The 56,707-nt window shown below is 67.5% G+C and carries 54 protein-coding genes (1 of these 54 cut by a window edge); 44 read left to right on the forward strand and 10 right to left on the reverse strand.

Annotated elements, in window-relative coordinates:
• Window positions 1–88 precede the first annotated feature (88 nt).
• The 5 genes from speB to BM252_RS12300 all read left to right on the forward strand — a co-directional run bounded on the left by speB (window position 89) and on the right by BM252_RS12300 (window position 4,316).
• Complete coding sequence (gene speB / locus BM252_RS12280; protein ID WP_093388089.1) at window positions 89–1,066, forward strand: agmatinase; 978 nt, start codon at window positions 89–91, stop codon at window positions 1,064–1,066.
• Window positions 1,067–1,247: 181 nt separating this feature from the next.
• Window positions 1,248–1,718: a VOC family protein gene (locus tag BM252_RS12285; RefSeq protein ID WP_174900514.1), complete on the forward strand. Its 471-nt coding sequence runs from the start codon at window positions 1,248–1,250 to the stop codon at window positions 1,716–1,718.
• A 26-nt stretch (window positions 1,719–1,744) separates the two neighbouring features.
• A complete protein-coding gene (locus tag BM252_RS12290) occupies window positions 1,745–2,182 on the forward strand; it encodes a YciI family protein (RefSeq protein WP_093387801.1) in 438 nt (145 codons plus the stop codon).
• A gap of 14 nt (window positions 2,183–2,196) precedes the next feature.
• The gene (locus BM252_RS12295) at window positions 2,197–3,003 is read left to right on the forward strand and encodes a YciI family protein (RefSeq protein WP_093387802.1); all 807 of its coding nucleotides are present in this window, start codon (window positions 2,197–2,199) and stop codon (window positions 3,001–3,003) included.
• A 2-nt stretch (window positions 3,004–3,005) separates the two neighbouring features.
• Window positions 3,006–4,316, forward strand: coding sequence for an RNA polymerase sigma factor (locus BM252_RS12300; protein WP_245774224.1), 1,311 nt, complete (start codon window positions 3,006–3,008; stop codon window positions 4,314–4,316).
• A 118-nt stretch (window positions 4,317–4,434) separates the two neighbouring features.
• Here the strand turns inward: BM252_RS12300 and BM252_RS12305 are convergent, their stop codons facing one another.
• Entirely contained in the window at window positions 4,435–7,092 is a 2,658-nt protein-coding gene (locus BM252_RS12305; RefSeq protein WP_245774225.1) for a TonB-dependent receptor, read from the reverse strand.
• A 357-nt stretch (window positions 7,093–7,449) separates the two neighbouring features.
• On the opposite strand from BM252_RS12305, the gene BM252_RS12310 reads away from it, so the two are divergent.
• Window positions 7,450–8,190: a GntR family transcriptional regulator gene (locus BM252_RS12310; RefSeq protein WP_093387805.1), complete on the forward strand. Its 741-nt coding sequence runs from the start codon at window positions 7,450–7,452 to the stop codon at window positions 8,188–8,190.
• A 175-nt stretch (window positions 8,191–8,365) separates the two neighbouring features.
• Here the strand turns inward: BM252_RS12310 and BM252_RS12315 are convergent, their stop codons facing one another.
• Both BM252_RS12315 and BM252_RS12320 read right to left on the reverse strand, forming a co-directional pair.
• A complete protein-coding gene (locus BM252_RS12315; protein WP_093387807.1) occupies window positions 8,366–8,866 on the reverse strand; it encodes a GAF domain-containing protein in 501 nt (166 codons plus the stop codon).
• A gap of 126 nt (window positions 8,867–8,992) precedes the next feature.
• Entirely contained in the window at window positions 8,993–9,880 is an 888-nt protein-coding gene (locus BM252_RS12320) for a LysR family transcriptional regulator (protein WP_093387808.1), read from the reverse strand.
• 220 nt (window positions 9,881–10,100) lie between these two features.
• On the opposite strand from BM252_RS12320, the gene BM252_RS12325 reads away from it, so the two are divergent.
• From BM252_RS12325 to BM252_RS12365, 9 genes are all read left to right on the forward strand, one after another.
• Window positions 10,101–11,096 (forward strand): aldo/keto reductase, encoded by a 996-nt coding sequence (locus BM252_RS12325; RefSeq protein ID WP_425442311.1) that lies wholly within the window; start codon window positions 10,101–10,103, stop codon window positions 11,094–11,096.
• 244 nt (window positions 11,097–11,340) lie between these two features.
• Complete coding sequence (locus BM252_RS12330; RefSeq protein ID WP_245774226.1) at window positions 11,341–14,007, forward strand: hybrid sensor histidine kinase/response regulator; 2,667 nt, start codon at window positions 11,341–11,343, stop codon at window positions 14,005–14,007.
• A 206-nt stretch (window positions 14,008–14,213) separates the two neighbouring features.
• Window positions 14,214–14,624, forward strand: coding sequence for a KGG domain-containing protein (locus BM252_RS12335; RefSeq protein ID WP_093387811.1), 411 nt, complete (start codon window positions 14,214–14,216; stop codon window positions 14,622–14,624).
• A gap of 339 nt (window positions 14,625–14,963) precedes the next feature.
• Complete coding sequence (locus tag BM252_RS12340; protein ID WP_093387813.1) at window positions 14,964–15,611, forward strand: PepSY-associated TM helix domain-containing protein; 648 nt, start codon at window positions 14,964–14,966, stop codon at window positions 15,609–15,611.
• Window positions 15,612–15,641: 30 nt separating this feature from the next.
• Window positions 15,642–16,157, forward strand: a complete 516-nt coding sequence (locus BM252_RS12345; RefSeq protein WP_093387815.1) for a DUF2271 domain-containing protein — start codon at window positions 15,642–15,644, stop codon at window positions 16,155–16,157.
• Window positions 16,158–16,166: 9 nt separating this feature from the next.
• Complete coding sequence (locus BM252_RS12350) at window positions 16,167–16,991, forward strand: DUF4198 domain-containing protein (protein WP_093387816.1); 825 nt, start codon at window positions 16,167–16,169, stop codon at window positions 16,989–16,991.
• Window positions 16,992–17,005: 14 nt separating this feature from the next.
• Window positions 17,006–18,172: an FAD:protein FMN transferase gene (locus tag BM252_RS12355; RefSeq protein ID WP_245774227.1), complete on the forward strand. Its 1,167-nt coding sequence runs from the start codon at window positions 17,006–17,008 to the stop codon at window positions 18,170–18,172.
• The gene (locus BM252_RS12360; protein ID WP_093387818.1) at window positions 18,169–19,533 is read left to right on the forward strand and encodes a sulfite reductase subunit alpha; all 1,365 of its coding nucleotides are present in this window, start codon (window positions 18,169–18,171) and stop codon (window positions 19,531–19,533) included. Before BM252_RS12355 ends, BM252_RS12360 begins: the two co-directional genes overlap by 4 nt.
• A gap of 408 nt (window positions 19,534–19,941) precedes the next feature.
• Window positions 19,942–22,692, forward strand: a complete 2,751-nt coding sequence (locus tag BM252_RS12365; protein ID WP_093387819.1) for a TonB-dependent receptor — start codon at window positions 19,942–19,944, stop codon at window positions 22,690–22,692.
• 108 nt (window positions 22,693–22,800) lie between these two features.
• Here the strand turns inward: BM252_RS12365 and BM252_RS12370 are convergent, their stop codons facing one another.
• From BM252_RS12370 to BM252_RS12395, 6 genes are all read right to left on the reverse strand, one after another.
• Window positions 22,801–24,108, reverse strand: coding sequence for a DUF2325 domain-containing protein (locus tag BM252_RS12370; RefSeq protein ID WP_093387821.1), 1,308 nt, complete (start codon window positions 24,106–24,108; stop codon window positions 22,801–22,803).
• Between the two features lie 9 nt (window positions 24,109–24,117).
• Window positions 24,118–24,450: a hypothetical protein gene (locus BM252_RS12375; RefSeq protein WP_093387822.1), complete on the reverse strand. Its 333-nt coding sequence runs from the start codon at window positions 24,448–24,450 to the stop codon at window positions 24,118–24,120.
• A gap of 69 nt (window positions 24,451–24,519) precedes the next feature.
• Window positions 24,520–24,708, reverse strand: coding sequence for a hemin uptake protein HemP (hemP, locus tag BM252_RS12380; RefSeq protein ID WP_093387824.1), 189 nt, complete (start codon window positions 24,706–24,708; stop codon window positions 24,520–24,522).
• A 252-nt stretch (window positions 24,709–24,960) separates the two neighbouring features.
• The gene (locus BM252_RS12385) at window positions 24,961–25,761 is read right to left on the reverse strand and encodes a Crp/Fnr family transcriptional regulator (RefSeq protein ID WP_093387825.1); all 801 of its coding nucleotides are present in this window, start codon (window positions 25,759–25,761) and stop codon (window positions 24,961–24,963) included.
• 361 nt (window positions 25,762–26,122) lie between these two features.
• The gene (locus BM252_RS12390; RefSeq protein ID WP_093387827.1) at window positions 26,123–26,767 is read right to left on the reverse strand and encodes a response regulator; all 645 of its coding nucleotides are present in this window, start codon (window positions 26,765–26,767) and stop codon (window positions 26,123–26,125) included.
• A 110-nt stretch (window positions 26,768–26,877) separates the two neighbouring features.
• Entirely contained in the window at window positions 26,878–27,357 is a 480-nt protein-coding gene (locus tag BM252_RS12395; protein ID WP_093387828.1) for a universal stress protein, read from the reverse strand.
• 476 nt (window positions 27,358–27,833) lie between these two features.
• On the opposite strand from BM252_RS12395, the gene BM252_RS12400 reads away from it, so the two are divergent.
• The 22 genes from BM252_RS12400 to BM252_RS12505 all read left to right on the forward strand — a co-directional run bounded on the left by BM252_RS12400 (window position 27,834) and on the right by BM252_RS12505 (window position 51,630).
• The gene (locus tag BM252_RS12400; RefSeq protein ID WP_093387830.1) at window positions 27,834–28,670 is read left to right on the forward strand and encodes a protein phosphatase CheZ; all 837 of its coding nucleotides are present in this window, start codon (window positions 27,834–27,836) and stop codon (window positions 28,668–28,670) included.
• Window positions 28,670–30,589, forward strand: coding sequence for a chemotaxis protein CheA (locus BM252_RS12405; protein WP_093387832.1), 1,920 nt, complete (start codon window positions 28,670–28,672; stop codon window positions 30,587–30,589). Before BM252_RS12400 ends, BM252_RS12405 begins: the two co-directional genes overlap by 1 nt.
• A 283-nt stretch (window positions 30,590–30,872) precedes the next feature.
• Window positions 30,873–32,276 carry a 3-isopropylmalate dehydratase large subunit gene (gene leuC / locus BM252_RS12410; protein WP_093387833.1) on the forward strand — a complete coding sequence of 468 codons (1,404 nt, stop codon included), beginning with the start codon at window positions 30,873–30,875 and terminating at the stop codon, window positions 32,274–32,276.
• A 97-nt stretch (window positions 32,277–32,373) separates the two neighbouring features.
• Window positions 32,374–32,496, forward strand: coding sequence for an entericidin A/B family lipoprotein (locus tag BM252_RS30085; RefSeq protein ID WP_139236470.1), 123 nt, complete (start codon window positions 32,374–32,376; stop codon window positions 32,494–32,496).
• Window positions 32,497–32,549: 53 nt separating this feature from the next.
• Window positions 32,550–33,197 (forward strand): 3-isopropylmalate dehydratase small subunit, encoded by a 648-nt coding sequence (leuD, locus tag BM252_RS12415; protein WP_093387835.1) that lies wholly within the window; start codon window positions 32,550–32,552, stop codon window positions 33,195–33,197.
• A 17-nt stretch (window positions 33,198–33,214) separates the two neighbouring features.
• Entirely contained in the window at window positions 33,215–34,285 is a 1,071-nt protein-coding gene (gene leuB, locus BM252_RS12420) for a 3-isopropylmalate dehydrogenase (protein WP_093387836.1), read from the forward strand.
• Between the two features lie 43 nt (window positions 34,286–34,328).
• Window positions 34,329–35,456, forward strand: coding sequence for an aspartate-semialdehyde dehydrogenase (asd, locus tag BM252_RS12425; protein ID WP_093387838.1), 1,128 nt, complete (start codon window positions 34,329–34,331; stop codon window positions 35,454–35,456).
• 326 nt (window positions 35,457–35,782) lie between these two features.
• Window positions 35,783–38,500 carry a motility hub landmark protein FimV gene (locus BM252_RS12430; RefSeq protein WP_093387839.1) on the forward strand — a complete coding sequence of 906 codons (2,718 nt, stop codon included), beginning with the start codon at window positions 35,783–35,785 and terminating at the stop codon, window positions 38,498–38,500.
• Between the two features lie 49 nt (window positions 38,501–38,549).
• Window positions 38,550–39,353 (forward strand): tRNA pseudouridine(38-40) synthase TruA, encoded by an 804-nt coding sequence (gene truA, locus BM252_RS12435; protein ID WP_093387841.1) that lies wholly within the window; start codon window positions 38,550–38,552, stop codon window positions 39,351–39,353.
• A gap of 31 nt (window positions 39,354–39,384) precedes the next feature.
• Window positions 39,385–40,080, forward strand: coding sequence for a phosphoribosylanthranilate isomerase (locus BM252_RS12440; RefSeq protein WP_093387842.1), 696 nt, complete (start codon window positions 39,385–39,387; stop codon window positions 40,078–40,080).
• The gene (trpB, locus tag BM252_RS12445; protein WP_093387844.1) at window positions 40,064–41,311 is read left to right on the forward strand and encodes a tryptophan synthase subunit beta; all 1,248 of its coding nucleotides are present in this window, start codon (window positions 40,064–40,066) and stop codon (window positions 41,309–41,311) included. Before BM252_RS12440 ends, trpB begins: the two co-directional genes overlap by 17 nt.
• 138 nt (window positions 41,312–41,449) lie before the next feature.
• Window positions 41,450–42,247 (forward strand): tryptophan synthase subunit alpha, encoded by a 798-nt coding sequence (gene trpA / locus BM252_RS12450; RefSeq protein ID WP_093387845.1) that lies wholly within the window; start codon window positions 41,450–41,452, stop codon window positions 42,245–42,247.
• Window positions 42,248–42,577: 330 nt separating this feature from the next.
• Entirely contained in the window at window positions 42,578–43,450 is an 873-nt protein-coding gene (accD, locus tag BM252_RS12455; RefSeq protein WP_093388097.1) for an acetyl-CoA carboxylase, carboxyltransferase subunit beta, read from the forward strand.
• Window positions 43,451–43,527: 77 nt separating this feature from the next.
• Window positions 43,528–44,817: a bifunctional tetrahydrofolate synthase/dihydrofolate synthase gene (folC, locus tag BM252_RS12460; RefSeq protein ID WP_093387847.1), complete on the forward strand. Its 1,290-nt coding sequence runs from the start codon at window positions 43,528–43,530 to the stop codon at window positions 44,815–44,817.
• A gap of 11 nt (window positions 44,818–44,828) precedes the next feature.
• Window positions 44,829–45,935 carry an SPOR domain-containing protein gene (locus BM252_RS12465; RefSeq protein WP_093387848.1) on the forward strand — a complete coding sequence of 369 codons (1,107 nt, stop codon included), beginning with the start codon at window positions 44,829–44,831 and terminating at the stop codon, window positions 45,933–45,935.
• Between the two features lie 25 nt (window positions 45,936–45,960).
• Entirely contained in the window at window positions 45,961–46,449 is a 489-nt protein-coding gene (locus BM252_RS12470) for a CvpA family protein (RefSeq protein WP_093387850.1), read from the forward strand.
• 37 nt (window positions 46,450–46,486) lie between these two features.
• Complete coding sequence (purF, locus tag BM252_RS12475; protein ID WP_093387851.1) at window positions 46,487–48,010, forward strand: amidophosphoribosyltransferase; 1,524 nt, start codon at window positions 46,487–46,489, stop codon at window positions 48,008–48,010.
• Between the two features lie 78 nt (window positions 48,011–48,088).
• Window positions 48,089–49,333: a cystathionine gamma-synthase family protein gene (locus tag BM252_RS12480; RefSeq protein WP_093387853.1), complete on the forward strand. Its 1,245-nt coding sequence runs from the start codon at window positions 48,089–48,091 to the stop codon at window positions 49,331–49,333.
• A gap of 816 nt (window positions 49,334–50,149) precedes the next feature.
• Window positions 50,150–50,359: a hypothetical protein gene (locus BM252_RS12490; protein ID WP_093387856.1), complete on the forward strand. Its 210-nt coding sequence runs from the start codon at window positions 50,150–50,152 to the stop codon at window positions 50,357–50,359.
• Between the two features lie 4 nt (window positions 50,360–50,363).
• Window positions 50,364–50,705 (forward strand): type II toxin-antitoxin system RelE/ParE family toxin, encoded by a 342-nt coding sequence (locus BM252_RS12495; RefSeq protein ID WP_093387858.1) that lies wholly within the window; start codon window positions 50,364–50,366, stop codon window positions 50,703–50,705.
• A gap of 217 nt (window positions 50,706–50,922) precedes the next feature.
• Window positions 50,923–51,315 (forward strand): hypothetical protein, encoded by a 393-nt coding sequence (locus BM252_RS30090; protein ID WP_139236472.1) that lies wholly within the window; start codon window positions 50,923–50,925, stop codon window positions 51,313–51,315.
• The gene (locus BM252_RS12505) at window positions 51,316–51,630 is read left to right on the forward strand and encodes a helix-turn-helix domain-containing protein (protein WP_093387861.1); all 315 of its coding nucleotides are present in this window, start codon (window positions 51,316–51,318) and stop codon (window positions 51,628–51,630) included.
• A 57-nt stretch (window positions 51,631–51,687) separates the two neighbouring features.
• On the opposite strand, the gene lexA is transcribed toward BM252_RS12505, so the two are convergent.
• A complete protein-coding gene (lexA, locus tag BM252_RS12510) occupies window positions 51,688–52,326 on the reverse strand; it encodes a transcriptional repressor LexA (RefSeq protein ID WP_093387862.1) in 639 nt (212 codons plus the stop codon).
• Between the two features lie 254 nt (window positions 52,327–52,580).
• Here lexA and rpsF point away from each other — a divergent pair, with 254 nt between their 5' ends.
• From rpsF to BM252_RS12545, 7 genes are all read left to right on the forward strand, one after another.
• On the forward strand, window positions 52,581–52,970 hold the full coding sequence (gene rpsF / locus BM252_RS12515; protein WP_093387864.1) for a 30S ribosomal protein S6: 390 nt from the start codon (window positions 52,581–52,583) through the stop codon (window positions 52,968–52,970).
• Between the two features lie 17 nt (window positions 52,971–52,987).
• The gene (priB, locus tag BM252_RS12520) at window positions 52,988–53,296 is read left to right on the forward strand and encodes a primosomal replication protein N (protein ID WP_093387865.1); all 309 of its coding nucleotides are present in this window, start codon (window positions 52,988–52,990) and stop codon (window positions 53,294–53,296) included.
• 15 nt (window positions 53,297–53,311) lie between these two features.
• Window positions 53,312–53,602, forward strand: a complete 291-nt coding sequence (gene rpsR / locus BM252_RS12525; protein WP_028104935.1) for a 30S ribosomal protein S18 — start codon at window positions 53,312–53,314, stop codon at window positions 53,600–53,602.
• Between the two features lie 33 nt (window positions 53,603–53,635).
• Window positions 53,636–54,088, forward strand: coding sequence for a 50S ribosomal protein L9 (rplI, locus tag BM252_RS12530; protein ID WP_093387867.1), 453 nt, complete (start codon window positions 53,636–53,638; stop codon window positions 54,086–54,088).
• 154 nt (window positions 54,089–54,242) lie between these two features.
• Entirely contained in the window at window positions 54,243–55,628 is a 1,386-nt protein-coding gene (locus BM252_RS12535; protein WP_093387868.1) for a replicative DNA helicase, read from the forward strand.
• A 70-nt stretch (window positions 55,629–55,698) separates the two neighbouring features.
• A complete protein-coding gene (locus BM252_RS12540; RefSeq protein ID WP_093387870.1) occupies window positions 55,699–56,325 on the forward strand; it encodes a DUF47 domain-containing protein in 627 nt (208 codons plus the stop codon).
• A 40-nt stretch (window positions 56,326–56,365) separates the two neighbouring features.
• Window positions 56,366–56,707 carry the 5' end (the start) of an inorganic phosphate transporter gene (locus tag BM252_RS12545; RefSeq protein ID WP_093387871.1) on the forward strand. It continues 669 nt past the right edge of the window, so 342 of the gene's 1,011 nt are visible here — the first part of the coding sequence; its start codon is at window positions 56,366–56,368; its stop codon lies beyond the right edge, outside the window.

Raw genomic sequence — 56,707 nt, forward strand, 5'->3', positions numbered from 1 at the left:
TTACATGGCCGCGCGACGCCAGCAGAATGCGGGTCAGGGCTGGCGCGCCGTGCGCCGGTATGACCAGCATGCATGACGGGGGAAGATGATGAACGAACAGACCCAGGGCGACGGCGCGGTGCGCCGCGCCTCCTTGTACGGCAGCAGCGTCGAGAACACCTACGCGGGCGTGCTCAGCTTCATGCGCCGCAGCTACAGCCGCGACCTGGCCGGCGTCGATGTGGCCGTCACCGGCGTGCCGCTGGACCTGGCCACCACCTTCCGCCCCGGCGCCCGGCTGGGCCCGGCGGCGGTGCGCGCCGCCAGCGTGCAGCTGGCCGAGCTGATGGCCTTTCCCTGGGGCTTCGACCCGTTCGACGAGCTGGCCGTGGTCGACTACGGCGACTGCTGGTTCGACGCCCACAACCCGCTCGGCATCGCGCCGGCCATCGCCGCCCACGCCCGCACCATCCTGGCCGGCGGCGCCAAGATGCTGACGCTGGGCGGCGACCATTTCATCACCTATCCGCTGCTGCAGGCGCACGCGGAAAAGTACGGCAAGCCCTTGTCGCTGGTGCACTTCGACGCCCACTGCGACACCTGGCCGGACGACAACCCGGCCTCGCTCAACCACGGCACGATGTTCTACAAGGCCGTCAAGGAGGGCCTGGTCGACCCGGCCACCTCGGTGCAGATCGGCATCCGCACCTGGAACCAGGACTTCATGGGCTTCAACGTGATCGACGCGCCGTGGGTCCACGAGCACGGCACGGCGGCGGCGCTGGCGCGCATCCTGGCCGTTGTCGGCCAGCGGCCGGCCTACTTGACCTTCGACATCGACTGCCTCGACCCGGCCCACGCGCCCGGCACCGGCACCCCGGTGGCCGGCGGCCTGAGCTCGGCGCAGGCGCTGGCGCTGGTGCGCGGCCTGGGGCCGCTGAACCTGGTCGGCATGGACGTGGTCGAGGTGGCGCCGCCGTTCGACCAGAGCGAGATCACGGCGCTGGCGGCGGCCCACTTGGCGGCCGACATGTTGTGCCTGTTGCGCAACCAGAAAGTGGCGCGCCAGGGCCTGCGCCAAGTCTAGCCGTGGCGGGGAAGGTCGGCGCGAAACGGGGCGCGGCGGCGATAGCAAAAAACTACTTTTAAACTTTTTAAAATTTTTTGTCGATTTGAGTCGTGCCGCTTCGTCGTGGAGGTAGAGTAGAGATTTTCCGGCGCGCCGCCGGCTGTCGTTGCTCTTACCAACCCACACTAAGGAGCCAATCATGACCGCAAAAGTAAACCCCATCCCCGAAGGTATGCACACGATCACCCCGCACCTGGTGTGCGACAACGCGGCCAAGGCCATCGAGTTCTACAAGAAGGCCTTCGGCGCCGAGGAGGGCGGCCGCCTGCCCGGCGAGGACGGCAAGATCATGCACGCCATGCTGCGCATCGGCGACTCGGCCTTCATGCTGGCCGACGCCTTCCCGGAGCACGGCAGCCTGGCGCCGAACGCGCTGAAGGGCACGCCGGTCACGCTGCACCTGTACGTCAAGGACGTCGACGCCGCCTTCGCCCGCGCCGTCGACGCCGGCGCCGTCGTCAAGATGCCGCTGGCCGACATGTTCTGGGGCGACCGCTACGGCATCGTCACCGACCCCAGCGGCCACCAGTGGTCGCTGGCCTCGCACATCAAGGACGTCTCGCCGGAGGAGATGCAGCGCGGGATGAAGGAACAGTCCGCCTGCCAGTAAGCCGCCACCCACTCCAGGAGACTTCCATGCGTTTCATGATTATCGTCAAAGCCACCGCCGATTCCGAGGCGGGGATCATGCCCAGCGAGCGCCTGCTCACCGAGATGGGCCGTTTCAACGAGGAGTTGGTCAAGGCCGGCGTGCTGCTGGCCGGCGAGGGCCTGCATCCGAGCGCGAAGGGCGCGCGCATCCGCTTCGAGGGCGACAAGCGGGTCGTCGTCGACGGCCCCTTCGCCGAGACCAAGGAGCTGATCGCCGGCTTCTGGCTGATCCAGGCCAAGTCCAAGGACGAGGCCATCGAGTGGATGCGGCGCTGCCCGAACCCGTTCGACTGCGACAGCGAGATCGAAATCCGCCAGGTGTTCGAGATGGACGACTTCGGCGAGCAGATGACGCCCGAGCTGCGCGAGCAGGAGCAGCGCGTGTTCGCCCAGGCCAAGGCGCTGGCCGGCGCCGGCGCCTGAGCCGGGGGCGCGCCATGCACTTCATGATACTGCGCCGGGCCGACCGGCACACCGAGGCCGGCCTGCCGGTGGCGGCGTTGGAGCCGGGCGCCAGCCTGGCGCCCAGCGCCGAGGGGCTGCGCCTGCGCCGCGTCGACGGCGTGTGGCAACAGCGGCCGGGGCCGTTCCCCGCCGACGAGCTGATCGCCGGCTTCGTCATGCTCGAGGCCGATTCCGTCCAGCACGCCGCCGAGCAGGTGTGCGGCTGGCCGCCGGCCGGCGCGGAGGCCGAGTTCGAGATCCGCGCGGCCGGCTGTCCCGGCGGCTGCGTCGGCTTCGACATGCAGCGCGGCACGCCGGCCGGCACGCTGCCGCGGCCGGACCCGGCGCTCAAGCGCTACGCCGTGCTGTTGCGCTCGGACGCCGTGCTGGAAAGCGACCTGGCGCCGCCGCCGGCGGTGATCGACACGATGAACCGCGCCAACGAGGCCGGCGTGCGCGACGGCGTGCTGCTGGCCGGCGAGGGGCTCAAGGGCACGGCCTCGGGCGCCCGCGTGCGCCTCGGCGGCGGCCGCGCCAGCGTGGTCGACGGACCGTTCACCGAGGTCAAGGAGCTGATCGCCGGCTACTGGATGCTGCAGGCCGCGTCGCGCGAGCGGGCCGCCGCGCTGGCCATGGCCTATCCGTATCCGATGGCGGGCGAGTTGACGCTGGAGATACGCGAGCTCGTGCCGGCGCCGGCGGCGGCCTTCACGCCGGCGCTGCGCGAGGCCGAGCAACGCATGCGCGCCCAGCAGCTCGAGGGCGGCCTGCACGCCACCCTCGGCGGCGCGGGGCGCTAGGCTTGGCCGCGCCAAGCCGGACGGGCGGCGCGCCGGGCGCCGCTCCGGCCGCCGTCGCCCGCGTGGTCGAGGCGGTCTGGCGCATCGAGTCGGGCCGCATCGTCGGCGCGCTGGCGCGCATGTTGCGCGACGTCGGCCAGGCCGAGGAGTTGGCGCAGGACGCGCTGGTCGGCGCGCTCGAGCGTTGGCCGGCGGCCGGCGTGCCGGACAATCCGGCCGCCTGGCTGATGACGGTGGCGAAGAACCGCGCCCTCGACCTGCTGCGCCAGCGCAAGCTGCACAACGACAAGGAGGGCCAACTGGCCTACGAGATCGAGGGCCAGTTGCAGGCCGCCGCGCCCGACCTGGACGCGGCCGTCGAGGCGGCGCTGGAGCGCGACATCGGCGACGACCTGCTGCGCCTGTTGTTCGCCGCCTGCCATCCGGTGCTGCCGACCGACGGCCGGGTGGCGCTGACGCTGCGCCTGCTGGGCGGCCTGAGCACCGAGGAGATCGCCCGCGCCTTCCTGCTGCCCGAGGCGACGGTGGCGCAGCGCATCGTGCGCGCCAAGCGCACCCTGGCCGAGGCGCGGGTGCCGTACGGGGTGCCGCGCGCCGCCGAGCTGGGCGAACGGCTGGCCTCGGTGTTGCAGGTCGTCTATTTGATCTACAACGAGGGCTACGCGGCCAGCGCCGGCGCCGACTGGATGTGTCCGGCGTTGTGCGAGGAGGCGCTGCGGCTGGGCCGCGTGCTGGCCGAGCTGGCGCCCGACGAGGCGGAGGTGCACGGCCTGGTGGCGCTGATGGAGATCCAGTCCTCGCGCGCCTGCGCCCGCGTCGGCGCCGACGGCGCGCCCATCCTGCTGCTCGAGCAGGACAGGGCGCGCTGGGACCAGCTGTTGATCCGCCGCGGCCTGGCCGCGCTGGCGCGCGCCGAGCGGCTGGGCCGGGGGCTGGGGCCGTACGGCGTGCAGGCCGCCATCGCCGCCTGCCACGCCCGCGCCCGCCACGCCGGGGACACCGACTGGGGGCGCATCGCCGCGTTGTACGACGCGCTGTCGCAGCTGGCGCCGTCGCCGGTGGTCGAGCTGAACCGCGCGGTGGCGCTGGCCATGGCCTTCGGCCCGGCCGCCGGGCTGGAGCTGGCCGACCAGCTGCGCGACGTCGCCGCGCTGCGCCACTACCACCTGCTGCCCAGCGTGCGCGGCGACCTGCTCGCCAAGCTGGGCCGCGACGCCGAGGCGCGCGCCGAGTTCGAGCGCGCCGCCGCGCTGACGCGCAACCTGCGCGAGCGCGCGCTGCTGCTGGCCCGCGCGGCGGCCTGCGGCGGCTAGCCGGCGCCCCCGCGTCCGCCCCGGGCAAAAAAAAACAGGCCCCGCTAGGGGCCTGCAAACTTGGCACATGAGGCTCGTTGCGGGCCGCCGCGCTGGGGCGGCGGCCCGGATCGTCCGCCTACAGCTTGCCGCGCAGGCCGAGGTAGAAGCTGCGGCCGTTCGAGTAGAAGGCGCGCGGCTGGTCCTTGTTCTCGGCGTACATCTTGATCGTCGTGTTGGTCAGGTTCAAGGCGTCGAAGTTGATGCTCAGCTGCTCGTTGATCTTGTAGTTCAACGAGGCGGCCAGGTTGCCGCTGCCCTCGACGTGCTGGCTGGCGCCGCGGTCGACGCCGGCCTTGTAGACCGAGCGGTAGTTGTAGGCGACGCGGGCGCTGAACTTGTCGTCCTCGTAGAAGCCGGTCAGGTTGTAGGTGCTCTTCGACGAGTTGATCAGTTCGCTGCCGTCGGCCAGCTTGCCGTCGGCGTAGGTGTAGTTGGCCAACACACCGAAGCGGTTGAACAGCGGCTGTTGGTAGCTCAGCTCGACGCCCTTGTTCTTGCCGCTGGTGTTGAACGGCGAGGTGACCTGGAAGGTCGCCTGCTGGCCCAGCTTGTTGTTGTAGTAGGTGCCGCTCGAGGTGCCCTGCGAGACCACCGACTTCAGGTCCATGTAGAACACGCCGATCGAGACGGCCGACTTGGGCGCGAAGTACCACTCGGCGCTGACCTCGGCGTTGTTCGAACGGATCGGGTCGAGCTTGACGTTGCCGCCGGTGCCGCTCAGCGCGTCGTCGTTCAGCGAGACCGAACCGCCCAGCGCGCTGTAGTCGGGCCGCGACATGGCGCGGGCGATGGCGGCGCGCACCACCAGGTCGTCGCGCACGTCGAACTTGATGTTGGCGCTAGGCAGGATGTCGTTGTAGCTGCGCTCGTAGGTGGTCGGGGTGTAGGCGCCCCAGTCGGAACCCTTGATGGCGTTGGCGCCGCCGCTCAGGTTGACCAGCGTGGTCTGCTTGGTGCGCACGGCGCGCAGGCCGATGTTGCCGCTCCAGCCCTCGCTGACCAGGTTGGCCATGCCGTAGACGGCGGTGGTCTTCTCCTGCACCTTGAACTCGTCGGTCCAGTTGTGGCGGGCGACGTAGTCGAACAGGCGGTTGCCCGGGGCGGCGCCCCAGGCGCCCAGCGCGGCGCCGTCGTACTTGAAGTAGTTGTTCGACAGGTTGCCGCCCAGGTCCTTGCCGAAGTCGCTAGGATACTGCTGGCCGCTCCAGGCCGGGCCCGGGTTGGTGAAGGCGGCCGGGGTCGGCTTGGTCTCGAACGGGTGCTCGGCGGTGCGCTTGTGGTCGGTGGCGCGGGCGCCGAACTTGACCGAGTCGAGCAGGCCGTTGGACAGGCGCCACTCGCCGTCGAGCTGGGCGTATTGTTCCTTGTCGACCGACTGCGATTCGCCGCCGCCGGCCCAGGCGGTCGGGCCCGGCTTGTTGGTGGTGCCGCCCGGGAAGGACATGTTGGCCGGGCTCAGGCCGTTCAGGGCGTAGCTCATGCCGCCGTCGACGCCGTTCTGGTAGAACACGTCGTCGCGGTCGTAGCCGACGCCGTGCGTGGCGCCGGCCTTGCCGGTGACGGTGAAGTCGGGCGTGGCGCGGTACTTGAAGTTGAAGTCGATGTAGTAGGACTCGCCGCCGGCGTCGGGGCGGTAGGCGTTGTCGACCTCGCCCGAGTTCTTGGTGAAGCTGGCCGAGGTCAGGGTGCCGTTGGCCACCGTGTAGGCGGTCGGGATCAGGCCGTCGCGGTTGATCGAGTTGCCCGGCGCCGCCAGCCAGTTGGTGTTCTGGTTGGCCGCCTTGAGTTTCGAGTAGAAGCCGTTCAGGTCCAGGGTCAGTTCCTTGCTCGGGCGCAGTTCGACGTCGAAGGCGCCGCCCTCGCGTTTCTTGACCTGCTCGAACAGGGTGGCGCCGATGAAGGTCGGCAGGCGCAGGCCGGCCAGCGCCGGGTTGGCCTTGGCGGCGGCGCTGGTGGCCGAGATGGTCGAGTAGCCGAGGATCTCCTGGCCGTCGCGCCGCACGCTGGTCTTCTCGGAGAAGGCCTGGACCAGCACGCCGGCGGTTTTGCTGTCGTTTTTCCAGTTGAACAGGCCGGAGAACTGCGGCTGGGTCTTGCCGGCCAGGTCGTTGTAGGCGCCCTGGACCGAGGCCTCGACGGTCAGGTTCTTCTTGAAGTCGAGCGGACGGCGGGTGATCACGTCGATCGAGCCGGACACGCCGCCCTCGATCAGGTCGGCGGTCTGGCTCTTGTGCACGATGATCGAACCGACCAGTTCGGACGGCAGCAGCGAGAAGCTGCTGCTGCGGCCGACGCTGCCGCCGACCTGGTTCAGCACGAACCAGTCGCCGGTGCTGATGCCGTGGCCGTTGAAGGTGGTTTGCTGCAGGCTCGGGCTGGTGCCGCGCAGGCTGACGCGGTCGTTCTCGCCGAAGCCGCCTTCGCCGCCGGCCGAGGATTGGATGTTGACGCCGGGCAGGCGCTGGATCGAGTCGGCGACGTTCTTGTCGGGCATCTTGCCGATGTCCTCGGCGGTGACCACCTCGACCACGGAGTCGGCGCTGCGCTTTTGCTTCAGCGACTGCTCCAGCGCGGCGCGCACGCCGGCCACGGTGACCACGGCGGTCGGCTCGACCGGGGCGGCCTGCTGGGCCTGGGCCGTCGCGGCGCTGCCGAGGATCATCAGGCCGACCGCGAAGGCGATCGGGGTCAGGCCGTTGTGGGCGCGTGGCGCCGGGCTGCTTGCTGCTTTCATTTGGTACGTCATTACTCTATCTCCAGTGGCCCCTAGTGGAGCCTGTCCATTTTCAAATGAATCTTTCGCGTTCCGGCCGCGGGGCGACAAGGTCAAGATTCGCGCTTACTAAACCAACAACAAAACCAGTTCAACGCCAATATACTGCATTTTTAGATACCAAAGTGCTACCACTTGAATAAAATTTCGGAACGTTGCCTTTTGTGCACAGAAATTTCCCTTCACTGTGGGCATTTTGGCTTACCATTCACTAAGTTGGTGCAAAAATGATATCAAACTGGGCTGGATGGCAAGTGTTCGGTATTTGTTTGGTATTAATTTATTTAATTTGGTATTGCCACTTTTTCCGGGCCCGAGATGATTTCATTGGCGACCATCCTGCAGCTGGTGCGCGCGAGCATCAGCCAGCCGCTCTACCAGCAATTGCAGCGCGCGCTGCGCGAGGCCATCGAGCAGCGCCTGCTCAGGCCGGAGGACGCCCTGCCGCCCGAGCGCAAGCTGGCCAGCGAGCTGGCGGTGTCGCGCCTGACGGTGCGCAAGGCGCTCGACGGCCTGGTGGCCGAGGGCCTGCTGCAGCGCCGGCCCGGCTCGGGCAATTTCGTCAACCGCACCCGCGTCGAGAAGAATTTCGCCAAGCTCAGTTCGTTTTCGGAGGACATGCGGGCGCGCGGGCGGGTGCCGCGCAGCGTCTGGCTCGAGCGCAGCGAGGGCACGGTGACGGCGGAGGAGGCGCTGCGGCTGCGGCTCGGCCCGGGCGAGGCGGTATACCGCTTCCACCGCATCCGCTACGCCGACGAGCAGCCGATGTGCCTCGAGTACGCCACGGTGGTGGCGTCCTGCCTGCCGTCGCTGGAGGCGGTCGACAAGTCGATGTACGAGGCCCTGCAGAAGAGCGGCCACCGGCCGGTGCGGGCGCTGCAGCGGCTGTCGGCGCTGCTGCTCGACGCCGAGCAGGCGCGCCTGTTGCAGGCGCGGGAGCGCGACGCCGGCCTGGCCATCGAGCGGCTGGGCTTGTTGCGCGACGGCCGCGCCGTCGAGTTTTGCCGCAGCTACTTCCGCGGCGACGCCTACGACTTCGTCGCCGAGTTCAGCGCCTAGAAGGAGGCCAACCCGCAACCGCGGGGTCAGTGCCGACATTCAGACACGAGCTCAACCATAGAGTGTGCCGGCGAGCCGCTCTACCGCTGAGTCTGTGTCCGAATGTCGGCACTGACCCCGGTGGGCGCTGAGTCTGTGTCCGAATGTCGGCACTGACCCCGGTGGGCGGTGGGGCTTAGAAGGTGGCTTCGAGGATGCGCAGCAGCGATTCGATGCCGGCCAGGTCGTCGGCGTCGAAGCGGCCGGGTAGCGGGCTGTCGAGGTCGAACACGCCGATGACGGCGCCGCCGGCGCGCAGCGGCACCACCAGCTCGGAGCGCGAGTTGACGTCGCAGGCGATGTGGCCGGGGAAGGCGTGCACGTCGGCGACGACGATGGCCTCGCCCTGGTCGACGGCGCCGCCGCAGACGCCACGGCCGCGCTGGATGCGGATGCAGGCCGGCTTGCCCTGGAAGGGGCCGAGCACCAGCTCGTCGCCCTGCAGGAAGTAGAAGCCGGCCCAGTTCAGGCCCGGCATGCTGTTGAACACCAGCGAGCTGAAGTTGGCGCTGTTGGCGACGCGGTCGGTCTCGCCGGCGACCAGGCCCTGCAGCTGCGGCCGCAGGTCGTCGAACATGGCTTGCTTGGCGGCGGCGCTGTCGCTGCGGTAGGCGGTGTCGTTGAGGGTGAAGGTCATGGCGGTGGCGGCGGGAAATTGGTCAAGCCGCTATGGTAGCCGTTCCGGCCGCCGCCCGCGCGCCGGCCCGCCTGCCACGTGGCCAGCGCCGCCGCCACCGCGCCGTCGCGCCCGGCCGCCCCATCTTTAGCCGAGGATGCGGGCGGCCAGGCCGTCGAGCAGGGCGCGCTGCGGGTGGCCGGGCGCCACCACCAGGCCCAGGCCGATGGCCAGCTCGTCGCCCTCGGCCAGCTTGCGGTAGGCCACGCCGCTGCGGCGCAGCGCGGCGAAGGACTGCGGCAAGAGGGCGATGCCCTTGCCGGCGGCGATGTCGCTGAGCAGCACGTGGTGGTCGTGCGGCTCGCGGATGAAGGCCGGGGCGAAGGCGTGGCGCTGGAACACCTGGTCGCAGTGGTCGAAGAAGGCCGGCTGGCGGGCCCGCTCGAACCAGTAGACGGCCTCGTCGCGCAGGTCGTCCAGGCGCAACGTGCGGCGGCGCGCCAGCGGGTGGCCGCTGGGCAGGGCGGCGAGCATGGGCTGCGCCTTGAGCGGCAAGACATCGAGGCCGAACAGCCGGGTCGGCAGGGCGACGATGACGGCGTCCAGGCGGCGCGCGCGCAGCCCGGCCACCAGCTTGGGCGAGGGCGCCACGGACAGCTCCAGCGGCGCCGCGCCGAGCGCCTCGCCCAGCGCCGTGGTGAAGCCGCGGAACAGGTCGGCGTCGACCGAGACGGTCAGGCCCAGGCGCAGCCGGGCCGGCGGCGCGGCGCCGTCGCCGTGCAGCGCCTGCTCGGCGGCGTCGAGCAGGCCGAGGATTTGCCGCGCCAGCGGCAACAGCGCGACGGCGGCCGGCGTCAGCGCGACGTGCTGGGTGTCGCGCTCGAACAGCTTGACGGCCAGGCGGCGCTCCAGCTGGGCCACGGCGCGGCTCAGCGGCGGTTGCGTCATGTGCAGCTGCTCGGCGGCCTGGCGGAAGTTCAGGCAGTGGGCGACGGCGACGAAGATTTCCAGCGCGCGGGTGTCGAGTTTTCTCATGCTGGTTTCCTCATACCAAAAAGGTATCACGATTTTGCTCATTCCACAACGTTGCGCCGCTCCCTACACTGGGCTTCGTTTTGCCAAACCAGAGGAGCCAAACATGAACGCAGCACAGCACGCCGACGCAGTTTCCACCGCCACCACCGCCACCACCGGCACCACCGGCACCATCAACACCAACAACACCATCCACAACAGCGGCGCCGCGCCGGCCGTCCTGCCGGCGCGCGCCATCGGTCCGTTCAGCGTCTCGGCGCTGGGCCTGGGTTGCATGGGCATGTCCGAGTTCTACGGCGCCACCGACGACGCCCAGTCGCTGGCCACACTGGAGGCCGCCTTCGAGCTGGGCGTCACCCTGTACGACACGGCCGACATGTACGGCTCCGGCCACAACGAGCAGCTGCTCGGCCGCTTCTTGCAAGGCAAGCGCGCGCAAGTGAGGCTGGCCACCAAGTTCGGCCTGGTGCGCGAGCCGGGCCGCTACGCCCGCGAGGTCGACAACAGCCCGGCCTATATCCGCCGCGCCTGCGAGGCCTCGCTCAAGCGGCTCGGCGTCGAGCACATCGACCTCTACTATATGCACCGGCTGAACCTGGCGCAGACGCCACTGGCCGAGTCGGTCGGCGCGCTGGCCGAGCTGGTGCGCGAGGGCAAGATCGGCGCCATCGGCCTGTGCGAGGTGTCGCCGGCAACATTGCGCGCCGCCGCCGCCGTCCACCCCATCGCGGCGGTGCAGAGCGAGTACTCGCTGTGGACCCGCGACCCCGAGCAAGGCGTGCTGCAGGCCTGCGCCGAGGTGGGCGCGGCGTTCTGCGCCTACAGCCCGCTGGGCCGGGGCTTCCTGACCGGCATGGTGGCCGAGGCCTCGCTGCACGACGCCAGCGACGCGCGCAGCTTCAACCCGCGCTTCGCCGGCGAGAACATGCGCAGCAACCGGCGCATCGTCGACACCGTGCGCGCCATCGCCGCCGAGAAGGGCTGCACGCCGGCCCAGCTGGCGCTGGCCTGGCTGCTGGCGCAGGGCGGCGCCGGCCGGCCGGCCATCGTGGCCATCCCCGGCACCAAGCGGGTCGCCTACCTGCGCGACAACCTGGGCGCGCTCGAGGTCGCGCTGAGCGCGGCCGAACTGGCCCGCATCGCCGCCGCGCTTCCGCTCGGCATGGCCGCCGGCGCGCGCTACAGCGAGGAGGGCATGAAGGGCCTGAACGCCTGATGTTGGCCTGATGTTGGCCGGATGTTGGCCGGATCTTGGCCGGATGTCGCGGCGTTGCGCGGCGGCGTCAACCATGCGCTGCCAAAGCGGCAAAAGCTGGTAGCATGGTCGCACATGTCGACGGGCTGGCCAAGGCGCCCGTCGGCCCGACCCGGCCCGCCGGCAACTGGTGCCGGCCGCCCCCATGTGCGACCGTAGCGAAGACCGATTTGTGACAGCTCCTCCCAACGTACCGCAGGCCGCCATGACGCCGCCCCCCGCCGCGCCAGGGCAGGCGGAGGCGCGCGCGGCCGCGCCCGCCGTGGCGGCGTCGGCGATCGTGCTGCCGGCGCCGACGCCGGCCGCCGACGCCGAGCTGCGCCGCCGCGCCGCCGCCGAGGAGCGCCTGCGCATGGCCCAGCAGGCCGGCGGCGTCGGCAGCTTCGAGTGGTTCCCCGACAGCGGCAAGCTGCTGGTGTCGGCCACCTACCGCCGGCTGTGGGGCCTGGCCGACGAGCAGGAGGTGACCGCCGAGCTGCTGCTCGGCCTGGTCGACGAGCGCGACCGCGAGCAGGTCGGCCAGTACAAGCTCGAGCGCGTCGACAATCCGCTCGAATACGCCGAGTACCGCGTGCGCCGGGCCGACGACGGCGCGCTGCGCTGGCTGGCGCGGCAGGGCGAGGTGCTGCCGGGCGCCACGCCGGGCAGCCGGCGCTATGTCGGCGTGTGCTTCGACGTCACCGAGCGCAAGCAGATGGAGCAGGCGCTGCGCGCCAGCGAGGACCGGCTGGCGGCGATCTTCGGCCAGGCCGCCGTCGGCATGGCCGAGCTCGACCTGGACGGCAACTACCGCCGCGTCAACGAGGCGCTGTGCCGCATGCTGGCGCGCGGCGCCGAGCAGCTGCTGGGCCTGAACATGGACGACCTGATCCATCCCGACGAGCGCGCCGGCAACCGCGTGCTGCTGGTCCGCCTGGTCGAGCGCGGCGAGCCGTTCACGCTGGAGAAGCGCTACCGCAGGCCGGACCAGTCGTGGGTGTGGCTCTCGAGCAGCATCAGCCGGCTCGACGACGAGCAGGGCCGGCCGCTGGCGCTGATCGCCGTCAAGACCGACATCAGCGAGCGGCGCCGCATCGAGCAGGCCTGGCGCGAGCTGAGCGGCACACTGGAGCTGCGCGTGGCGCGCGAGGTGGCCGAGCGCAACAAGGCCGAGGAGCTGCTGCGCCAGGCGCAGAAGATGGAGGCGGTGGGCCAGCTGACCGGCGGCGTGGCGCACGACTTCAACAACGTGCTGCAGATCATCTACGGCAACCTGCAACTGCTGCAGCAGGACGGCGCCGACCCGCGCTCGGCGCAGCGGCTGGAGACGGCCATCGGCGCCGTCGAGCGCGGCGCCAAGCTGTCGTCGCAGCTGCTGGCCTTCGCCCGCCGCCAGCCGCTGCGCCCGCAGGTGGTCGACCTGGGCCGGCTGGCCGTCGACATGGAGGGCCTGCTGCGCCGCGCCTTGGGCGAGGCGGTGGCGCTGGAGTGGCGCCTCGACCCGGGCCTGTGGAACACCCTGGTCGACCCGGGCCAGATGGAGAGTGTGATCCTCAACCTGGCCATCAACGCGCGCGACGCCATGGGCGGCAGCGGCCGGCTGCGCGTGCGCCTGGCCAACGTCGAGCTCGACGCCTCCTTCGTCGGCCAGCTGCCCGAGCTGCCGCCCGGCCAGTACGTCCGCCTGACCGTCAGCGACACCGGCTGCGGCATGTCGGCCGAGCTGATGCGGCGCGCCTTCGAACCCTTCTTCACCACCAAGCCGCTGGGCGAGGGCAGCGGCCTGGGCCTGTCGATGGCCTACGGCTTCGTCAAGCAGAGCCACGGTCACATCAAGCTCGACAGCCGGCCCGGCCGCGGCAGCCGCGTGCGCATCTACCTGCCGCGCTCGGAGCAGGCGGCGCCGCGCCCGGCGGCGCCGGCGGCGGCCGAGCAGGTGGCCGGCGGCAGCGAGACGGTGCTGGTGGTCGAGGACGACGCCGGCGTGCGCGCCACCGTGGTCGACATGCTCGTCGCGCTGGGCTACCGCGTGCTGCAGGCCGGCAGCGGCGACCAGGCCTGGTTGTTGCTGCAGGCCGGCGCCCGCGTCGAACTGCTGTTCACCGACGTGGTCATGCCGGGCGCGCTGCGCAGCCCCGAGCTGGCGCGGCTGGCGCGCAGCGTGCTGCCCGACATCGCCGTGCTGTTCACCTCCGGCTATCCGCAGGGCGGCATCGTGCACGGCGGCCGGCTCGACGCCGGCCTGGAGTTGTTGAGCAAGCCCTACCGGCGCGAGGACCTGGCGCGCAAGGTCGGGCAGATGCTGGCCGGCCGGCGCGCCGAGTTGGCCCTGCGCGCCGGCGCGATGGCCGCCGCGCCGGTGTTGCCGGCCGAGCCGGCGGAGCAGCCCAAGCCGGCCGGGCAGGCAGAGCCGGCTGAGCAGGCCGAACCGGCCGAACCGGCCAAGCCGAGTGGGCCGGCCGGGGCGTCCGCGCCCGCCGACGCCACCGCCGCGAGCGTAGTCGGCGTAGTGCGCGCCGTGGCCTCCGCCCCCGCGCCCGCCCGCCGGCCGCTGCGCGTGCTGGTGGTCGAGGACAACGCCGACTCCCGCCAAATGGTGTGCGAGGTGGTCGAGCAGTTGGGCCACACGGTCAGCGCCGCCGCCGACGCCGAGGCGGCCTGGGCCTGGCTGGCCGGGCGCGAGATCGACGTGCTGTTCACCGACGTCAGCCTGCCCGGCATGTCCGGCATCGGCCTGGCGCGCCAGTTGCTGCGGCGCAGCCCGGCCACCCGCGTCGTGTTCGCCAGCGGCTACGGCCTGGAGTCGCTCGAGGGCCTCGGCTTCCCCGCCGTCTTCCTGCGCAAGCCCTACGAGTTCGGCGAGTTGCAGCGGGCGCTGGAGGGTGCCGGGTAAGCGACAAGCTGTCAACAATGGCCACCGCCGGCCACCGTCCCCCGGACTGCTCCTACACGCCTGCCTACCAACGTCCTATATTGTGTTGCCGATGATTGAACTACCATGACTGCTCCTCCTGCTCGTCAGTCCGCGCCGCAATGCGCGGCAGGTGGGCGGTGGCATGGGCAGTATTTTTCCAACGGCTACACATCAGGAGAAAGATCATGGCTTCATCCAACCAAGGCGGTAAACAAGGTAGCGACCAAGGCGGCAAACAGGGCAGCGACCAAGGCAGCAAGCAAAGCGACACCAGCAAACGCGGTTTCGCTTCGATGGACCCGGAACAGCAGCGCGAGATCGCCAGCGAGGGCGGCCGCGCCGCCCATGAAAAGGGCACGGCCCACGAGTTCACCTCGGAGGAGGCACGCCGGGCCGGCAGCATGAGCCACAAGAACGACCAGGGCAGCAGCCAGAGCAGCACCCCCGGCGGCGCCTCGCGCTCGGGCGGCACGGCCGGCAACCAGGGCAGCGCGCGCGAGCGCGAAGAGGAAGACAAGCAACGCAGTGGCCAAACCGGCGGCCAAACCGGCGGCCAGGGCGGCAGCCGTTCCGGCGGTTCGGGGTCGAAAACCTGAGTCCGTTCCGACGGCGCGGGCTTGAAAACTCGAGTCCGTTCGCAGTCCGGCGCCGGGTCCATGCCGGGTTCGTGTTGACCGTTGGTTAGGCTGAGTTTGCCTGATCCGTCGCTCTGCGCGGCGTGGCAAGAAGAAGGGAAGTCGCGGCAAACGCCGCGCCTTCCCTTTTTTGCGTGGCCGCTTGGTGCCGAGCGGCCCGGGGGATTTGTATTGAATTGTGTCAATGAGGGATTCTCGATTGACTTCGCAAATGATAATCATTATCATTTGTCACTGATCGCGCCGCCGGCCCGCCGGCCGCCGCCGTTTCCACCTGTACCCATCACCAAAGGATGTCCCTTGAGCGCACCACAAGCCGCGCCAGCCCGCAACGCCAGCCGCGCCGTCTGGCTGAAGAACCTGCACCAGTGGCACTGGATCAGCTCGGCGCTGTGCCTGCTCGGCATGCTGCTGTTCAGCGTCACCGGCATCACCCTGAACCACGCCGCGCAGATCGAGGCCAAGCCCAGCGTGACGCGCCAGCAGGCCGCCCTGCCGGCGCCGCTGGCGGCCAGCCTGGCGGCCTACGCCGCCGCGCACGACGGTGAGCGCGCCGCGCTGCCGGCCGCCGCCGAGCAGTGGCTGCGCGACACCTGGTCGCTGAAGGCCGGCGGCCGCCCGGCCGAGTGGTCGGCCGACGAGGTCTACCTGCCGCTGGCCAAGGCCGGCGGCGACGCCTGGGTGCGCATCGCCCTGCCGGACGGCGCCGCCGAGTACGAGAACACCGACCGTGGCTGGATCTCCTGGCTCAACGACGTCCACAAGGGCCGCAACACCGGCCCGGCCTGGAACTGGTTCATCGACATCTTCGCCGGCACCTGCCTGCTGTTCTGCCTGACCGGCCTGTTGATCTTGAAGTTCCACGCCGCCAACCGGCCGTTCACCTGGCCGATGGTCGGCCTGGGCATCCTGGTTCCGTGTGCGATCGCGCTGTTGTTCATCCATTGATTTTTCCATTCCTCTTTTGACAGGCACCCCATGAAATTACGCTACTCCATCGCGCTCAGCATGCCGCTGATCAGCGCCTCGGCCATGGCGGCCGATCTGGCCCTCAAGCTCGAAGTCCCGCAACTGAACGTGGCCGAGTACCACCGTCCCTACCTGGCCGCCTGGCTGGAGAACGCCGACCAGAAGGTGGTGGCCAACCTGGCCGTGCTGTACGACGTCAAGAAGAAGGACAACGCCGGCACCAAGTGGCTCAAGGACATGCGCCAGTGGTGGCGCAAGAGCGGCCGCGACGTCGAGATGCCGCTCGACGGCGTCTCCGGCGCGACCAAGGCGCCGGGCGAGTACACGCTGAGCTTCCCGGTCGCCAAGGCCGCGCTCGACAAGCTGCCGGCCGGCCAGTACCAGCTGGTCGTTGAAGCGGCGCGCGAGGCCGGTGGCCGCGAGGCCGTCAAGGTGCCGCTGCAGTGGCCGCCGAAAACCGCGCAGAGCCTGGCCGCCAAGGGCAAGGAAGAACTGGGCGCCGTCGTAGTTCAACTCAAGCCTTAAGGCCGGATCATGAAAAAATTGAATAAACCGTTGTTGGCGCTGGCCTTGGCCGGCCTGGCCCTGAACGCCCAGGCGCACCGTCCCTGGCTGCTGCCGTCGTCGACCCAGGTCGACGCCAAGGAGGCCTGGGTCACCATCGACGCCGCCATCTCCGAGGGCCTGTTCGACATCGACCACCAGCCGCTCAAGCTCGACGGCATCGTCGCCACCGGCCCGGACGGCGCCCGCGTCAACCTCGACAACGCCAGCACCGGCAAGCTGCGCAGCACCTTCGACCTGCGCCTGGCCAAGCCGGGCACCTACAAGATCAGCCTGGTGTCGCAGGGCGTGTTCGGCAGCTACAAGGACAAGGCCGGCGACATGAAGCGCTTCCGTGGCAGCGAGGAAAGCCTGGCCAAGGACGTGCCGGCCGACGCCACCGACGTCAAGCTGACGCGCAACTACAGCCGCCTGGAAACCTTCGTCTCGACCGGCACGCCGAACGAGGCGGTGTTCAAACCGAGCGGCGTCGGCCTCGAGCTGGTGCCCGTCACCCACCCGAACGACATGCGCAGCGGCGAGCGCGCCACCTGGCGCTTCCTGCTCGACGGCAAGCCGGCGGCCAACCAGGCCTTCAGCCTGATCCCCGGCGGCGTGCGCCACCGCGGCACGCTGGGCGAGATCCGCCAGAGCACCGACGCCAAGGGCGAGATCAGCTTCGAGCTGCCGGCCGCCGGCATGTACATGGTCAGCAGCAGCTGGCCGGTGGCCGCCCCGGCCGCCGCCGGCACGCCGCCGGCGGCGCCGGCGCGCCGCGTGACCTACGCGGCCACCGTCGAAGTGCTGCCGCAATAGTGGGCGCGGCGGGCATGGCGGGTGGGCCGGCGGTGGCGTCGGCCTTGTTGGCGGGGCCGGGCGAACGCCGCGTGCTGCTGCCGGCGCACATCGCCGAGCAGGCGGCGCCGGCGCACGGCGCCATCCGCGACTTCGCCGGCGTCAGCATGGGCACCGGCTGGTCGGTGCGGCTGGTCGACCACGGCCGCGCCGCCACCTTGCCGCCGCGTTTGCAACAGGGCCTGCAGGGCCAGCTCGACCAGGTGGTGGCGCAAATGAGCCACTGGGAGAGCGACTCCGACCTGGGCCGCTTCAACCTGGCCGAGGCCGGCAGCTGGCAGCGCCTGCCCGAGGAATTCTTCACCGTGCTGGCCTTCGCCATGCGCGTCGCCCGCGACACGGGCGACGCCTACGACCCCTGCGCCGGCGCCATGGTCAACCTGTGGGGCTTCGGCCCCGCCGGCGGCTTCGAGCGGCCCGGCTTCGCGCCGCCGGACGCCGCCCAGGTGGCGCGGCTGCTGGAGCGGCGGCGCCAGGCCAGGGTCGAACTCGACCATGCCGGCCGGCGCGCCCGCCAGCCGGGTGGCGTGCTGCTCGACTTGTCGGCCGTTGCCAAGGGCTACGGCGTCGACCGCTTGGCCGAGTACCTGGAGGCGCAGGGCATCCGCCACTACCTGGTCGAGGTCGGCGGCGAGCTGCGCGGCGCCGGCGTCAAGCCGGACGGCCAGCCGTGGTGGGTGGCGCTGGAACAGCCCGGAGCGAGCACGGCCGGTATGGCGCCGAGCGTCGCCGCCCTGTCCGCCGCTGCGCCGGCCGGGCCGGCCGCCGCCGCCGCGTCCGCCGGTGGCGAGCTGGTGCTGGCGCTGCACGGCTTGGCCGTGGCCACCTCGGGCGATTACCGGCGCTACTTCAACGCCGACGCGGCCGACCTGTCGTCGCCCGCGCATACCCAGCCGCAACGCTATTCCCACACCATCGATCCGCGCAGCGGCATGCCGATCACCAATCAATTGGCCTCGGTGACGGTGGTGCATGCCCAGTGCATGGCCGCCGACGCCTGGTCCACCGCGCTCACCGTGCTCGGCCCCGAGGCCGGCCTGGCGCTGGCCGACCGGCTCGGCCTGGCCGCCCGCTTCGTGCTGCGCACGCCGGACGGCTGCGCCGAACGCTTGAGCGCGGCCTTCCAACAGATGCTCGCATGAACTTCACCAACGATCCGACCCGGCTGCTGTTGCTGGCCGGCCTGGCCCTGGCCTACGCCCTGGTCTGCCTGCTGCCCTACCTGCGCCAGCGGCACAAACGCCGGGCCGCGCTGCTGGCGCGCGCCCAGGCCGGCCAGAGTCCGGCCTGGCTGGTGGCCTACGCCAGCCAGACCGGCAACGCCGAGCAGCTGGCGCGCCAAACCCACGCCACGCTGGCGTTGGCCGGCATCGCCGCCCGCCTGTGCGAGCTGTCCGAGCTGACGGCGGCCGAGCTGCAGGGCGCCGAGCGCGCGCTGTTCCTGGTCAGCACCTACGGCGAGGGCGACGCGCCCGACGCCGGCGCCGCCTTCGCCCAGCGCCTGCTGGGCGGCGAGCTGGCGCTGGGCCAGTTGCACTACGCCGTGCTGGCGCTGGGCGACCGCGCCTACAAGCACTACTGTGGCTTCGGCCGCGCGCTCGACCATTGGCTGGCCGGGCAGGGCGCCCGGGCGCTGTTCCCGCGCATCGAGGTCGACCGCAGCGCCGAGGCCGCCATCGCCCAATGGCGCCAGCAACTGAGCCACCTGGCCGGCACCAGCGACGCGCCCGACTGGGCCGCGCCGGCCTTCGCCGGCTGGCGCCTGGCCGAGCGGCGCCTGCTCAATCCGGGCAGCGCCGGCGCGCCGCTCTACCATCTGGAGCTGGAGCCGCAGTCGGGCGCGCTGCCGGACTGGCAGTCGGGCGACCTGGTGCAGGTGGCCGCGCCGGCCGAGCCGGACCGGCCGCGCGAATACTCGATCGCCTCGGTGCCGGCCGACGGCCGCGTGCACCTGCTGGTGCGCCTGCTGCGCCACCCGGACGGCACGGCCGGCCTGGCCTCCGGCTGGCTGTGCCTGCAGGCGGCGCCGGGCGAGGTGCTGCCGCTGCGCCTGCGGCCGCACCGCCGCTTCCGCCTGGAGGACAACGCCGAGCTGCCGCTGATCCTGATCGGCAACGGCAGCGGCATCGCCGGCCTGCGCGGCCACCTGCGCGCCTGCGCCCTGGCCGGCCGGGGCCGCGTCTGGTTGCTGTTCGGCGAGCGCAACGCCGCCTTCGACGCCCACTACGCCGACGAGCTGGCCGGCTGGCGCGAGACCGGCCTGCTCGAGCGCCTCGACCTGGTCTACTCGCGCGACCAGCCGCAGCGCCGCTACGTGCAGGACCGCCTGGCCGAGCAGGGCGCGGCGCTGCGCGACTGGGTCGCGCGCGGCGCCGCGCTGTACGTCTGCGGCAGCCTGGACGGCATGGCCGCCGGCGTCGACCGCGTCCTGCGCGAGCAGCTGGGCGGCGCCGCGCTGGACGCGCTGGCGGCCGCCGGGCGCTACCGGCGCGATGTCTACTAATTGCAACAACGATAAAATCCGCGATTCCATCTATACGGCTATTGCCAATAATCTAAAAATATTCTTCCGCGATTATATGGATATGCATATTTTGTATATGTAAAATGTAATTTCTCCAAACTTATCATGTTTGTACTTATTTTGTATCCAAAATGTAAATAAAACGCGCAAAGTCGTTCACACATCGTGTCATTTTGGCGACATAATCGCCCGCTGTTGAGCAATAGGGCGACTCTTGTCGCGCTGTGTCCTCTTCCTCGTCACACCCTCGAACCGCATCCGCTGGCGCCTTGCCCACAGAATGTCGTCGACATGGCAAGGCAGACTGTTTCATGACCCCAGGTTCACCACCCAGGCGGCACGGCTATTGCTCTCGACTTTGTTATTCACACATCGGGAGTATTCTGAATGGTTTTGCAACAAAAAATTGGCGTGCGTTCGGTCCGCCTCGCCCTGGGCGTCCTGGCGGGCACCGCCATCATCGCCGGCCAGGTCCGCGCGCAAGAGCAGCAGATTCAAAAAGTTGAAATCACCGGTTCGAGCATCAAGCGCATCGCCGTCGAAGGCGCGCTGCCGGTGCAGCGCCTGTCGCAGGAAGCCATCGCCAAGTCGGGCGCGACCAACGTCGCCGACCTGATCCAGGCGCTGCCGGCGATGCAGGGCTTCACCATCGCCGCCACCGCCGCCGGCTCCAATTCGGGCGGCCGTGTCTCGGCGTCGATCCACAACATCGGCGAGCAGTACACCCTGGTCCTGCTCGACGGCCGCCGCATCGCGCCGTCCGACTCGGGCAGCACGATCAACCTGAATTCGATCCCGATGAGCGCCGTCGAGCGCGTCGAGATCCTGACCGACGGCGCCTCGGCCCTGTACGGCTCGGACGCCATCGCCGGCGTCATCAACTTCATCCTGAAGAAGAACCAGCGCGGCGGCACCGTCGAGGCGACCTACAACACCCCGACCGACAGCCGCAAGGGCCAGTCCTACAACACCAGCCTCACCTACGGCGCCGGCAACCTGGAAGACGACCGCTTCAACATCATCGCCAGCTACCGCCACGACGAGGCCGGCCCGATCAAGGCGACCGACCGCGACTTCGCCAAGACCGCCTACATCCCGTTCAGCAACAACGGCAACAACTACATCTACGACCGCACCAGCCCGGTCACCGTGCCGGCCAACGTCGCCGTGGCGTACAAGGGAGACCAGCCGTCGTCGAGCTTCAGCCCCTACCTGCTGAAGAACGGCAACTGCCCGGCGCTCAGCTACGCCAGCCTGTCGAACAACGCCAACTCGCGCAACTGCTCCTTCGACTTCGCCTCGACCGTCGAGATCGTGCCGCAAAACAAGCGCGACAGCTTCTTCACCAAGGCCACCGTCAAGGCCACCGACGACATCGCCGTCTTCGCCTTGGTGGCCCTGTCGCGCTACGACATGACCGCGCGCATCGCGCCGAACACGGCGCCGTTCGCCATCGACACCAAGTCGGCGCTGTACGCCAACAACGTGCTGCCCTTCCTGACGCCGGCCCAGGCGGCCGACGTGGCCAAGGTTTCGGGCAGCTACCGCACCTACGACTGGGGCACCCGCGACGCGCAAACCCTGACCGACTCCAACCACCTGGTGCTGGGCGCCGACGGCGAGATCGGCGCCTGGAGCTTCGGCACCGGCCTGACTTGGTCGCAGAACAAGATCGAGGAACGCTATGTCGGCGGCTACGCGCGCAGCAAGGAGTTCAAGTCGATGCTGGCCACCGCCGCCTTCGATCCGTTCGCGCTGATCGGCGGCCAGAGCGAGGCCACCAAGGGCCTGATCCAGAACTCGAAGTTCGTCGGTACGCTGCGCGAGGCCGCGACCACCCTGCGCGGCATCGACGCGCACGCTTCGCGCGAGGTGTTCACCCTGCCGGGCGGCGCCGCCAACATCGGCCTGGGCGCCGACTATCGCAAGTACAGCTTCAAGCAGACCCCGGCCGACGCCGCCGTCAACAACGAGATCTACAACGTCAGCGCGCCGGGCGCCTACGACATGAGCCGCAACAGCTACGGCCTGTTCAGCGAACTGATCGCCCCGGTGAGCAAGGACCTGGAACTGAGCATGGGCGTCCGCTACGACGCCATCGGCGCGATCGACGACGACCTGGCCCACCGCACGGTCGGCCAGAAGCAGTCGGCCGGCACCTACAAGGTGTCGGCGCGCTGGCAGCCGGCCAAGACCGTGCTGGTGCGCGGTTCCTACGGCACCGGCTTCAAGGCGCCGAGCATGTTGGAACTGGCCCAGCCGCTGGTCAGCGCCGGCGTCACCGCCTCGGTGCACGAGTGCCCGATCGCCGACAAGGTGCTGTGCCGTCCGGGCGTGGTGCAGTACAACAAGATGAACCTTGGCAACGAGAACCTGAAGCCGGAAAAGTCCAAGCAATACTCGATCGGTTTCCGCTACGAGCCGAGCTCGGCCTTCACCATCGGCGCCGACCTGTGGGACGTGCGCATCAAGGACGCCGTCGACTACGTCAGCGAAACGCTGATCTTCAACGATCCGGTCAAGTACCGTTCGTTGTTGAGCACCTTCACCGAGCCGTCGACCGGCAACACCTACTGGGCCATGCAGTCGCCGCCGGTCAACCTGGGCGAGAAGCACAACCGCGGCATCGACTACGATCTGGTGGCACGCCATCGCTACAGCTTCGGCAACCTGACCGCCAACCTGAGCGGCACCTACCTGATGAAGTCGGAGTACACCGTGCCGGGCGATACCTCGGGCGCTTGGACCTCGAGCCTGAACTACTTCGGCGCGGATGACCAGGTCGCCTTCCGCCACGTCGTGCGCACCAGCCTGACGCTCGACACCGGCGCGTTGAGCAACACCTTGACGATGAACTACCGCAACGGCTACACCGACGCGGAAGCCTCGGTGCGCAACCTGGGCACCAACAAGAACGAGAAGATCCGTTTGCAGGTGCCGTCCTACATCACGCTGGACTGGCAGGGCCGCTTCATGGTCACCAAGACCGCGTCGATCCGCGCCGGCATCAAGAACCTGTTGAACCGCGAACCGCCGCTGTCGCTGCGCAACTCGTCGGGCCACCAGGTCGGCTTCGATCCGCGCTACGCCGATGCGATGCTGCGTACCTTCTACGTTACTGGCAACTATCAGTTCTAAGCGCCTGCTAGGCGTCTAACGTCCCGACCAAAAAAAGCCCCGGCCGCTTGCGCGACCGGGGCTTTTTTTCGTCCGCGCGGCACGGCCGCCGGCGGCCTGTTCGGCGGCCTATTCGGTGGCCGTCTCCAGGCCGCGCGCCAGGCTGGAGATGCTCGGGTTGTCGATGAACACGCAGCGCTTGCCGGTGCGCTTGCAGTGGTCCTTGACGCGCCAGTAGGCGCTGTGGCTGATGCAGCCGGTCTGGCAGATCACCAGGTCGGCCGCCGCCAGGCTGGCGTCGAGCTGGTTGGCGTTGTCCTCCAGGCCGCCGTCGTGGTGGGCGAACTGGGCGCCGCCGCGCTCGATCAGCTCGCGGTAGGTCGCCACGTTGCCGCTGCGCCCGCCCACGCACAGCACGCTCTGGTCGCGCAGGCGCAGCGGCATGCGCACCACCTGCTCGGCCGGCGCCACGGCGGCCGGCGCCGGCGCCGCCGGACGCGCCGCCGGCTCGGCGCGCGCCGCCAGCTTCAGCTCGGTGATCTGCTCGCGCAGCGCGCGCTCGCGCTGCTCCATCTGCTGCAGCCGCTCGGCCAGGCGGGCGCGCGACGCCAGCCCGGGAATCGCGCCGCGCAGCTCGGCCAGCTCGGCGCGCAGCGAGTCGATCATGCTGTCCCGGCCGACCAGGTGGGCGCGCAGCTGCATCTGCTGGGTGGCGTGCAGCCCGGCCTGGGCGGTCTTCTCGGCCAGCAGGGCGGCGGCGCGCTGGCGCGCCTTGTCGAGCTGGTGCTGCAGCTCGCGGTTCTCGGCCAAGGTGGCCTGGAACTTGCCCAGGTCGGCGCGCACGCAGGCGCCGGCCTGGTGCTGCACCATGTGCAGGTCGCGGCACATCTGCTCCTCCAGCTCGGCGCTGCAGCGCGGATGGCTGAGTCCGGCCCAGAAGGCGCCGGCGACGTCGCCCGCTTCCACGGCGGCGCGCCACAGCGCGGCCAGCTGGGCGCTGTCGCGCGCGCCGCGATAGCGCAGCAGCACCGCCGCGTAGCGCCGTTCCAGCTCCTTTTGCAGCGCCTCGGACAGACGGTTGCGGCTGCCGCACTCGGTCACCGCGCCAACGTGCACCTCGTAGTCGTCGGCCAGCACCTTGCCGCCGCTGACCTTGTCGACCAGCTTGCGCAGCACGCCCAGCGGCAGGCCGACGCCGACCAGCGGGCAGTGGCAGGCGTGGCCCAGCTCCCACAGGCGGCGCCGGCGCGAGGCCAGCGCCGGTTCGAGGGCGCTGGCGACGTTGTGGATCAGCGGCGCGCCGCTCGGGGCATCGCGCCGCGCGCCGCGCGGGGAGTCGGCTGGCCCGGCGTGTTTCTCGCCGTGCCGATGGGCGTGCTTATCATCGTGCTTATCGTCGTGATTATTGTCGTGATTCTTGTCGTGTTTATCGCACATGGCCGGCCCTCACTGCGCCGGCCCGGCGCCACGGCCGCGGCCGATGATGCGGGCCAGGAAGTTGCCCTTGTCGGTGTCGGGCAGGGTGCTCTCGACCACGCCGGCCCACTGCTCGGACAGTTGCTGGCAGGTGGCGCGCAGCACCGGCGCCAGCTCGGGCAGGCCGGCCAGCGCCTTCAGGTGGCGCTCGATCACCGAGGCCAGCTTGACGCAGGCGCCCTGCTCGGCGGCGCTGGCGGTGTAGTGCGACATCAGGTGCAGCACCGCCGACAGCATCAGCTCCGGACGCGGCCCGCCATCCCTGGGGGCGAGGAAAATCGGATTGCTACGGTCTATGGCCATCAAACGCTCCTGGTTGGGGTGTTGGGCTGGCGGCGGGCTGGCGTGGGGAAGGGGGGCTGGCGGAACCGCTCAGGCGGTGAGGATCAGCTTGTTCAACTGGGTCACGCGCAGGCGGTAGATCTTGCCGCCGTGCTCGATCTCCAGCTCGCGCTGGCCCTGCATCAGGGCGGCGCTGTTGATGCGCGGCGCGGCCTGCACGGCCTCGCTTTGCGGGGCGCTGGACGCGTCGGACCGCACGGGGTTTGGGTGGGTGTGCATCACGTGGTGGGCTCCATAAATAAGAATGATTCGCATTTGCATTATTGGTGAAGATGGCGGGAAATGCAAGTCTTATTTGCGTCGCGGGGGCGGCGGCGGGGAGGCTGGGCGGGACGGCGGAGGCGCGACAAAAAAGACCCGACGCGGACGCCGGGCCAAGCTGGGTCTTGCGGGGGATTGCGCGGCTGGGCGGGGGCTGTGCGGGGTGGGCGGAGGGGAATGGGGCGCCGGGGTTTGGGGCGCCGCCGCCGCTCAGATCGCGGCCAGCAGCGGCAGCGTGGCCGCTTGCTCGGCGGCGGATTTGTTCTTGGCCGCCGCCAATTGTTTGGCGCGCGCGCGCGATGGCGGCAGGCGGCGCAGGGTTTTCAGGGCATCGGCGTCCTTGATGCCGATGGTGCGCTGGTCGACGCTGATCAGGCCGATCTCGTTGAAGGCCGACAAGGTGCGGCTGACCGTCTCCAGGGTCAGGCCCAGGTAGCTGCCGATCTCGTGGCGCGTCATGCGCAGGTTGAACAGCTTGCTCGAATAGCCCATCTGGGAGAAGCGCTCGGCCAGCGAGACCAGGAAGCGGGCCACGCGGGCCTCGGCGCTGAGGGCGCCGAGCATGCCGATCATGGCCTGCTCGCGCACCAGCTCGCGGCTCATCACGCCGTACATCATGTTCTCCAGCTCCAGGTGGATGCGGCCCAGCGCCGTCAGCTTCTTGAACGGCAGCAGGATCAGGTCGCAGTCCGACAGCGCCACGGCCTCCGACGAGTAGTGCCGCGTGTGGATGCCGTCGACGCCGAGCATGTCGCCCTTCATCGGGAAGCTGAGCACCTGCTCGTTGCCGAACTCGTCGATCAACACCGTCTTGAGGAAGCCCGAGTTGACGATGTACAGCGTGTCGAAGGGCTGGCCGATGGTGTGGATGCGCTGGCCGGTCTTGAACTGCACGTGTTGGAACAGCAGTTCCTCGGCGGTGATCGAACAGGCGGCGGGGATGTGCAGCAGGTCGCACACCTCCTTGAGGTTCGACCAGAGCCGGCCCTGACGCTGGCGGCCGGCTTCCATCGACGAGGACTGCAGGGCCGTCGTTGCGTTGGAGCGGATTTCAGGCGTTTGCGTAGACAGCATGTTGATCTCCTGGTGACAGGTAAGTCGGGTTTCATTGCGGCGAAGGGGGTACGGCCCGGCTGCGGCTGCGGCTGCCGCGAGCGGCGGATTGCACGGCAGCGCCCAGGCAAGGACGGGGCCCGGTGACGGGCTGAACGGGGCGCGCCGGCCGGCGTGACCCGTTGCAACTTGCATCGGCTGGTTTCAGTATGCCAACTAGGGGGGGCGATTGATATCAGCAGGCGCTGAATATGGGCGTAGGACGCGGCGCGGCCTTGTAGGATTCGTCCTAACGGCGGCGCGCCGGTGGGAGGCGCGGCTAGGTCTTGAAGGGCGACAACAGTCGGTGCGCGACGGCATACTGCACCATCTCCGACAGCGAGTTCATGCCCATCTTTTGCATGATCCGGGTCTTGTGCGTGCTCACCGTCTTGACGCTCAGGTGCAGGCTGTTGGCGATCTCGGTGATCGACTTGCCGGCCACCAACAATGAAAACACCTCGAATTCGCGGTCTGAAAGTTGCTTGTGGAGCAAGCTTTCGTTGGGCATCATGATGTTCAGCGCCAGCTGCTCGGCCACCTCGGTGCTGATGTAGGGCCGCCCCGAGGCGACCTTGCGGATCGCCCCGACCAGCTGGGTGCCGGCGCTCTCCTTGGTCAGGTAGCCCTGGGCGCCGGCGCGGATGGCGCGCACGGCGTACTGCTCCTCCTCGTGCATGGTGAGGATCAGGATGGCCAGCTTGGGCGCCTCGCCGCGGATCTGGCGGATCAGGTCGACGCCGCTGCGGCCGGGCATCGACAGGTCGAGCAGCAGCAGGTCGAAGCCGCCCTGGCGCACCTGGGTCAGCACCTCGAAGCCGTCGATCGCCTCGCCGACGATGTCGATGTCCGGCGCCCCGTCGAGGATGCGCTTGAGGCCTTCGCGCATGATGGTGTGGTCATCGGCTATGACGATTCGGATCATATTGTGGCTGTCGGCAAAAAAGAGGCCCGCCTGGCGGCGGGCGTGGCTAGTGGGAAAAGCAATCCCCGGAATACTACTCTAAAACGGCGGCTTTTTTGCTTTTCCGTTAATCATGTCGCATTTTCATGTCCTTGTGGTTCTTTGATCAGGCGGTGCACCAACACCGGGATCTTGGAATGCGACAAGACCTTGTTGGTGACGCTGCCCAGCAACAACTGGCCCCAGCCGCTGCGCCCGTGCGAGCCCATGAAGATCAGGTCGCAGTGCCGCTCGGCCGCCACCTCGACGATCTTCAGCGCCACGCTTTCGGCGAAGGCGGTGGCGCCGGCGCAGCGCAGGCCGCGCCGTTCGGCCGCCTCGACGATGGCCTGCAGGTGGCCCTGGCCGGCGCGCTGCATGGCGGCGCGGTATTCCTCCTCGCTGGGGTAGCTGGGCGGGATGATCTCGACATAGATCGGGTACTGGTACTCGGGCGCGACGAACAGGGCCAGCACCTCGGCGCCCATCTGCTCGGCGAAGTCGACGCCGGCGCAGGCCGTTTTATTGGAGACGGCCGAGCCGTCGGTGGTGATGAGGATTTTGCGGTACATGGCTGGCCCCCGGCCTGGTGATGGTGGTGACGGTGGTGGTGCTTTGCGCGGCCGGCGTTGCGCCTGCGCCGTGGCTGCACCTGGCTTAATTTTAGCGCCGATTCAGACTATTGTAAGTATGGAAAGACTTGATACTCCTCAATAAAGTCGATGATCGTGCGCAAGCCGGCACGCGGGGCGTGCTTTCCCCCGGATAAATTTGCACAGAAGCACTGGTTTTGTGTCCCGCCGCGTGCTTTGACGCGGTAAGCGATGTTAGTATCTGCAAATACAACGGTAAACTTGGCTTTTAACCCTTTGGGCGGGTGTGCCGGCCGGCTTTTCGGCCCTGGAGATTGAACAACCGGGCGGCCTCCTGCTACACTCGCGTAAGCGCGTTTTATTGCCGGGCGTCATCACTCCGGGGGCCGCACGCGGCGCCGGGTGGTAGCTAGTGTTAGGGCAGCAATTTTACAAATTATGGAGAAGCAGGGATTATGACCAACGCCGCTGATGATTTCGACGCACTATTTGATGAAGTGTCTGCGCAAAGCAAGACAGCAGCGCCCGCAGCCGCTCCCGCCGCCGCCCCCGTAGTGGACGATCTGGAAAGTCTGTTCGACGAAGTCGCCGCCGCCCGTCCGGCCGAGGCCGCCCCCACCCCCGCTCCCGCCCCGGCCCCGGCCGCCGCCGCGCCGGCCGCCGCCGCCCCCGCCGACGAGGGCGACGGCGCCGGCGACAAGCCGATGTTCGAACGCCTGGGCGGCATCGTCCGCCTGCTGCACGACTCGCTGCGCGAGCTCGGCTACGACAAGGCGCTGACCGAGGCCTCGTCGCAGATCGTCGACGCCCAGGACCGCCTCGAATACGTCGCCTCGCTCACCGAGCAGGCCGCCAACAAGGTGCTCAACACGCTCGACGACGGCATGCCGGCGCAGGACCAGTTGTCGAAGAAATCCAAGGAGATGGAGAACCGCTGGAGCGAGCTGTTCGCCGGCAAGCTCAGCCTTGACGAGTTCAAGCAGCTGGCGGGCGACTCGAAGTCCTTCGCCCAGGCCGTCACCGAGGCCACCGAGGCGGAGAAGGCGCGCCTGCTCGAGATCATGATGGCGCAGGACTTCCAGGACATCACCGGCCAGCTGATCAAGAAGGTGGTGTCCATCACCAAGACGGTCGAGCACGAACTGGCCGAGCTGCTGCGCGACAACGCGCCGCCGGCCGTGCGCGAGAAGATCGCGCAAAAAGAGGTCAGCCTGATGCAGGGGCCGTCGGCCCCGGCCGTCGCGCTGAACCAGGACAATGTCGATGACCTTCTTGCCGATCTGGGATTCTAATGGATGATATGCTCAAGGATTTCGTCGTCGAGGCGATGGATCTCGCGGTCAATGTTGAGGAACACCTGCTGCGCCTCGAACGCGACCCGGAAAACAAGGAAACGCTGAACGCGGTGTTCCGCTCCTTCCACACCATCAAGGGCGGCGCCGGCTTCATGAGCCTGCCGGCCATGGTGGCCGCCTGCCACCTGACCGAGAACCTGTTCGACGCGCTGCGCACCGGCGCCGCGCCGGTCACCCCGATCGCCATCGAGGCGGCGCTGCAGGCCTCCGGCTTCGTCGCCGACCAGCTGGCCGAACTGTCCAACGGCGCCGAGCCGGACAGCCTGGCCGCCATGCCCGCCTCGCTCGAGCAGATCCTCACCGACGCCATCGAGGGCAAGGCTTCGGCGCCGAAGGCGGCCCCGGCCCCGGCCGCCGCAGCGGCGCCGGCCCCGGCCGCCGCGCCCGCCGCCGCCCCGGCGGCGCCGCGCGCGCCGTCGGCCGACGGGCTCGACTGGGAAGGCATGTACATGGCGGTGACGCCGGCCGGCACCTACACGCCGACGGCCGCCGCCGCGGCGGCCGCCGACAGCGCCCCGGCGCCGGCGCCGGCCGCCGCCGGCCTGTCGGCCGAGGCCTTGGCCGAGGGCGTGGCCGCCGCCACCGCCGCCGCCGCCGCCATCGCGCCGTCGGTGGCGCCGCGCCGCGCCGAGGGCGACAAACGCGAGGAGCACCGGCCCCAGGCCGCCCCCGTCAAGGAGGAGAGCATCCGCGTCGACGCCGTCAAGCTCGACGCCCTGCTCGAGGTGGCCGGCGAGTCCGTGCAGGCCGCCAACCAGGCCGCCGTGCTGCTCGAGCGCCTGCTGCAGTTCAAATTCGAGGGCCAGGCGGCGACGCTGATGGCGACCCTGGCCGAGACGCTGGAACGCGCCTCGCGCTACTCCACCGAACTGCAGCGCGCCACCCTGGCGACGCGCATGCAGCCGGTCGGCCGCCTGTTCCAGAAGTTCCCGCGCCTGGTGCGCGAACTGGCCAAGGACCTGGGCAAGGACGTCGAGCTGACCATCGAGGGCGCCGAGACCGAGGTCGACCGCGTCGTCGTCGACAGCCTGTACGATCCGCTGGTGCACATGCTGCGCAACGCCCTCGACCACGGCGTCGAGTCGCCCGAGGAGCGCATCGCCGCCGGCAAGTCGACCAAGTCCTACATCTCGCTGAAGGCCTGGCAGGAAGCCAACAGCGTGATGATCGTGCTGCAGGACGACGGCAAGGGCATGGACCCGATGCGCCTGCGCAAGAAGGCGCTGGAGAAGGGCCTGATCACCGAGTCGGCCCAGTTGTCCAGCGACGAATGCTTCCAACTGGTGTTCCTGCCCGGCTTCTCGACCAAGGACGTGGCCTCCAGCGTGTCCGGCCGCGGCGTCGGCATGGACGTGGTGAAGACGGCGGTGGAGAAGAACCGCGGCGCCATCCACATCGACTCGGCGCTCGGCTTCGGCACCAAGTTCGCCATCCGCCTGCCGATCGAGTTGTCGATCGTGCCGACCATGCTGGTGTCGACCTCGGGCGCCGCGCTGGCCCTGCCGATGGCGGTGGTGCAACGCGTGGTCGAACTGCCCGAGGTGTTCCTCGAGGTGGGCGGCGCGCCGGTGCTCAAGGACCAGGGCCGGCCGCTGCCGGTGCGCTCGCTGGCCGCCTCGCTGGGCTACGAGAGCTGCCGCGAGAAGGTGGGCATTGTTGTCGCCGCGCCACAACCGTACATCCTCGCCGTCGAGGCCGTGGACGGCACCGCCGACCTGGTGATCAAGCCGATGACCGCCATCGCGGTCGAGGGCATCACCGGCACGGCGCGCTCGGCCGAGGGCGAGCTGGTGCTAGTGGTGGGCCTATCCTTCCTGATGGATGGCTGTCGGGGCAACGTACGCATGGCTGCCTAGCCGACACTCTGAAAAGTAGTCCCAAATGCCTGCGTACACCGCAGGCATTTTTTTTGTTTTTTCGGTAGGCAGGACCCCGCCGCCGGCGCCCGCGCCCGCATGGATGCTGGGCCGCGCGGCGGGCTTAGTTTGGACGAATTTTTTATAGGAGTCATACCAGGTGTATCACTACCCAAGTCCGTATCGGCTCACGAGGCCGGGGCGCGGCCTTGGTTTTGCATTGCACAAATATGGCATAATCAAAGTGGACCACTCACACAGGCTGTAGCAGCAAGCACAAATCATGATGAAGACGCTTTACGACAAACTCTGGGAATCCCACGTGGTGCGCGCCGAGGAAGACGGCACCACCATCCTCTATATCGACCGCCACCTGGTGCACGAAGTGACCAGCCCGCAGGCCTTCGACGGCCTGCGCGCCGCCGGCCGCGCGCCCTGGCGCGTCTCGGCCAACCTGGCCGTGGCCGACCACAACGTGCCGACCACCGACCGCGCCGACGGCATCGCCGACCCGGTCTCGCGGCTGCAGGTCGAAACGCTCGACAGCAACGCCAAGGCCTACGGCCTGACCTACTTCAACATGAACGACAAGCGCCAGGGCATCGTCCACGTCATCGGACCGGAGCAGGGCGCCACCCTGCCGGGCATGACGGTGGTCTGCGGCGACTCGCACACCTCGACCCACGGCGCCTTCGGCTGCCTGGCGCACGGCATCGGCACCTCGGAGGTCGAGCACGTGCTGGCCACCCAGACCCTGCTGGCGAAGAAATCCAAGGCGATGCTGGTGCAGGTGGACGGCGCGCTGCCGGCCGGCATCACCGCGAAGGACATCGTGCTGGCCGTGATCGGCAAGATCGGCACCGCCGGCGGCAACGGCTACGCCATCGAATTCGGCGGCTCGACCATCCGCGCCCTGTCGATGGAAGGCCGCATGACGGTGTGCAACATGGCGATCGAGGCCGGCGCCCGCGCCGGCATGGTCGCCGTCGACGACACCACCATCAACTACGTCAAGGGCCGCCCCTTCTCGCCGGTCGGCCCGCACTGGGACCGCGCCGTCGACTACTGGCGCACGCTGCACTCGGACGCCGGCGCCCGCTTCGACCTGGTGGTCACCCTGAACGCCGCCGAGATCAAGCCGCAGGTCACCTGGGGCACCTCGCCCGAGATGGTCGTCTCGGTCGACGGCCGGGTGCCCGACCCCGACCTGGAAAAGGACAGCGTCAAGCGCGACGCCATGGAAAAGGCGCTGGTCTACATGGCGCTGACGCCGAACACGCCGATCACCGACATCCGCATCGACAAGGTCTTCATCGGCTCCTGCACCAACTCGCGCATCGAGGACTTGCGCGCCGCCGCCGAGGTGGTGCGCGGCAAGCACCGGGCGTCGAACGTCAGGCTGGCGCTGGTGGTGCCGGGCTCCGGCCTGGTCAAGGACCAGGCCGAGCGCGAGGGCCTGGACCGCATCTTCAAGGACGCCGGCTTCGAATGGCGCGAGCCGGGCTGCTCGATGTGCCTGGCGATGAACGCCGACCGGCTCGAGCCGGGCGAGCGCTGCGCCTCGACCTCGAACCGCAACTTCGAGGGCCGCCAGGGCCAGGGCGGGCGCACCCACCTGGTGTCGCCGGCGATGGCGGCGGCGGCGGGCATCGCCGGCCACTTCGTCGACATCCGCACGCTGCGCTGAGCCGCCACACCGCATTTTTGATCGCAACAAGGCGGGGGCGCGCCCCCGCCGCGCCACCGGCGCGCCGAACCACCCGTCCCAACGAGAGCACACCATCATGAAAAAACTATTCGCCCTGTCCTTCATCGCCCTGGTCCTGAGCGGCTGCAACACCATCGCCGGGGTCGGCAAGGACGTGCAAAAAGTCGGCCAGGTGGTCGAAGGCGCCGGCAAAAAATAATCAGCGATGCCGCGGGCCCGACGGTCCGTCGTCGCACAACCCGAACGAGAATCATGGATAAATTTATCATCTACGAAGGCCTGGTGGCCCCGCTCGACCGCGCCAACGTCGACACCGACGCCATCATCCCGAAGCAGTTCCTCAAGTCGATCCACCGCACCGGCTTCGGCCCCAACCTGTTCGACGAGTGGCGCTACCTCGACCACGGCGAGCCGGGCCAGGACAACAGCCGCCGCCCGCTCAACCCGGACTTCGTGCTCAACGAGGCGCGCTACCAGGGCGCCTCGATCCTGCTGACCCGCAAAAACTTCGGCTGCGGCTCCTCGCGCGAGCACGCCCCCTGGGCGCTCGACCAGTACGGCTTCCGCGCCGTCGTCGCGCCGTCCTTCGCCGACATCTTCTTCAACAACTGCTACAAGAGCGGCCTGCTGCCGATCGTGTTGCCAGAAGCGCAGATCGATCATCTGTTCAACGAAGTCAAGGCCTTCCCCGGTTACCGTCTGGTGGTCGACCTTGAACAGCAGCGTATTTCCACCAGCAACGGCAGCGTCTCCTACCCCTTCGAGATCGACGCCTTCCGCAAGTATTGCCTGATGAACGGACTCGACGATATCGGCCTGACCCTGCGCCACGCCGACGCCATCCGCGGCTTCGAAGAGCGTCATCTGGCCACCCAGCCCTGGCTGGCCAACGTCATCTAATTTCTCGATCGAACAACATGAAAATTGCAATCCTCCCGGGCGACGGTATCGGCCCGGAAATCATCGCGCAGGCCGTCAAGGTCTTGAACGTGCTGGGCGAATCCTTCGAGCTGGAGACCGCCGCCGTCGGCGGCGCCGGCTACGCCGCCCACGGCCACCCGCTGCCGGAAGGCACGCTGGCGCTGGCCAAGGCGGCCGACGCGGTGCTGTTCGGCGCCGTCGGCGACTACCAGTACGACACGCTGGAACGCGCGCTGCGCCCCGAGCAGGCCATCCTCGGCCTGCGCAAGCAGCTCGGCCTGTTCGCCAACCTGCGCCCGGCCATCCTGTATCCCGAGCTGGCCAACGCCTCGACGCTGAAACCCGAGGTGGTCTCCGGCCTGGACATCCTGATCATCCGCGAACTGACCGGCGACATCTACTTCGGCCAGCCGCGCGGCGTGCGCGAGTGCCCGGACGGCGCCTTCAAGGGCCAGCGCGAGGGCTTCGACACCATGCGCTACGCCGAGGGCGAGATCCGCCGCATCGCCCACGTCGCCTTCCAGGCGGCGCAGAAGCGCGACAAGCGCCTGACCAGCGTCGACAAGGCCAACGTGCTCGAGACCTTCCAGTTCTGGCGCGACATCGTCACCGACGTGCACAAGGAATACCCGGACGTGGCGCTCGAACACATGTACGTCGACAACGCCGCGATGCAGCTGGTGCGCGCGCCGAAGAAGTTCGACGTGCTGGTCACCGGCAACATGTTCGGCGACATCCTGTCCGACCAGGCCTCGATGCTGACCGGCTCGATCGGCATGCTGCCGTCCGCCTCGCTCGACGCCAACAACAAGGGCCTGTACGAGCCCTCGCACGGCTCGGCGCCGGACATCGCCGGCAAGGGCATCGCCAATCCGCTGGCGACCATCCTGTCGGCCGCGATGATGCTGCGCTACTCGCTGAACCGCGCCGAACAGGCCGACCGCATCGAGAACGCCGTCAAGGCCGTGCTGGCGCAGGGTCTGCGCACCGGCGACATCTACGAGGCCGGCACCACCAAGGTGGGCACCGAACAGATGGGCGACGCGGTGGTCAAGGCGCTGCTGTAAAACTATATAAACGATATATATAAACGATTTTGAGGGAATTGCGATGAAACTAGTAGGCTTGGTAGGTTGGCGCGGCATGGTCGGTTCGGTCCTGATGCAGCGCATGCAGGAAGAGGGCGATTTCGCCCACATCGAACCGGTGTTCTTCACCACCTCGAACCCGGGCGGCGCCGCGCCGGCGATGGCCAAGAACGAGACCGTGCTGAAGAGCGCGAGCGACATCGACGAGCTGAAGAAGTGCGAGATCATCGTCTCCTGCCAGGGCGGCGACTACACCAGCGAGGTGTTCCCGAAACTGCGCGCGGCCGGCTGGAACGGCTACTGGATCGACGCCGCCTCGACGTTGCGCATGGAGAAGGACGCCGTCATCGCGCTCGACCCGGTCAATCTGCACGTCATCAAGGACGCGCTGGGCAAGGGTGTGAAGAACTACATCGGCGGCAACTGCACCGTCTCGTGCATGCTGATGGGCCTGGGCGGCCTGTTCCAGCACAAGCTGGTCGAATGGATGACCTCGATGACCTACCAGGCGGCCTCGGGCGGCGGCGCGCAGCACATGCGCGAGCTGCTGACCCAGTTCGGCACCATCAACAGCTCGGTCAAGCACCTGCTCGACAACCCGGCCTCGGCGATCCTCGAGATCGACCGCCAGGTGCTGGCTACCCAGCACGGCTTGAGCGCCGAGGAGACCAAGCAGTTCGGCGCGCCGCTGGCCGGCAACCTGATCCCGTGGATCGACAAGGACCTGGGCAACGGCCAATCGAAGGAAGAGTGGAAGGGCGGCGCCGAGACCAACAAGATCCTCGGCCTGGGCGCCGACTTCGGCTCGACAGCGATTCCGGTCGACGGCCTGTGCGTGCGCATCGGCGCCATGCGCAGCCACTCGCAGGCGCTGACCATCAAGCTGAAGAAGGACGTGCCGATCGACGAGATCCACGACATCATCGCCGCCAACAACCAATGGGTCAAAGTGGTGCCGAACACGCGCGAAGCGTCGGTGCGCGACCTGTCGCCGGCCGCCGCCACCGGCAGCCTGACCATCCCGGTCGGCCGCCTGCGCAAGATGAGCATGGGTGACGACTACCTGTCGGCCTTCACCGTCGGCGACCAGCTGCTGTGGGGCGCCGCCGAACCGCTGCGCCGCATGCTGCGCATCGTGCTCGAAGGCTAAGCGCCGGGCAGCTGCAATGAGGCAAGCCGGTGGCCAGCGTGCCGCCGGCGGCAAAACAGGGTCAGACCCTAGGGTCTGACCCTACAGTCCGCCCCAGCCGTTCCGGCCTCCCGGACTCGGCGAAACATCCCCCGCCCCATAGGCAAACCCCGCCTCCGCCCGACCGGATATTTGTCAAATCCCGGCCAAATTCAACAACCAGCTTACATATCCCCCGCCATAGGGGAACAAAGCGCGCGCAAAGCTTGCATGGTCTAGTGCATGATGATATGTTGGGACCTCCGGAAAGTAACATTTTTCCTCTGACAACCACTATGCCATCCACTATGCCAGCAACCACCCGTCCCAGCATCGTTTCGTTCGCGTTGAACACACTGACCAGCGCCGTCGCCTGCGCAGTGTTCCTGTCTCCCGCAGCAAACGCCGCCGGGCTCGGCAAGCTGACGGTGCTGTCGGCCCTCGGCCAGCCGCTGCGCGCCGAGATCGAACTGACCGCCGTCGCGCCCGACGAGGCGGCCGGTCTGGTGGCCAAGCTGGCGCCGGCCGAGGCCTTCCGCCAGGCCAACATCGATTTCAACCCGACCCTGCTGTCGCTGCGCTTCGAGGTCGAACAGCGCAACGGCCGCCAGCTGATCCGCGTCAGCTCCAGCCAGGCCGTCAACGAGCCCTTCGTCGACATGCTGCTGGAACTGAGCTGGACCGGCGGCCGCCTGGTGCGCGAATACACCTTCCTGCTCGACCCGGCCGAGATGCGCAGCACCCAGTCGGCCCAGGTGGCCGCGCCGGTCGACGTGCCCAACAACCGCAACGCCGCGCCCGCCGCCGCCCAGGCCGCCGCACCCGCGCCCGCCGCCGCGCCGTCGCCGGCCGCCGCGCCGGCCCCGGCCCCGGCCCCGGCCCCGGCGCGATCTGCGCGCGCGGCGCGCCCGGCCGCGCCGGCCGCCGAGGACGGCTACAAGGTCAAACCGGGCGACAGCCTGGGCCGCATCGCCAGGCAGCTCAAGCCGGTCGACGTCTCGCTCGACCTGATGCTCGTCGCCCTGTACCGCGCCAACCCCGAGGCCTTCATGGGCAAGAACATGAACCGCCTGAAGTCCGGCCAGATCCTGGCGCTGCCGGACGCCGACGCCATCCGCGCCGCCGCCTCGGACGGCGAGGCGCACGGCGTGGTGGTGGCCCACGCCGCCGACTTCAACGCCTACCGCAACAAGCTGGCCGGCCAGGTCGCCACCAGCGCGCCGGCCAAGGAGGCCGAACCGGCCAAGAGCGCCGGCGGCAAGATCACCGCCAAGGTCGAGGAGCGCGCCACCGCCGCCAACGAGGCCAAGGACCAGCTCAAGCTGTCGAAGGCGACGCCGCCGGCCGGCGGCAAGGCCGGCGCCAGCCTGGAAGACAAGATCGCCAAGGAACAGCAGATGGCCGAGGCGGCCGCCCGCGTCAAGGAGCTGGAGAAGAACGTCAGCGACCTGGAGAAGCTGATGGCCGTCAAGAGCAAGGCCGCCGCCGAGAAGGCCCCGGCCTCCGCCTCGGCCGGCGCCTCGGTCAAGGCCACCACGCCGACCATCGAGCTCAATCCGCCGGCCACGCCGGAGGCCAAGCAGCCGCCGCCGATCAAGACCGTGGTCGTGCCGCCGCGCTCGCTCGAGCCCAGCCTGGCCGACACCGTCATGGAGAACCTCAACACCATCGGCGTGGCCGCCGCCGCGCTGCTGGCCGGCCTTGGCGCCATCGTCTACTCGCGCCGCCGCAAGCAGCAGGGCGAGGCCGCCGCCGAGCCCAGCCTGCTGGGCGACCCGGCGCCGGCCGCCGCGCCGCCGGTGGCCCCCGCCGGTGGCGAGAACGTCGACACCAGCAACAGCGTGTTCAACTCGAACTTCGCGCCCTCGGCCAGCCAGCTCGACACCAACGAGGTCGACCCGGTCGCCGAGGCCGACGTCTACATCGCCTACGGCCGCGACGCCCAGGCCGAGGAGATCCTCAAGGAGGCCCTGCGCAGCCATCCCGACCGCAGCGCCGTGCGCCTGAAGCTGCTGGAAATCTACGCCACCCGCAAGGACCCGCGCGCCTTCGAAACCCAGGCCAGCGAGCTGTACGCGCTGACCCGGGGCGAGGGCGAGGAATGGGCCCAGGCCGTCGCGCTGGGCCTGGCGCTCGACGCGTATAACCCGCTGTACGCCGCCGGCCCGTCGGTCGCCGCCGTCTCGGCCGCCGCCGCCACCCCGGCCGAGCGCCTGCCCGAGCCGCAGGACTCCGCCGCGCCGTTCGACGACGGCATGGACTTCGGCCTCGACCAGCAGCTCGACACGGCGCTGCCGGTGGCGCCCGCCGCCGCGCCGGCCCCGGCCGAGTTCGCCAGCTCCGGCAGCGACAATCTGCTCGACTTCGACCTGGGCGGCCTGAGCCTGGACCCGGTGCCGGCCGCCGCCGTCGCCGACCAGCCGTCGGCCGCCGTCACCTCCGAGGAGTCGGCCTTCGACCTGGCCTTCGACAGCCCGGCCCCGGCCCCCGCGCCGGCCCCGGCGGTGATCACCGACGAGCCGAGCATGGACTTCGGCATCGACCTGCCGGAGGACCGCGCCGAGGCGCCGGCCGCCAGCGCGCCGACGGCGCTGCCCAGCGTCGGCAGCGACCCGCTGGCCGACCTCGACATGATGGACTTCGACCTGCCGTCCAGCCCGGCCCCGGCCCCTAGCGCCGCGCCGGCCCCGGCCCCGGCCTCCTTCGCCAGCGACTTCGCCGACCTCGAGCTGCCCGACATGGGCCTCGGCGGCGCGGCCAAGGCCGACGGCGCCGCGCCCGAGTTCGACCTGTCCGACATCAACCTCGACCTCGACCAGAAGCAGGGCGGCGGCGCCGCCCCGGCCGTCAAGGAGGAGCAACTGTCGGCCATCCACATGGAGATGGACACCAAGCTCGACCTGGCCATCGCCTACCAGGAGATCGGCGACAAGGAGGGCGCCCGCGAGCTGCTCGACGAGGTGCTGCGCGGCGGCAGCGACGACCAGGTGGCCAAGGCCAACGCCATGCGCGCCCTGCTGGGCTGAGTCGGCGGCGGTATAATGCGCTGACTCAGAACAACAGATCGGGCAGCAATTGAAACGCATAGCAATCGGCGTCCAGTATGACGGCAGCGCCTGGCACGGCTACCAGAAGCAGGAAGACGGCCACACCGTGCAGGACCAGCTGGAACAGGCGCTGGAGAAGTTCGCCCGGGTGCGCCTGGCCACCACCTGCGCCGGCCGCACCGACACCGGCGTCCACGCGCTGGAGCAGGTGGTCCACTTCGACACCGAACTCGAGCGCGAGCCGCACTCCTGGCTGCGCGGCGTCAACGCCTTCCTGCCGCCGTCGATCGCCGTGCGCTGGGCCAAGCAGCTGGCCGGCGACCCCGGCGTCGACGACTTCTTCCATGCCCGCTTCAGCGCCCGCGCCCGCACCTACCACTACGTGCTGTACAACAACCCGACCCGCTCGCCGCTGCTGGAGGGCCGCGCCGGCTTCTGCTTCCGCCCGCTCGACGTCGAATTGATGCGGGCCGCCGTGAAGCCGCTGCTCGGCTGGCACGACTTCACCGCCTTCCGCGCCGCCCAGTGCCAGGCCAAGTCGCCCGTCAAGCTGATGCACGACATCCAGATCCGCCGCCACGGCGAGCTGGTGGTGTTCACCATCACCGCCAACGCCTTCCTGCACCACATGGTGCGCAACCTGGTCGGCTCGCTGGTCTACATCGGCACCGGCCGCCAGCCGCCCGAATGGCTGGGCCAGCTGCTCGAGGCGCGCGACCGCCACGAGGCCGCGCCCACCTTCATGCCCGACGGCCTCTACCTGGCCAAGATCGACTACGACCCGAAATGGCAACTGCCGCTGGAAACCACCAGCCCGCTGCCCTGGTTCTAGCGGTCCCACCGAACCCACCGAGGAGCAGCCCATGCAACAGCGCACCCGCATCAAGATCTGCGGCCTGACCCGCGCCGAGGACGTCGCCGCCGCCGTCGCCGCCGGCGCCGACGCCATCGGCTTCGTCTTCTACCCGAAGAGCCCGCGCCACGTCACGCCGGCCCGGGCCGCCGCGCTGATCGCCGCCGTGCCGCCGTTCGTCGGCTGCGTCGGCCTGTTCGTCAACGCCAGTCCGGAGGAGGTGGCCGCCACCTGCGCCATCGCGCCGCTGAGCCTGATCCAGCTGCACGGCGACGAGACGGTGGCCGAGAGCGCCGCCATCGCCGCCGCCTGCGGCCGACAATTCCTGCGGGTTTTCCGCGTCAAACCCGACACACGGCCCGCCGATTTGCTAGAATACGAACAGCTATGCCGCGCCGCCAGTCCCTTGTTCTCGAGCCTGTTGCTCGACACCTATGTGGACGCCTATGGCGGTGCAGGAAAGGTATTTGATTGGTCTCTCATCCCAAAAGAACTCGCGCCTCGGGTCGTTTTAAGTGGTGGCTTGAGCGTAAACAGCGCGACTGACGCGGTGGTGCGCGTACGTCCCTACGCCGTCGACATCAGCAGTGGTGTCGAGGCCGCCAAGGGAATCAAGGACGCCCGCAAGATCGCCGACTTCGTCGGCGCCGTGCGGGCCGCCGATACCATCATCGAGAGAGAACACCATCATGAAAGACCTGCCTGAGATCGGCTCCGCCGCTCCCCTGTTCCACGCCACCGACTACCAGCTGCCCAACGCCCGTGGCCACTTCGGCCCCTACGGCGGCGCCTTCGTCGCCGAAACGCTGACCTACGCGCTGGCCGAGTTGAGCCAGGCCTACGAGCGCTACAGCCACGACCCCGAATTCCTCGAAGAGTTCCGCTACGAGCTCAAGCACTTCGTCGGCCGCCCCTCGCCGATCTACCACGCCAAGCGCTGGTCCGAAATGGCCGGCGGCGCGCAGATCTACTTCAAGCGCGAGGACCTGAACCACACCGGCGCGCACAAGATCAACAACGTCATCGGCCAGGCCCTGCTGGCCAAGCGCATGGGCAAGCCGCGCATCATCGCCGAGACCGGCGCCGGCCAGCACGGCGTCGCCACCGCCACCATCTGCGCCCGCTTCGGCCTCGAGTGCGTGGTCTACATGGGCAGCGAGGACGTCAAGCGGCAGGCGCAGAACGTCTACCGCATGAAGCTGCTGGGCGCCACCGTCGTGCCGGTCGAGTCCGGCTCCAAGACGCTCAAGGACGCCCTCAACGAGGCCATGCGCGACTGGGTCACCAACATCGAAAACACCTTCTACATCATCGGCACCGTCGCCGGCCCGCATCCCTACCCGATGCTGGTGCGCGACTTCCAGTCGGTGATCGGCGAGGAGTGCCTGGTGCAGATGCCCGAGATGACCGGCCGCCAGCCCGACTACGTGCTCGCCTGCATCGGCGGCGGCTCCAACGCCATGGGCATCTTCTACCCCTACATCGACCAGAAGGACGTCAAGCTGATCGGCGTCGAGGCGGCCGGCGAGGGGCTGGCCAGCGGCAAGCACGCCGCCTCGCTGACCCAGGGCATCCCGGGTGTGTTGCACGGCAACCGCACCTATTTGCTGCAGGACGCCAACGGCCAGATCATCGAGACGCACTCCGTCTCCGCCGGCCTCGACTATCCCGGCGTCGGCCCCGAGCACGCCTACTTGAAGGACAGCGGCCGCGCCCAGTACGTCTCCATCACCGACGACGAGGCGCTGCAAGCCTTCCACGACTGCTGCCACATCGAAGGCATCATCCCGGCGTTGGAATCGTCGCACGCGCTGGCCTACGCCGCCAAGCTCGCCGCCACCCTGCCGAAGGACCAGATCGTGCTGGCCAACCTGTCGGGCCGTGGCGACAAGGACATGCACACCGTGGCCGAGCGGATGGGCCTGGACTTCAGCTAAGCCGCCGAAGCGCCACCCCGTAAAACCGGGGTCAGACCCCGTACGGGGTCTGACCCCCAGCCGCAGGCCGACGCATGCCGCGCGGCGGTTTGCGGGGTTCGCCGCACCACTGCCACCCAATTTGAAAAGACTATCGCCATGTCCAAAATCACCGCCACCTTCGCGGCCCTGAAGGCCGCCAACAAGACCGCCCTGATCACCTTCATCACCGCCGGCGATCCGGCGCCGGAACTGACCGTGCCACTGATGCACGCCCAGGTCGCCGGCGGCGCCGACATCCTCGAGCTCGGCGTGCCGTTCTCCGACCCGATGGCCGAGGGCCCCGTCATCCAGCGCGCCTGCGAGCGCGCGCTGGCCTTCGGCATCGGCATCCACGACGTGTTCGCCTACGTCGCCGAGTTCCGCAAGACCAACCAGCACACCCCGGTGGTGCTGATGGGCTACGCCAACCCGATCGAGCGCATCGGCGCCGCCGCCTTCATCGCCGCCGCCAAGGCCGCCGGCGCCGACGGCGCCATCGTCGTCGACTATCCGCCCGAGGAGTGCGAGGAGTTCGCCGCCGCCATGCGCGCCGCCGAGCTGGACCTGATCTTCCTGCTGGCGCCCACCTCGACCGAGGAGCGCATCGCCCAGGTGGCCAAGGTCGGCGGCGGCTTCAGCTATTACGTGTCGCTGAAGGGCGTCACCGGCGCCGGCAACATCGACACCGCCCAGGTCGCCGAGCGGCTGGGCGCGATCCGCCAGCACGTCAAGCTGCCGATCGGCGTCGGCTTCGGCATCCGCGACGGCGCCACCGCGCGCGCCGTGGCCGAGGTGGCCGACGCCGTCGTCATCGGCAGCCGCATCATCCAGGAGATCGAAAACGCGCCGAAGGAGGGCGCCGCCGCCGCCGTGCAAACCTTCGTCGCCGGCATCCGCTGCGCGCTGGACGCCTGATTCGCACGAAAAATATCCCTATTCGGAGATAGATCCCTCCGTATGTGGAGCCAGGATGCGGCTTCCGACCCGTCCGGAGCTTGCTCCCCATCAAAGCCGCCTCGCCGTTTCATTGTTGCAGTGCAACTATGTGACGGCCGGGCGGCTTTTTTCAACGCGCCTCCCGCCGCAGGGGCGCGCCGCCCGGGGCGCCGGCGCCGCCGAGTAGTGGATTTCTTCTAAAATTACAAACCGCGCATGCCGGATTTGTGAAATTGTTGTATTGCAATGTTCGACAGGGGGGCGATAAACGGCTACACTTCCGCCACTAGTTAGCAGCAAGGAGATATGATGAGTTGGTTAGAAAAGCTTCTGCCCCCAAGAATTCAGCGTTCGGACGCTGCGGCACGCAAGACCATGCCCGAAGGCCTGTGGGTCAAATGCCCCTCCTGCGAGGCCGTGTTGTACCGCACCGATCTGGAATCGAACCTGCACGTTTGCCCGAAGTGCGACCACCACATGCGCATCCGCGCCCGCGAGCGCCTCGACGGCCTGCTCGACGCCGGCGGCCGCTATGAAATCGGCCAGGAAACCCTGCCGGTCGACACGCTCAAGTTCAAAGATAGCAAAAAATACCCCGACCGCCTGAAGCAGGCGATGGAAGCGACCGGCGAGACCGACGCGCTGATCGTCATGGGCGGCGCCATCATGAGCCTGCCGGTCATCGTCGCCGCCTTCGAATTCGAATTCATGGGCGGCTCGATGGGTTCGGTGGTCGGCGAGCGCTTCGTGCGCGGCGCCCAAGCCGCGCTGGAACAAAAAGTGCCGTTCATTTGCATCACCGCCACCGGCGGCGCGCGCATGCAGGAAGGCCTGCTGTCGCTGATGCAAATGGCCAAGACCACCGCCATGCTGACCAAGCTGTCGGAGAAGAAGCTGCCCTTCATCAGCGTGCTGACCGATCCGACCATGGGCGGCGTGTCCGCCTCCTTCGCCTTCATGGGCGACGTGGTGATCGCCGAGCCGAAGGCGCTGATCGGCTTCGCCGGCCCGCGCGTGATCGAAAACACCGTGCGCGAGAAGCTGCCGGAAGGCTTCCAGCGCGCCGAGTTCCTGGTCACCAAGGGCGCCGTCGACATGATCGTCGACCGCCGCAAGATGCGCGAAGAAATCGCCCGTCTGCTGGCCCTGCTGCAGAACCAGGCCGTCGAGGTTCTGGCGTAAGCTAGCCCCGCTTTATTTCGCGGCGCGCAAGCGGGTTACGATCCGCTGCGCGCCGCGCTCATTTCCAAGTGTGCCCCATGTCTACTCTCCCAACTACCCTGCCAGAATGGCTCGCGCTGCTCGAATCGCGCCACGCCGAAACCGTCATCAACATGGGCCTGGACCGCGTGCGCGCCGTCAAGGAGCGCCTGGCGCTGCAGTTTAGCTGCCCCGTCGTGATGGTGGCCGGCACCAACGGCAAGGGCTCGACCTGCGCCATGCTCGAATCGGTGCTGCTGCGCGCCGGCTACAAGGTGGGCCTGTACATCAAGCCGCACTTCCTCGACTTCAACGAGCGCGCCCGCGTCAACGGCGAGCTGGCCAGCGACGCGGCCCTGGTGGCCGCCTTCAACGCCGTCGAGGCGGTGCGCGGCGACACCGTGCTGACCTACTTCGAGTTCACCACCCTGGCCATCATGCAGCTGCTGGCCGGCGCCGGCATGGACGTGGTGATCCTGGAGGTGGGCCTGGGCGGCCGGCTGGACGCCGTCAACGTCATCGACGCCGATGTCGCCATCGTCACCAGCGTCGACATCGACCACACCGACTACCTGGGCGACACGCGCGAGGCGATCGGCTTCGAGAAGGCCGGCATTTTCCGCGCCGGCAAAACGGCGATCTGCAGCGACCCGGTGCCGCCGCAGTCGCTGATAGCCCACGCCGAGGCCATCGGCGCCGACCTGTGGCTGATGGGCCGCGACTTCAACTACTCGGGCGACAAGCAGCAGTGGAACTACGGCGGCCGTTCGCAGCGGCGCAATTCGCTGGCCTACCCGAGCCTGCGCGGCGCCAACCAGATCCTCAACGCCGCCGCCGTGCTGGCCGCGCTCGAGGCGCTCAAGCTGCAACTGCCGGTCGGCGCGCAGGAAGTGCGCACCGGCCTGGTGACGGTGGAACTGCCGGGCCGCTTCCAGGTGCTGCCGGGCCGTCCGACGGTGATTTTGGACGTGGCGCACAACCCGCACGCCGCCTCGGCGCTCAACCAGAACCTCGGCAACATGGGCTACCACGCCTACACCTACGCCGTGTTCGGCTCGATGCACGACAAGGACATCGACGGCGTCATCGCCGCCATGGGCGAGCACGTCGACCACTGGTGCCTGGCCACCTTGCCGTCGCCGCGCGCCGCCAGCGCCACGGAACTGGCCGGCCGCGTGCAGGCCGTGCAGCCGGAAAGAGACGAACGCACCATCAATATCTTCGACGATCCGGCGCAGGCTTACGCAAATGCGCTGAGCCGAGCCGGGGAGAATGATAGAATTGTGGTCTTTGGGTCCTTCCTGACCGTCGCCGGCGTCATGGCGGCACGAAAATCCTCACTCCACTGAAAATATCGCGCATGGGCTTGTTCTCGAAACTCTTTAAAAACAAGCAAGATACCGCTGGCAAAGACAGCGGCTACTACTCCAGTTCAGACGACCAGGCCGCCAGCGAGCGCGCGCGCTCCAAGCGCGCCTCGTCGGCCGACGGCGGCGCCAAGCGCGGCCGTGCGGCGGCCAAGGAGTCGGACGACCCCGTCTTGCCCGAGAAGAAACGCGCGCGCCGCCGCCTGGTCGGCGCCATCGCGCTGGCGCTGCTGGTGGCCATCGGCCTGCCGATGGTGCTCGACTCCGAGCCCAAGCCGCTCGCTGCCGACATCGACATCAAGATCCCGTCCAAGGACAAGCCGGCCGAGCCGGCCGCCAGCGCTTCGTCGCGCGTAGCGGCCAGCGCCGCCCTGGACAACTCCGAGGAAATCGTCACCGAGGCACCGAAGGCCGCCGCCAAGCCGGCCGCGCCGGCCGTCGCCGCTGTCGCCCCGGCACCCGTCGCCGCCAAACCGTCGCCGGCCATCGTCGCGCCCGTGGTGGCCGAGCTGAAGGTTGGCAGCGAGGCCGCCAAGCCGGAGTCGAAGGAAGCCATCAAGGCCAAGGCTGTGGCCGAGGCCGAGGCCAAGGCCATGGCCGTGGCAGAGGCCAAGTTCAAGGCGGACGCCAAGGCGGAAGCCGAAGCCAAAGCCAAAGCCAAGGTCAAGGCCGAGGCCAAGGCCGAGGCGGACGCCAAACTGGCCAAACTCGAGCACAAGACGGAAGCCAAGCCCGAGCACGCCAAGCAGGAGGCCAAGCTCGCCGACAGCAAGCCGGCCGCCAAGCCGGCCGACGACGCCAGCCGCGCCCTGGCCATCCTGGAGGGCAAGGCCGCCGCCAAGCCGGCCGCCGAGTCGTCCGCCGCCGGGCAGAAATTCGTCGTCCGTGTCGCCGCCCTGGCCACCCACGAAAAAGTCGACCAGTTGCAGGAAAAACTCAAGGAGGCCGGCATCCATTCCTTCACGCAGAAGGTGTCGACCCCGTCGGGCGAACTGACCCGCGTCAGCATCGGCCCCTTCGCCAACAAGGAAGAGGCCGAAAAAGTGCGCGCCAAGCTGGCCAAGCTGGGCCTGGGCGGCAGCCTGGTGCCGCAGTCGTGATGCTTGCGCAGCGCTAGGTCCGGCCGTGACGATTTTCGATTATCTGGTGATCTTCGTGTTGATCGCCTCCGTTGTCATCAGCACCATGCGCGGCCTGGTGCGGGAAATGTTGTCGCTGGTCAGCTGGATCGTCGCCTTCGTCGTCGCCAACGCCTACAGCACCCAGCTGGCCGCGTTGCTGCCGGCCATGGTGCCGGGCGAGGTGCTACGCCTGATCCTCGCCTTCATCGTGCTGTTCGTCGGCGTGCGGATTTTGATGGGCATACTCATGCTGGCGCTCGACGCCTTGGTCAAGGCCGGCGGCCTGGGCATGGCCGACCGCGGCCTGGGCGGCTTGTTCGGGTTGGGCCGTGGCCTGGTGATCGTGCTGGCCGCCGTCATATTGTGCGGGATGACCTCGGTCCCGCAACAGGATTTTTGGAAGAACGCGCTGCTGAGTCCTCTCGCCGAGGCCGGGGTGCGTACGGTGAAACCCTTCCTTCCAGCTGCGTTCGCGCAGTACGTGCATTTTTGAATTTTTTAAATCAGTAGCACCAGTCTAGGAGCACACCATGTGTGGCATCGTCGGCGTCGTTTCCCATCAACCAGTCAATCAACTGCTGTATGACGCATTGCTGTTGTTGCAGCATCGCGGTCAGGACGCGGCAGGGATCGCGACCAATCACAGCAGTATGTTTTCCATGCACAAGGCCAACGGCCTGGTGCGTGACGTCTTCCGCACCCGCAATATGCGTTCGCTGCAGGGCAACTCGGGCATCGGCCACTGCCGCTACCCGACCGCTGGCTCGTCGAGCGAGGAAGAGGCGCAACCGTTCTACGTCAACGCCCCGTTCGGCATCACGCTGGCGCACAACGGCAACCTGACCAACTGGGAACAGCTCAAACAAGAGATGTTCAAGAACGACCGCCGCCACATCAACACCGACTCCGACTCGGAAGTGCTGCTCAACGTGCTGGCCCACGAGATCCAGAACGCCACCAGCGGCCTGGTGCTCGACCCGGACGCCATCTTCAAGGCCGTCGCCGTGCTGCACCGCCGTGTGCGCGGCGGCTACGCCGCCGTGGCGCAGATCGCCGGCGTCGGCCTGCTGGCCTTCCGCGACCCGTTCGGCATCCGTCCGCTGTGCCTGGGCATCAACGAGACCGAGCAGGGCGCCGAATACCTGATCGCCTCCGAATCGGTGGCGCTCGAAGGCATGGGCTTCCGCTTCGTGCGCGACATCGCGCCGGGCGAGGCCGTCTTCATCGACGCCGACAAGCAGTTGCACAGCCGCCAGTGCGCCGACAACCCCAGCCTGAACCCATGCGTGTTCGAGTTCGTCTACCTGGCCCGCCCGGATTCGATCATCGACGGCGCCTCGGTCTACGCCACCCGCCTGAAAATGGGCGAATACCTGGCCGCCAAGATCAAGCGCGAATTCAAGGACGGCGAGATCGACGTGGTCATGCCGATTCCCGACTCGTCGCGTCCGGCCGCCATCCAACTGGCGCTGGCGCTCAACATCGAGTACCGCGAAGGCTTCATCAAAAACCGCTACATCGGCCGCACCTTCCTGATGCCCGGCCAGGCGATGCGCAAGAAGTCGGTGCGCCAGAAGCTCAACGCCATCGTCTCCGAGTTCAAGGACAAGGTCGTGCTGCTGGTCGACGACTCGATCGTGCGCGGCACCACCAGCCGCGAGATCGTGCAGATGGCCCGCGAGGCCGGCGCCAAGAAGGTGATCTTCGCCTCGGCCGCGCCGCCGGTGATCTACCCGAACGTGTACGGCATCGACATGCCGACCCGCGACGAGCTGATCGCCTACGGCCGCACCACTGAGGAAGTCTGCCGCGAGATCACCGCCGACGCCCTGGTCTACCAGGACATCGACGCGCTCAAGCGCGCCATCTCCGACGTCAACCCGGAGCTGAAGAACTTCGAGGCCTCGTGCTTCGACGGCATCTACGTCACCGGCGACATCTCGCAGGACTACCTGGACAAGCTGGAATACGCCCGCCACAACCCCAAGGCCCCCGGCCCGGAGGACGCCGGACGCTCCCAGCTGAACCTGAACCTGGCCACCACCGAAGGGTGATGACCAGCCCGGCGCCGCAGTAGCGACGCCGGGTTTTTTTATGCCTGGCGGCCTTGTTCCGCCGGCGCGGAATAGACCATGAACGACAAGAAAAACTACGGCTTCACCACCACCATCCTGCACAACGACCGGCAGAAGGGCATCGAGCACGGTTCGCTGCACAAGCCCATCCACACCTCGGTGGCCTTCGGCTACAACGACGCGCGCCAGCTCGCCTCCGTGTTCCAGGGCAAGGAGCCGGGCTTCCGCTACGGCCGCCAGGGCAACCCCACCGTCTCCGCGCTGGAAGACAAGGTCAACCAGATGGAGCAGGGCGTCGGCACGCTGTGCTTCGCCACCGGCATGGGCGCCATCGGCGCCGTGTTCCAGTCGCTGCTGCGCGCCGGCGACCACGTGGTCTCGTCGTCCTTCCTGTTCGGCAACACCAACAGCCTGTGGCAGACCGTCGCCGGGCAGGGCGTGGACGTCTCCTTCGTCGACGCCACCGAGGTGGCCAACGTCGCCGCCGCGCTGACGCCGGCCACCCGCATCGTCTTCGTCGAGACCATCGCCAACCCGCGCACCCAGGTCGCCGACCTGCGGCGCATCGGCGAGCTGTGCCGCGAGCGCGGCATCCTTTACATCGTCGACAACACCATGACCACGCCCTACCTGTTCCGGCCCAAGTCGGTCGGCGCCGGCCTGGTGGTCAACGCGCTGACCAAGTCGATCTGCGGCCACGGCAACGCCCTGGGCGGCAGCCTGACCGACACCGGCGCCTACGACTGGAACGCCTACCCGAACATTGTCGAGAACTACAAGAAGGCGGCGCCGGCGCAATGGGGCCTGGCGCAGATCCGCGCCAAGGGCCTGCGCGACTTCGGCGCCTCGCTGGGGCCGGAGGCGGCCCACCACATCGCCGTCGGCGCCGAAACGCTGGCGCTGCGCATGGAGCGCACCTGCGCCAACGCCGCCGCGCTGGCCAAGCTGCTGGAGGCCGACGAGCGCGTCGCCGCCGTCCACTATCCCGGCCTGGCCTCGCACCCGCAGCACGCCCTGTGCGGCGAGCTGTTCCGCAGCTACGGCTCGCTGCTGAGCTTCGAGCTGAAGGACGGCATCGACTGCTTCGACTTCCTCAACCGCCTGAAGCTGGCCATCCCCGCCAGCAATCTGGGCGACACGCGCACGCTGATTATCCCGGTGGCGCACACCATCTTCTACGAGATGGGCGCCGAGCGCCGCGCCAGCATGGGCATCGCCGAGTCGCTGATCCGCGTCTCGGTCGGCATCGAGGACACCGCCGACCTGCTCGACGACTTCAGCTGCGCGTTGGAAGGCTGCTAGGCGCTAGCCCGCAGTCGTAACGCCAAAAGGCAGCGCGGTGCGAACCGGGCTGCCTTTTTTGCTGCTTGGCGTGCCGAACCATCGATCTTGATAGGTAAGATTCTGCGTGCGAGCCTTGCTGGCAGATTGTCCAGCAAATGCTCGCTTACTGAACAGTGGTTGACACGCCCCAATTCGATTTGGTGAAGCCTGGCCAACAATGCCTTTGGTACCCATTTGTCGTTCTGATCTATTTTTAACTACCCTAGTGTTCTGGCTGCCGCCGGGATGATCCGTCACGACGGCCGTTTTCACGTGCTGCTACGAGGTTGAGATGCGAGTGATGATATGGCTGTCCTTCGGCGCCCCAGTGCTTCTTTCTCTGGCCTATGCCGCCGCCCCACCGGCTGCCTGGAAGCCATTTCATGCGAGCTTCACAATCTTCTCCGGCCAACAGCTTGCGGAGCGTGGCGCGCCGACGGCGACAGACCGCAAGCTGGCCATCGCAGTTGAAGGACTGCCTGCGAAAGAGATTTTTGATTCGATTGGCCCAGATCGCCATCCGACATGTAGTCAGAAGAGGGGCGATCGTCAACGCCGCAAGGGAGGTGCTCAGTGCACCTATAGCCCGGAGGGAGATGGAAACGGCTACCGGTGCTGGATCGGGCTCAATCTCCGAACTGGTGAGAGCACCCCGACTGTGAGTTGCTAGCCAAGTTTGTCGGCAAGCAGCGTCTCGGTCGGCATCGAGTGCACCGCCGACATGCTCGGCGACTTCAACTGCGCGTTGGAGGGCTGCTAGGTGGTATTTTTGCCAGCGGGCGTATAATCGACCGCATGCCATTGCTCAACTTAAAAGCCATTGACCCGGCGGAATTGATGCCGCTCCCCGAAGTTCCGGAAAGCTACGGCCCGCGGAACGAGGAGGAGAAGCGTGTTTATGAACTGGTCAAGGAAGCGCTCGACAGCGGCCCCGGCATGACTTACGCCAGTGTGGCCGACCTCATTGCGGACCTACGCGCCGGCATCCCGGGCCTGGATACGTAGGCGAATGCTCAAACTGCATTTGCGCTCGTCGGCTTCTGCTGACTTAGCCGAGGCACTCGCATACTATGCCGAGGTGGCGCCTGGATTGCCGGACACCTTCCTGGAACAGCTCTCCATAGCGCTGACCTTGCTGCGGGAGCATCCCAACGTCGGCTCCCGACGTTTCGCCCACCTCTTCCCCGGAATCGATCTGCGCACCTGGTCACTCGACCGTTTTCCGTTTCGGATCTTTTACATGATCGAAGGCGACACCTTGCACGTGCTAAGGGTCGATCACGAACGGAGAAACGTCACGACCAAGACCATCGGTCCGCGCGGGCGCACGAAAAAAGGCGGCGGCGAATAGGGCGGGGAGGGCGTGCTTGACGTGGGGAGTGGCTGCACGAAACTTGGCACTTAGTACCAAGTACGCTTCACGCCCACCGCCAAGCCCTCGAGAGCGAATTCGTCGGCCTCCGGGGTGCTGCGCTCAATCGCTTTGATCGAAATCTAACGCCGCCTTTCGCAAACGTCATAAGTTAGGACGTCGCAGATCAGTGCTGAATTAACCTATGGGTTAAAAAATGTCCTATTATGTGCTTGCGAAAGATACGTTTACGGTCGCTGCGCTTGTGGATACGGCGGATGAATGGCGCATCACTTGTCCGATTCTTGAATTCTTGCACAGATCAAGCATGAACCGAGCTACTGCGGCAAGTTGCCGAGGATTTAAAGCCATTTTTGGCCGCTATGCGGAGAATGGTCCGTCGAGTTTGACGTCCGCAATGATGCATGAGGCGAACAAAGCAAACTCGATTTTGGAGCTCATCAAGGGAGACCTGCGTTTGCTGTGCTTTATCGATGGTGAAACACTGTGTTTGACGAACGGCTACCTGAAGAAGGCGCAGAAGGCTGACATGGCTGAGGTGGCAAAAGCCATCAAGGCCAAGAATGAATTTTTGTCGAGGAGTAGGTAGATGGATGCGGACTTGTTGAAGCAGTGGTTCGACGCGCTTCCGGTTGATCCGGCGGACACCGTCAAGCTGGAGTTTGCTGTCGCCCTTGATCTTGCGATCCGTGAACTCGGTTTGAGCCGAAAGCAGGTGGCTGAACTGCTGAAAACTTCGCCGGCCTGGGTTACCAAGGTTCTACGTGGGGACGTCAACCTGACTATCGAAAGCATGGTGAAGCTGTGCGATGCCGTCGGCCACCAGCTTCAAATCAGTATCGTCAAGAAGAATGCAATTCCGTTGCGCACCGCAGCGCCCCGGAAAACGGCTCATTCCGGTTAGTTGGAGGGGGAGTGCGCCGCTGCGGATCAACCGCAGCGCGCCGCTCTTCTTGGTTGCCTAGTGCCAGGTACGCATCAAGCCCACCGCCAAACCCTCGAGCGCGAACTCGTCGGCCTCCGGGTCGACCTTGATGATCTTGAAGTCGGGGTTCTCCGGCAGCAGCTCGATGGTGTTGCCGGTCTTGCGGTAGCGTTTGACGGTGACGTCGTTGCCGATGCGGGCGACGACGATCTGGCCGTTCTTGGCGCTGTCGACCTTTTTCACCGCCAGCAGGTCGCCGTCCATGATGCCGGCGTCGCGCATCGACTCGCCGCGCACCTTGAGCAGGAAGTCCGGCTTGGCCGAGAACAGCGCCGGGTCGACGTTGTAGCTGGCCTCCAAATTCTCCTGCGCCAAAATCGGCGAACCGGCGGCGACGCGGCCGATCAACGGCAGCGACATCATCAGCGAGGCCGGGATCTTCGAGGCCGGCGCCTCGGCGTGCACGCCGAGCAGGCGGATGCCGCGCGAGGTGCCGGCGGCGATCTCGATGGCGCCCTTGCGCGCCAGCGCCTGCAGGTGCTCCTCGGCGGCGTTGGCCGACTTGAAGCCGAGCTCGTTGGCGATCTCGGCGCGGGTCGGCGGGAAGCCGGTGTTTTCGATCGCATCCTTGATCAGGTTGAGAATTTGTTCTTGACGTGCGGTGAGCTTGATCATCGGTGCCTGGGGACTGTGGATATAGACAGTCTGTATTTTTGTACAGTGGGCGTCCGAATGCAAGGGTATTTCTTGCTTTCGACGAAATAATGCACAAATCACCGCCCCGGGCGGACCCGGCCGGACCCGGCTCTAGCCCGGCGGCAACGACGGCATTGAGCTTTGCGCGAAAAGCTGATATAGTAGCCGGCTTACCTCTTCCCACACTTGTCTTGACGCCAAGGTGGGCGTTTATCCGTCCTTAAGGAGTTTGCATGCGTCACTATGAAATAGTATTTATCGTCCATCCGGACCAGAGCGAGCAAGTGCCCGCCATGATCGAACGTTACAAAGCCAGCGTAACCACCCGCGGCGGTTCCGTTCACCGTGTTGAAGATTGGGGCCGTCGTCAAATGGCTTACTCGATCCAGAAACTGGCCAAAGCACACTACATCTGCCTGAACATCGAATGCGACAACGAGACCCTGGTCGAGCTGGAAACCGCCTTCAAATTCAATGATGCCGTGTTGCGCCACCTGACCGTTCGTATGAAGAAAGCGGAAACCGCTCCTTCGCCGATGATGAAATCGGTACAACGCGAAGATGCAGCGAAATCCCATCGCGCTGAAGCCCCAGCAGCTGCTCCTGCTCCTGCAGCGGCCTAATTGTCCGGGAATCTGAGCTGAACCAGCTCCAGTTCATCGCCCTCATCGCCGAACGGGACGCCTTGCGCTACACCCCGGCCGGCATGCCGATCGTCAATGCTGTTCTACAGCACCGGTCGCAGCAGATGGAGGCGGGCATCGCCCGGTTGAGCGAGTTCGAAATTTCCGCGGTCGCCGCGGGCGAAATTTCGGGCCGCTTCAGCCAGACGCCGCTGGGTGGACTGTACCAGTTCACCGGATTCCTGAACAAGAAGACGCGCAATAGCAAAAGCCTGGTGTTTCACATCATTGATTTTAGTGCTGTCCAAGACAGCGCACCTATTTAGATACAGGAGCCTAAAATGGCATTCGGTAAAAAGTTCGACAAAAACAAGCTCAAGCTGAAAGAAAAGCGCAAGCAACAAAATCCACTGTTCAAACGTAAGAAGTTCTGCCGCTTCACCGCAGCGCACGTTGAACAAGTCGATTACAAAGACGTCGACACGCTCAAAGATTTCGTCCAGGAAAACGGCAAGATCATGCCAGCACGTCTGACCGGTACCAAGGCGCACTATCAGCGTCAAGTTGACACCGCAATCAAGCGCGCTCGCTACCTCGCGCTGCTGCCTTACACCGATCTGCACCACGCTTAATCGCGTTGCTCAGATAAGATCCTGGAGAGAACTATGCAAATCATTCTGTTAGAAAAAGTCGTTAATCTCGGCAACCTCGGCGAAGTCGTCAAAGTCAAAGACGGTTACGCACGTAACTTCCTGATTCCGCAAAAAATGGCCCGTCGTGCAACCACTTCCGCAGTGGCTGAGTTCGAAGTCAAACGCGCTGAACTGGAAAAAGCTGCCGCCATCAAACTGGCCGCCGCTCAAGCCCAAGGCGAGAAACTGAACGGCATGACCGTTTCCGTTTCGCAAAAAGCTGGCGTCGATGGCCGTCTGTTCGGCTCCGTCACCAACTTCGACATCGCTGAAGCGTTGACCAAAGCTGGTTTCGCTGTTGAAAAAGCAGCCGTGCGCATGCCTACCGGCCCGCTGAAGACCACCGGCGAGCACGCCGTGTCGGTCGCACTGCACACCGACGTCGTGGTCGAAGTGACCATCGCCGTCGTGGGCGAAGCAGCCTAAGTTCGAACCGGGCAGCAATGCCCGCTTGACACGCCGCACACATAGAGAAGCCGGGCTTGCCCGGCTTTTTTATCGTCTGTGGCTCTTTGGTTTGGGAAAGTTTTTTCTCGCCAGATTTTTTTTGCCGAGCGACTAAGCAGGTATAATTCGCGCCATGAACGCCCCCTCAGATCCACAAGTAGATTCACTCCGCATTCCGCCGCATTCCATCGAAGCAGAACAGTCCGTCATCGGCGGCCTGCTGCGCGACAATGCGGCGTTCGACCGCATCGCCGACTTCATGCATGCGGAGGACTTCTACCGCTACGACCACCGCATCATCTTCGAGCAGGTCGTCAAGCTGATCAACGCCTCCAAGCCGGCCGACGTGATCACCGTGTTCGAGGCGCTCACCTCGCTGGGCAAGGCGGACGACATCGGCGGTTTGGCGTACTTGAACGCGATGGCGCAAAACACGCCATCGGCGGCCAACATCCGCCGCTACGCCGAGATCGTCCGTGATCGTGGTATTTTACGCAAGCTTATCACGGTCGCCGACGAGATCTCCGGCCAGGCCTTCAGCCCGCAGGGCAAGGAGGTCAAGCAGATGCTCGACGAGGCCGAGTCGAAGATCTTCGCCATCGCCGAGCAGGGCGCCCGCGGCGCCCAGGGCTGGGTCGCCGTGCAGCCGCTGCTGACCCAGGTGGTCGAGCGCATCGACGAGCTCTACAGCCGCGAGAACCAGAGCGAGATCACCGGCGTGCCGACCGGCTTCATCGACCTCGACCGCATGACCTCGGGCCTGCAGGCGGGCGACCTGGTGATCGTCGCCGGCCGCCCCTCGATGGGCAAGACGGCGTTCTCGGTCAACATCGGCGAGAACGTGGCGATCGAGGCCGGCCTGCCGGTGGCGATCTTCTCGATGGAGATGGGCGGCGCCCAGCTGGCCATGCGTATGCTCGGTTCGGTCGGCCAGCTCGACCAGCACCGCCTGCGCACCGGCCGCCTCAACGACGAGGACTGGCCGCGCCTGACCCACGCCATCCAGAAGATGAACGACGCCCAGTTGTTCATCGACGAGACGCCGGCGCTGAACCCGATCGAGCTGCGCGCCCGCGCGCGGCGCCTGTCGCGCCAGTGCGGCAAGCTCGGCCTGATCATCGTCGACTACCTGCAACTGATGACCGGCAGCCAGCCCGGCGACAACCGGGCCTCGGAGATCTCCGAGATCTCGCGTAGCCTGAAGGGTCTGGCGAAGGAGTTGCAGTGTCCGGTCATCGCCCTGTCGCAGCTGAACCGCTCGCTGGAGCAACGCCCCAACAAGCGGCCGGTGATGTCCGACTTGCGCGAATCGGGTGCTATCGAGCAGGATGCCGACGTCATCATCTTCCTCTACCGCGACGAGGTCTACAACCCCGACTCGCCCGACAAGGGCACCGCCGAGATCATCATCGGCAAACAGCGTAACGGCCCGATCGGCGCCGTGCGACTGACCTGGGTAGGCCAATACACCAAGTTTGGCAACTACGCCGGCAATCTGGCGCTCTACCAAGGCGACTAATCCTCTTTGCGCCGTCCGGACCACCGGGCGGCCATCAGCAGTAACCACGAATCAATGAACGGAGAATGACATGTTTGGACGCTTGATGCCCACCGAGGGCAAATTTTTTGACTTGTTTAACCAGCACGCCGACCTGTGCGTCAAGGGCGCGAAAGAGATGCTGGCCCTGATGACCAACTTCGACGATCTGGAAAACCGCGTGCACGCGATCGAAAGCATCGAGAAACAAGCCGACAAGATCACCTACGCCACGGTCGACATGTTGCACAAGACCTTCATCACGCCGATCGACCGCGACGACATCCACAAGCTGATCACCCGCATGGACGACATCCTCGACCTGATGGAAGACGCCGGCCAGACCGTCTCGCTGTACGACCTGCACTCGGTGACGCCGGAGGCCAAGCGCCTGGCCGAGCTGGTGCTGGCCTGTACCGAGAAGGTGCGCGACGCCGTCGCCCTGCTGCACAACATGGACAACTCGCGCCAAATCGTCGCCATCTGCGAAGAGATCGACCGCCTCGAGTCGGACGCCGACCACGTCATGCGCGCCGCCATGTCCAAGCTGTTCCGCGACGAACCGGACGTGCGCAACCTGATCAAGATGAAGGCGATCTACGAGATTCTGGAAACGGTCACCGACCGCTGCGAGGATGTGGCCAACATCATCGAAGGCATCATCGTCGAGAACGCGTAAGCGCCGGCCCCCGAATCTGTCCAAGCGAAAAGAATAATCCATGCACACCCTCACAATCAGCATCTACGTCCTCGGCCTGTTGATCGCCCTGGCGCTGGTGTTTGACTTCATGAACGGCTTCCACGACGCCGCCAACGCGATCGCCACGGTGGTCTCGACCGGCGTGCTCAAGCCGCAGGCCGCCGTCGCCATGGCCGCCGTCTTCAACTTCATCGCCATCTTCGTGGTCGGCCTGGGCGTCGCCGCCACGGTCGGCAAGGGCACCATCGCCCCCGGCGTGGTCGACCAGTACGTCATCTTTGGTGCCCTGGTCGGCGCCATCGTCTGGAACCTGTTCACCTGGTACTACGGCATCCCCTCGTCGTCCTCGCACGCGCTGATC

The organism is Rugamonas rubra, from assembly GCF_900114705.1.
GTDB lineage: Bacteria > Pseudomonadota > Gammaproteobacteria > Burkholderiales > Burkholderiaceae_D > Rugamonas > Rugamonas rubra.

Bases quoted from the DNA above. Each gene is read 5' to 3' on its own strand.
- speB (WP_093388089.1), top strand. From the start codon at position 89: ATGAACGAACAGACCCAGGGCGACGGCGCGGTGCGCCGCGCCTCCTTG.
- BM252_RS12285 (WP_174900514.1), top strand. From the start codon at position 1,248: ATGACCGCAAAAGTAAACCCCATCCCCGAAGGTATGCACACGATCACC.
- BM252_RS12290 (WP_093387801.1), top strand. From the start codon at position 1,745: ATGCGTTTCATGATTATCGTCAAAGCCACCGCCGATTCCGAGGCGGGG.
- BM252_RS12295 (WP_093387802.1), top strand. From the start codon at position 2,197: ATGCACTTCATGATACTGCGCCGGGCCGACCGGCACACCGAGGCCGGC.
- BM252_RS12305 (WP_245774225.1), bottom strand. From the start codon at position 7,092: ATGAAAGCAGCAAGCAGCCCGGCGCCACGCGCCCACAACGGCCTGACC.
- BM252_RS12310 (WP_093387805.1), top strand. From the start codon at position 7,450: ATGATTTCATTGGCGACCATCCTGCAGCTGGTGCGCGCGAGCATCAGC.
- BM252_RS12315 (WP_093387807.1), bottom strand. From the start codon at position 8,866: ATGACCTTCACCCTCAACGACACCGCCTACCGCAGCGACAGCGCCGCC.
- BM252_RS12320 (WP_093387808.1), bottom strand. From the start codon at position 9,880: ATGAGAAAACTCGACACCCGCGCGCTGGAAATCTTCGTCGCCGTCGCC.
- BM252_RS12330 (WP_245774226.1), top strand. From the start codon at position 11,341: ATGACGCCGCCCCCCGCCGCGCCAGGGCAGGCGGAGGCGCGCGCGGCC.
- BM252_RS12335 (WP_093387811.1), top strand. From the start codon at position 14,214: ATGGCTTCATCCAACCAAGGCGGTAAACAAGGTAGCGACCAAGGCGGC.
- BM252_RS12345 (WP_093387815.1), top strand. From the start codon at position 15,642: ATGAAATTACGCTACTCCATCGCGCTCAGCATGCCGCTGATCAGCGCC.
- BM252_RS12350 (WP_093387816.1), top strand. From the start codon at position 16,167: ATGAAAAAATTGAATAAACCGTTGTTGGCGCTGGCCTTGGCCGGCCTG.
- BM252_RS12355 (WP_245774227.1), top strand. From the start codon at position 17,006: ATGGCGGGTGGGCCGGCGGTGGCGTCGGCCTTGTTGGCGGGGCCGGGC.
- BM252_RS12360 (WP_093387818.1), top strand. From the start codon at position 18,169: ATGAACTTCACCAACGATCCGACCCGGCTGCTGTTGCTGGCCGGCCTG.
- BM252_RS12365 (WP_093387819.1), top strand. From the start codon at position 19,942: ATGGTTTTGCAACAAAAAATTGGCGTGCGTTCGGTCCGCCTCGCCCTG.
- BM252_RS12370 (WP_093387821.1), bottom strand. From the start codon at position 24,108: ATGTGCGATAAACACGACAAGAATCACGACAATAATCACGACGATAAG.
- BM252_RS12375 (WP_093387822.1), bottom strand. From the start codon at position 24,450: ATGGCCATAGACCGTAGCAATCCGATTTTCCTCGCCCCCAGGGATGGC.
- hemP (WP_093387824.1), bottom strand. From the start codon at position 24,708: ATGCACACCCACCCAAACCCCGTGCGGTCCGACGCGTCCAGCGCCCCG.
- BM252_RS12385 (WP_093387825.1), bottom strand. From the start codon at position 25,761: ATGGAAGCCGGCCGCCAGCGTCAGGGCCGGCTCTGGTCGAACCTCAAG.
- BM252_RS12390 (WP_093387827.1), bottom strand. From the start codon at position 26,767: ATGATCCGAATCGTCATAGCCGATGACCACACCATCATGCGCGAAGGC.
- BM252_RS12395 (WP_093387828.1), bottom strand. From the start codon at position 27,357: ATGTACCGCAAAATCCTCATCACCACCGACGGCTCGGCCGTCTCCAAT.
- BM252_RS12400 (WP_093387830.1), top strand. From the start codon at position 27,834: ATGACCAACGCCGCTGATGATTTCGACGCACTATTTGATGAAGTGTCT.
- BM252_RS12405 (WP_093387832.1), top strand. From the start codon at position 28,670: ATGGATGATATGCTCAAGGATTTCGTCGTCGAGGCGATGGATCTCGCG.
- leuC (WP_093387833.1), top strand. From the start codon at position 30,873: ATGATGAAGACGCTTTACGACAAACTCTGGGAATCCCACGTGGTGCGC.
- BM252_RS30085 (WP_139236470.1), top strand. From the start codon at position 32,374: ATGAAAAAACTATTCGCCCTGTCCTTCATCGCCCTGGTCCTGAGCGGC.
- leuD (WP_093387835.1), top strand. From the start codon at position 32,550: ATGGATAAATTTATCATCTACGAAGGCCTGGTGGCCCCGCTCGACCGC.
- leuB (WP_093387836.1), top strand. From the start codon at position 33,215: ATGAAAATTGCAATCCTCCCGGGCGACGGTATCGGCCCGGAAATCATC.
- asd (WP_093387838.1), top strand. From the start codon at position 34,329: ATGAAACTAGTAGGCTTGGTAGGTTGGCGCGGCATGGTCGGTTCGGTC.
- BM252_RS12430 (WP_093387839.1), top strand. From the start codon at position 35,783: ATGCCAGCAACCACCCGTCCCAGCATCGTTTCGTTCGCGTTGAACACA.
- BM252_RS12440 (WP_093387842.1), top strand. From the start codon at position 39,385: ATGCAACAGCGCACCCGCATCAAGATCTGCGGCCTGACCCGCGCCGAG.
- trpB (WP_093387844.1), top strand. From the start codon at position 40,064: ATGAAAGACCTGCCTGAGATCGGCTCCGCCGCTCCCCTGTTCCACGCC.
- trpA (WP_093387845.1), top strand. From the start codon at position 41,450: ATGTCCAAAATCACCGCCACCTTCGCGGCCCTGAAGGCCGCCAACAAG.
- accD (WP_093388097.1), top strand. From the start codon at position 42,578: ATGAGTTGGTTAGAAAAGCTTCTGCCCCCAAGAATTCAGCGTTCGGAC.
- folC (WP_093387847.1), top strand. From the start codon at position 43,528: ATGTCTACTCTCCCAACTACCCTGCCAGAATGGCTCGCGCTGCTCGAA.
- BM252_RS12465 (WP_093387848.1), top strand. From the start codon at position 44,829: ATGGGCTTGTTCTCGAAACTCTTTAAAAACAAGCAAGATACCGCTGGC.
- purF (WP_093387851.1), top strand. From the start codon at position 46,487: ATGTGTGGCATCGTCGGCGTCGTTTCCCATCAACCAGTCAATCAACTG.
- BM252_RS12480 (WP_093387853.1), top strand. From the start codon at position 48,089: ATGAACGACAAGAAAAACTACGGCTTCACCACCACCATCCTGCACAAC.
- BM252_RS12490 (WP_093387856.1), top strand. From the start codon at position 50,150: ATGCCATTGCTCAACTTAAAAGCCATTGACCCGGCGGAATTGATGCCG.
- BM252_RS12495 (WP_093387858.1), top strand. From the start codon at position 50,364: ATGCTCAAACTGCATTTGCGCTCGTCGGCTTCTGCTGACTTAGCCGAG.
- BM252_RS30090 (WP_139236472.1), top strand. From the start codon at position 50,923: ATGTCCTATTATGTGCTTGCGAAAGATACGTTTACGGTCGCTGCGCTT.
- BM252_RS12505 (WP_093387861.1), top strand. From the start codon at position 51,316: ATGGATGCGGACTTGTTGAAGCAGTGGTTCGACGCGCTTCCGGTTGAT.
- lexA (WP_093387862.1), bottom strand. From the start codon at position 52,326: ATGATCAAGCTCACCGCACGTCAAGAACAAATTCTCAACCTGATCAAG.
- rpsF (WP_093387864.1), top strand. From the start codon at position 52,581: ATGCGTCACTATGAAATAGTATTTATCGTCCATCCGGACCAGAGCGAG.
- rpsR (WP_028104935.1), top strand. From the start codon at position 53,312: ATGGCATTCGGTAAAAAGTTCGACAAAAACAAGCTCAAGCTGAAAGAA.
- rplI (WP_093387867.1), top strand. From the start codon at position 53,636: ATGCAAATCATTCTGTTAGAAAAAGTCGTTAATCTCGGCAACCTCGGC.
- BM252_RS12535 (WP_093387868.1), top strand. From the start codon at position 54,243: ATGAACGCCCCCTCAGATCCACAAGTAGATTCACTCCGCATTCCGCCG.
- BM252_RS12540 (WP_093387870.1), top strand. From the start codon at position 55,699: ATGTTTGGACGCTTGATGCCCACCGAGGGCAAATTTTTTGACTTGTTT.